The sequence below is a fragment of the Rhodococcus sp. W8901 genome, assembly GCF_013348805.1.
Lineage (GTDB): Bacteria > Actinomycetota > Actinomycetes > Mycobacteriales > Mycobacteriaceae > Prescottella.
Map to the genome: position 1 here is coordinate 2,738,439 of NZ_CP054690.1, position 57,671 is coordinate 2,796,109.

A 57,671-nucleotide genomic window follows, 5' to 3' on the forward strand; every position below is an offset into this window, starting at 1 on the left:
CTGGCACATCGAGTGCGCCGCAATTGCGCTGAACCGCATCGGGTCCGGTTTCGACGTCCAGGGCGGCGGCAGCGACCTGATCTTCCCGCACCACGAGTTCTCGGCGGCCCACGCGGAATCCGCCACGGGCACGGAGCGTTTCGCGCGCCACTACGTGCACACGGGCATGATCGGGCTCGACGGCGAGAAGATGTCGAAGAGCCGCGGCAACCTGGTGTTCGTCTCGAAGCTGCGCGGTGAGGGTGTCGATCCGGCCGCGATCCGGCTCGGTCTGCTGTCGGGCCACTACCGGACCGACCGGGCGTGGACCGACCAGGTGCTCGCCGAGGCGCAGGCCCGGCTGGATTTGTGGCGCAAGGCCGCTGTGGTCGAGTCCGCACCCTCGGCGGAGGACACGATCGCCCGGGTGCGGCAGCATCTCGCGGACGACCTGGATACGCCCAAGGCGCTCGATGCGATCGACGGCTGGGCCCGCCGGGCACTCGATCACGGTGGACCGGACGAGTCCGCGCCGGCCGCACTCGCGGCGGCGGTCGACGCGCTGCTGGGCGTCGACCTGCGCTGAGCGCGGTCACAGCCGCGTGAATCGTTCCCGGTCCTCCTCGAACTCGGTGAGGATCTCGGTGGTCAGTGTCGGCCGGGTGTCGGCGATCGCCGCGAGGTAGTCCTCGGTGGTGGCCGGCCGGCCCGAGCGTTCGGACACCTCGCGTTCGAACGCGGCCTGCGAGCCCTTCCGGGAGGCGAACTCGATGTCGGCGGGGGTGAACAGTTCGCTGGCCTCGACCAGTCGGTCGAGGTCCACGTGGACAGCTGACGCGCCCAGGTAGCGCTGCCACACGGCGCGGCGTGCGGGCGCGTCGGGCGGTCCGACGGGGATGACGTAGTCGAATCGGCCGGGACGCAGGAACGCGGAGTCCAGTGAATGGACCGAGTTGGTCGCGCACACCATCAACCGACGCTCCGCTTCCCGGAATGCCGGGATCAGCTTGAGGAGTTCGTTGGTGACGCCGTGTGCCGGGCTGGTGGCGAGTCCGGTTCGGGCACTGGCGATCTCCTCGACCTCGTCGATGAACACCACGACCTCGTCGAGTTCGGCGAGGTCGGCGAACACCTCGCGTAGCGACGCCGCCAGGCCGCCCTCGGACGTCGCGGCCAGGCGGGAGGGGAACAGTTCCACGAACGGCCAGTCCAGCCGGGACGCGATGGCCTTGGCGAAGCTGGTCTTTCCGGTACCGGGCGGGCCGAAGAGGATGACCGCCTTCGGCGGCTGGACGCCGTACTGGTCTGCAAGGTCCGGGTTTTCGAGCGGCGAGACGATCCGCCGCTCGATGACCGCCTTGACGTCCTCCATTCCGGACATCGTCTGCCACAACCCGTTCGGCATCACCCGGCCACCCAGTTCGCTCAGCAGAGTCTTGTCCGGGCCGAGGGGCTCGAGCAGTTCGTAGTAGACCAGTCCGTCGCGGCGGAGGTACCCGGAGTGTTCGAACGCGGCGGACCCGGTCGCGGCCTCCGGAAGGACCGCCGAGATCCGATGGGCGCCGGCGCTGCGCAGCCGACGTTCCAGGTTGGCGAGCAGCGCGCTGCCGATGCCGCGGTTGCGCCAGCGGGATCCGAGCGCGACCAGCAGGATCCACGCGCGTTCGCCGTGGACCTGCGCGACAGCCATGCCGACGAGTTCGTCGCCGACGGCGGCCACCACGGCCGGTTGACCGGCACGTGCGGCCGCCATCACCTCGGCGAGGGTGAAGACGGGCTCGGGGGACCCGGGGGACCGGCTCTGGTCCCATACCTGAATCGCCTGATCCAGGTCGTCGTTCTGGAAGTCTCGCAATCGCCAGACCGGCATCTGCGCTCACCTCGGCTCGATCGGCAGCGGGTGTACCCAGTACACACCCGGAGCGCTGCGGTGTCAGGTCGTCGGCGGTCGCGAGGCGGTGCCGGGAACGGCGCATTTGGGCAGTTCGCGTCCCTGATCGGCGCCGAAGTCGTGTGGTGAGGCTCACCGGCTCGGTAAATTGTGGGAAGGGGTACTGCGACGCTCCGGAGGCGAAACGGCCATGACACCAGACGAACTCATGAACGAGGCATGCCGGCTCGCGATCGAGTCGGTGACGAACAACTGGGGTGGCCCCTTCGGCGCGGTGATCTCCCAGGACGGTGAGATCGTGGCGCGCGGTCAGAACCGGGTGCTGTTGACCGGTGACGTCACCGCGCACGGGGAGATCGAGGCGATCCGCAAGGCGGTCCTGGTGCTCAATGCCGAGGCTCCGAGCATCGCGGCCGAGCATCTCGACCAGTCGACGCTGAAACTGGTTCCGCGCCCCGAGGGCTCACCGGATCGTGTTCCCGAGCGCGCCCGGATGCTGATGGGGATGGAGATCTACACCAGCGGTGCTCCGTGCCCGATGTGCATGAGCGCGATCTACTGGTCCCGCCTGGACGCGATGTACTTCGCGAGCGACCTGGCCGCGACCACCGCCATCGGGTTCGACGATGCGTTCCAGTACGACGATTTCACCCGTCCGTACGGGGAGCGATCCATCAAGATGGAACAGGTGCGTCAGGATCTGGGGGCGGCCGCGTACGCGGTGTGGTCCGAGAAGTCCGACAAGCACCCCTACTGAGCCGTCACCGCGATGGTCGCCTCGGATGCCGGATCGCCACGTCGCGCCCCGGCGACCGTGGTGGTCACCCACGTGCTCCGGTCCGGCCGCGAGCCGGACTTTCGGCGCTGGCAGCACGAAGTCGACACGGCGGCAGCAGGATTCGACGGATTCCTCGGGACGGAGATCGCCCGGCCCGCGGACGGTGGGCACGAGTGGTCGGTCGTCTACCGGTTCGACTCGGTGGCCAATCTGCAACGTTGGCTGGGCAGCGAACACCGCCGCGACCTCGTCTCCCGCGCCGGCCCGCTGTTCGAGCGGGAGCCCACCCAACACGTGCTCGTCGACGACGAGGCTCGGGAGACGGTGACCGTCGTCGTGGCACATCCGCCGGTGCCCGGTCGAGAGCAGGAGTTCCTGTCGTGGCAGCGGCGAATCACCGAGGCCGAGAAGCGCTTCCCGGGGTTCCGGGGCTCCGAACTGCATGCGCCGATCCCGGGTGTCCAGGACGAATGGACGATCCTGTTCACGTTCGACTCGCAGACCGACCTGGACCGTTGGCTCGGGTCGCCGGAGCGGGCCACGCTGCTCGCGGAGGGGCGAGAGTTCCGGGACTTCAGCCTGCGACCCATTCCGAACCCGTACGGGTCGTGGTTCCCGTCTCCCGGTGGCGCAGTCGCGCCCGTGCCGTCCTGGAAGACCGCGATGTCGGTGCTCGTCGGTCTCTATCCGCTGGTCGTGGTGCTGACGATCACGATCGACGAGGTGTGGCCCGCGGCGCCGCTGTGGTTGAGCCTGCTGATCGGCAACATCGCGTCGGTGGGCCTGCTCACGTGGGTCGTGATGCCGATCGTCACGCGCGCGCTGCACTTCTGGCTCGAACCCGGCGACCACACCGACCGGCGGATCGACACTCTCGGCCTCGTGGTGTCGGTGGCTTTCCTCACCCTCGCGGCCGCGGTGTTCTGGCTCCTGACGACGGTGGTGTGGACGCTGCCGTGAGCGGCCCGCGGCCTAGCCGGATCCGGTGACGGTGAGCCACAGCAGGGCCACGTTGAGGGCGATGATCAGACCCGCGGACACCCAGGCGAGCGCGGTCGTCGCCGACGCGTTGCGCTCGGGCCCCATGAGTTCGGGATCCGACGTCATCCGCACCAGGGGCACCAGCGCGAACGGGATGCACAGGCTCAGCACGACTTGACTGATGACGAGTGCATACGTGGGATCGACCCCGATCCCGAGCACGATCAGTGCGGGGATGAGCGTCACGACCCGGCGGGTGAGGACGGGGATCCGCACGTGCAGCAGTCCGTGCATGATCTCGGATCCGGCAGCGCACCCCACCGAGGTCGAGGCCAGACCGGAGGCGAGCAGTCCGATCGCGAACACCACCGCGACACCGGGGCCCAGCGCCGCCTGGATCGCGGCGTGAGCACCCTCGATGCTGTCGGTGCCGGGGACGCCGCGCAGGGCGGACGCGGCGAGCAGCAGCATGCCGATGTTGACGCCGCCCGCGATGATGAGGGCGCCGGAGACATCCCAGCGGGTCACACGCAGCAGTCGACGCAGACGGGGCCCGTGTCCGGCGGCGCCGTGGCGATCTCGGGCCAGCGCGGAGTGCAGGTAAATGGCGTGCGGCATGACCGTCGCACCGAGCATGCTCGCCGCGAGGAGGACGGTCTCGGCGCCCTCGAATCGGGGGACGAGTCCGGCGACGGCCTCCTTGCCCGACACATCGGTGAACGCGAGGCCCGTGAGGAACCCTATCGTGATGATCGCGAGCAGGCCCATGACCACGAATTCGAACGTGCGTTGTCCACGGCGGGACTGGATCGACAGGATGACCATCGAGACCACGCCGGTGACGAGACCGCCGACGAACAGGGGCAGGCCGAACAGGAGATGAAGGGCGATGGCGCCGCCGATGACCTCGGCGAGGTCGGTGGCCGCCGCCATCACCTCGGCCTGCAGCCAGAAGGCCCGGCGGTTGCCCTTGCGGAGGCGCTGGCCCAGCATCTCGGGCAGCGACCGTCCGGTCACCAGGCCCAGCTTCGCCGACAGGTACTGGATCAGCACGGCCATGGCGTTCGCGAGGACCAGCACCCAGATCAGCAGGTAGCCGTACTTCGCGCCCGCGGTGAGGTTCGCCGCGACGTTGCCGGGGTCGACGTAGGCGATGGCGGCGACGAACGCCGGCCCGAGCAGGGCGGCGGAGCGGAGACCGCCGCCCTTGCGTCGCCGTGCGGCGGATGCGTCGGTCTCGGTGCTCACTGGACTCCGCTCGCTGAATTCTCCGGGGCATTCCGCGAGCACCGACCACGGCGGTTCGCGTATACGCACTATAGAGTTCGGTTGACCGAACTTTCAAGCGAGGGTGTTACCCACCCGGGGGCGGAGCGCCTACTCACGGAACGAACGAAGCCCCCGTTCGTAGTCGGAAGAGGGCTTCGTTCATGGGTGGGTCAGTGGAGGACGGCGAGTCCCCGCATGAAGCTGTCGATGCGCTGCGGCAGGCCGTGGGTTCCGCCGTTGACGACCCGCGAGACCTGCTCGATGCCGGCGGTGTCCGCCGTGGCGTTGAGGTTGCGGGACTGCCAGTACCACGCGGCGGTCTCGAACGCGTTCTCCGGCGTTGCCATCAACTCGGGGTGTGCGACGAAGTCGATGCCGAGGTAGTCGCTGACGCTCTGGTAGTTGTGCCGGCCGGTCACCTGGATCGCGCCGCGACCCTTGTACCGCTCGCCGTCGCCGGGCGCGAAGTTGCCCAGGTCTGCACGGCCCTCGTAGGCGCGGCCCGAGGCGTACTCCTCGAACGTACGGAAGGAGTCGGACTCGACGACGAGCTGGGCAATGAAGGCGGACTTGCGGACGGGGGTGTCGATCCCCGCCTTGGCGAGCGCCTCGTTGAGCGGCGCGACGTACTGTGCGAGCTGGTCGGGCGCCACCTGCGGAACGATGCTCACGAGCTCGTCGAGGGTGACCGATGCGGGGCTGGGTGGCGCCGGTGCGACCGGGGGGGCGACCGGCGCGGCCGCCGGTGCAGGCGGCGCGGCCGGATCGGCCGACCCGAGGGCCGGCATGACACGGGCCTGGGCGACGGGGGCCGCCGCGGAGGTCGATTCGGGAAGGTCGAGCGCCTTCCGCAGGTTGGTCGTGTCGAGGAACTGCACCGCTGCGGCCGGTGTCGGCAGGGTCTCTGCTGAGCTGGATGCGATTGGTCCGATCGCGAGGTTGCCGACACACAGTCCGGCGACGGTCGCGGTGGCGAGACCGGCGATGCGGACTCGTGACATAAGGCTACGTGGGGTGGACGTCGTCTGGTCGGGCGTGCTTTCGGAAGTGCATTCAGGGGAGGTGTGCAAGGCTCTGCTCCGGCTTGGGGCTGCAACGGGGCAGCCACGTCGGGCGTGAGCACCGGTAGAATCGGCAGTGGTCTACGAGATCGAGACCGAAGATCACTCGGTGGTCACGGCAATGTCACAACCAGATAACAGGCCGTTACACGGAATGTTCAAGTCATAGAGGCGAGGGTCACTCTGGGCTCGGGTTGTGGCGCAGATCACAAAACGATCGGCGTGTCGGTACGGGACATGCCGATAATTCGCTGGTAAAGGGTTCATTCGACGATGACGGCCACCGGTCGGATTCGTCTTCTCCCCGCCCGGTGAGCCGCATTCGCCCGACTAGACCTCGGCGAATTCGAGGCCGCCCTCCGCGGTGGCCGGGACGCGTCGCCGCATCGGTGACCCCAGTGCCCGGGCCAGATCACTGCCGTCGTGCTCGGCCAGCAGTTCGCCGCCGGACCACACCAGCAGCGCGGCGCTGACGCTCTGCTCGGCGGTCGAGTGCGCCAGGTCGTAGTGTGCGCACCCCGGCACACCGCCGTAGGTGATCCACAGGTCGTATCCGGTCATGAACAGGTCCAGGTCGAACTGGACGCTCAGCCCCAGCAGTTCGCTGCGGCCGTTGTCGTCGACACCGGCGAACGCCTCGTCCAGGCCGAGCAGGCGCGGTGAGTGCGGATCGGCCGACGAGAGCATCACGTGTGCCGCGGCGAACAGCGGCAGGTGCAGCGACACCGACTGTTCACCGCCGGACAGTGCGCTGTGCCGGGCGACGGTGAGGCGGTCCTCGCTGCCGTCGCCGCCGATCAGTGTGAAGGAGAACACCCGCCACCGTCGGTAGTCGAGCGCGGCGGCGAGGATCTCCGGGTACGACCGCTCGGGATGGGCGGCGCGGGCGATCCGCACCTGAGCCGCGAAGTGCGCCCGGACGGTCGCCAGTTCGTCGGCGCTCAGGGCCGACGGGGCCCGGTCGAGGAGCTTGGACACGGCTCGCGAGCTGTCGTCGAGGTTGTCGGCGAGGACCCAGTGCACGCCGATCGTGCTGCCCGACGACATGCGCCGCTCGCGCATCTCCGCGCCCATCTGGGCGATCAGGTCGCGGGCGTCGGCGGTGCGCTCGTGGATCTGCTGTGCCAGTCCGGTGAGCAGAGCGTCCTCGAGGATGCGGCGCTCGGAGTCCGTGAGCAGTACCTCCTGGTCCTGGCGGGCCGCGGCGATCCGGGTCGCGAACTCGCCGATCGACGAGTAGCCCTGGTCGTCCTGCACGCGGACCACTGTCAGACCGTCCGGTGCGTCCCACTGCAGGCGATAGTCCTGTCCGGCCGCCGCGAGCTGGGCGTCGAAGTCCTGCAGCGCCGCGGTGAGCGCCGAGCGGGTGGCCTTCTTGGCGTTCTCGCTGGTCTTCACCGAGGCGGTCGCCGCATCCATCGCGCGGTACAGCGCGTCCACCTCGGGCGGCAGGATCGGCGATTCCACGTCGCCCTCCGTCGCGATCCGGTACACCAGCTGGTCGGCTGTGAGCCACGCGGCACTGCTCTGGGGCCACGAGTGCGAGCCCTCGACGCCGAGAAGATCGAGTAGATCGCGTCGCGCATAGGGTGCGAGGCGGTCGACATCGGTGCGCGTCTCGGTCAGCGCGCTGCGCAGCGCCTCGATTGCGGCGCTGTGGGCGCCCTCGGCCTTGCCGATCTGCTCGACGGCCGCGTCGTAGGCCTTGCGTGCGGATCGCTGCTCGGTCTTGCAGACCTCGATCCGGGCGCGAACCTGCTCGAGGTCGGCATCGATCTGCTCGGCGCTCGAGCCCAGGGCCTCCCGGAGCGTCTCGAGACGCGAGATCTGCTGCGCGTAGTTTTCCTCCGCGACTGCAGCCTCCTCGACGAACTCCTCGGTGTTACCGCGGGCCTCCTCGAGCCGGTCGACGGCCTCCCGGTGGAGTTCGAGTTCCTTCTCCTGCTCGCGACGGCAGCGCAGCAGCTGCTCGCCCCGACTCTCGAAGTGCCGGATCGAGGCCGCCACGGCGTCGATGTCGCGCGCCTGGTGCGACATGCGATGTGCGACGGCGACCGCGCGGAGCTCCTTGTCCTTGGCGGTATGGTCCGCGATCGCATGATCGAGTTCCTCGCCGGCGCTCGCGGTGGACTCGGACCGGCTGCGGAGCGCGCCGGCGGCTTCGGTGAGCTTCTTGATCGCGGCGAGGACCCCGGACGTGCGGGGAAGCGACTTCCCGGCGGTCGAGATCCGGTCGAGCAGCGCGGTCGTCTCGGACTCCTCGGCGTGGGCGGTGTCGCGCCGCGCCTCGGTTTCGGTGATTTCCTGTGCGATCTCCTCGATCCGCTGTGCTCGGCGCCGCTTCCGTGCGGTCGTGCCGATGTACTCGGCGTCCGCCTTGACGTGGCGGCCGCGTTGCACGCCCTGCCAGAACCGGCCGTCCACCCCTACTCCGACGGCGCCGGCGCTCGCGGCGCCGGCGCCGTCGAGCGCGATGGACTCGATGATCGCCTGCACCACCTCCTCCGGGACTCCGGCATCGGGTTCCACCTCGAGGACGTCGGCCAGGGTCGGGCCCTGCGGCCGCAGGGCCTCGGACAGTGGCACCAGGAACTGCTCGGATTCGGCGTCCGGCTGCGCACTGTCTCCGGCCGACACCCAGCCGTCGAGCAGGTTCGCGGCGGCCAGCGCGGATTCGACGCCCGCGGCCACCGCGGGCTCGACGCCGTCCGCGAAGCGCACCAGCCGCCACAGCGGGGCCCCGGACAGCTCGCTCCGATCGCCGGTACGGAACGCGAATCGCGCAGGGGCATCGTCCTTCTCGGCCGCGACGCGATCGCGGTCGGCGCGCAGCGCGGCGATCCGTTCGGTGGCCGCGGCCTGCTCGGTCACGGCGTGCCGCCGCCGCGCGCGCTGGTCGTCGAGGGCGGACTGCGTCCGCTCGTGCAGCACCGTGGTGAGGCTGGGGGAGTCGTCCTCGCCGGCCAGCGACAGCGCGGTGTCCAGCGCGGAGAACACGTCGGCGGTCACCCCGATCGAGGCGTACTCCGCCGAATGCTCGGTCCACCAGGCCCGCAGCGCGGCGGCGCAATCGGCCCGCGCCAACGCGACCGTGGCCTCGGCCTCGGCGACCGCCGCCTGCGCCGCCTCGAGCAGTTCGCGGCCCTTGTCGGCGGCGCGATCGGCCCGCGCTCGTTCGGTGCCGGCCTTGTCGACCGTGGCGAGCGCCGCCCGGACCGCGCGGACGTCGCCATCGCGTTCCTCGGCGTGTCCACGGACCGCGGTGGTGATCTGGTCCGACCGCGCCCCGTCGGGCAGCGGGCTCCAGACGATGCCGGCCTGCTCGGCGGCCTCGGCCAGCTGCTCCTCGGCGCGCACCAGCTCGGCAGTCGCCCGCTTCACCGAATCCGATGCCCGCGTGGCCTCGTCCGTGCGCTGCTCGAGCGTCGCCTGCGCCCGGCGTGCCTTGTCGGCCTGCTGCTCGGTGGACAACTTGAGCTGTGCGACGGCGGCAGCCAGGTCGTCGAGCTGCTGCTTGCCCTCGTAGGCCCCGGACCGCTGCAGCGTCTCGAGGTCGGCGCGGCCCTGTTCGAGGGCGCGCTCGGCGGCGGTGAACCGACCCTCGGCGAGCAGCCGCTCCTCCTGCCGGGACGTCTGCAGTGCGACGGCCTCGTCCAGCACGGTCTTCGCTCGTTCCACCGACTCGATGCGCCGGGAGACCTGTTCGACGTCGGTACGGGCCTGCTGGCTCAGGTACTTCGAGTACACCGTCACGAAGCTGTGCGCGGCCTGGTCGGCGGCGGCGAGACCCTCGAGCGCGCGACTCACCTCCTCCATGTCGCTGAAGGAACGCGCCGCCTCGAGCACCAGCTGCTCGTCGAGGGGGCGCAGGCCGTCGGTGAGGGCCTGCGACAGCCCCTTCGGGTCGAGGTTCTTGGCCAGCTGCGGGCGGCGCAGGGTCAGGATGAGGTTGATGAGCTGGTCGTAGCGTTCGGTGCCCAGCCCGAACAGCCGGGCGTCGATGGCGGCTCGGTAGTCGACAGGACGGTCGGTGATGGCGTCGCTGCCGAGCTGCTCCGCGAGCTGCTTCTTGGTCAGCGGCCGGTCGTCGCTACCGAGGAGGGAGAAGTCGACGCCGACGCGGCCTTCCGCGACGAAGTACCAGCGGGTGACCTTGTCGTTCTGGCGGCTCGCGCGCATTCCGATTCCGACCGTGACGGCCTCCGGGTCGTCCTGCGAGCCGCGCGCGAACTCCATCCACACGTACGAATGCGCCGAATCCTGGCCTCGATACAGCAGGTTCGACTTCATCGTGCGTTCCTCACCCGCGAACGGGTTCAGGCGGCGCGGCTCGATGCGGCCGTCGAAGACGAACGGGAACAGCACCTCGAGCGCCTTGGTCTTGCCCGAACCGTTGGGTCCACGCAGGACGAGACGCCCGTCCGCGAACGAGAACTCCTGGTCGCGGTAGTCCCACAGGTTGACGATCCCGGCGCGGGTCGGCTTGAAGCGCGCGTGTGCCATGCGAAAGATGCCTCTACTTCTCTACGGGTGCGTTCTCGTGGGATTCGCTGGGAACGGGTTCGTCGAACAGCTCGGACTGGGCGGTGCGGTCCCGGATGTTGACCACGACGCCGCGGAACCGCGCGATCGTCGGCAGCACCAGGACACCACCGTCGACCACCCGGATCAACTGCAGGCGATGGAGCAGTGCGATCGCATTGCGCTTCAATCCTTGCCGGTCGGCCTGCCACTGCGCCGCGAAGGTGCGCCCGAAGCGCAGCACCAACTCGTCGACGGCCGCCGCGATCCAGGCGTCGTCCAGCATCGAGTACAACGCCGGCTCGGGTCGATCGCCTTCGTCGGTGTCGTCGTCGTGGTCGGCAGGATCGATGTGCTCGGCGAGCTCCTCGAAGATTCCCGCGCTCGGAATGGCCGCGTCGAGTCGGGCGATCACCTCGCGCTGGTTCGACTCGGGCAGCGGGCGGCGCGGGAGACCGGGCGCGTCGAGGTCGAGGACCCGATCGGCCATCTCGCCGGCGAGCAGCAGCGCGACCTGGGAGACGGTGCCGGTGCTCGGGAACCGGATGTCGGACATGCGGCCCGACGGGTCGATCATCGCGATCCCCTCGGCCCGGCGTTCGGCGACCAGTCCGGTCAGCTCCTCGACATCGGCGGCGGTGCGGGGCAGCGCGAGCTGCAGTCGCTCGTCGTCGGTCAGTTCGTCCGCGTACACCACCGGCCGCTCGACGAGGGCCCGTCGCATCCGCCGTGCGGTCTCGCGGGGATCTCCGGTGCGCAGGCCGATCAGGTCGTCGTCCTGCGGTGCCTTCTCACCCGAGAGCAACGTCCGGACCGAGGTCAGGTGCTGGAGTGCGCGGGGCGGACGGAACAAGGCGACGACGACCGACCGGTCGATGTCGTAGAGAGCCTCGCCCGCATCGGGATTGGACGCCCAGCCGCCGGCGTCGCCGTCGGCGAGGACGATCGCGCCGCGGGCCGCGAGCCAGCCGACGGCATCGACGAACGCGTCGCGGTCGGCGGCCCGGTCGGTGGACAGCGTCACGCCGGGCACCTGCGCGGCCTCGGCGGCGACGTGGTCGGCCAACTCCGACAGGGTGATCTGGTTGCCGGCCCGGCCGAGCGCCGCGAGCGCCAAGGCGAGGTAGGCGTAGCGGTGCCGGTCGAACGTCCGGTCGTTGGCGGTGCGTGCCGGGATTCCCGATTCGAGTCGGTCCGCGACGGTGAACAGGCGGGCGGTGGTCTCGGTGACCTCGAGCCGATATCCGAACAGGTCGAGCAGGTCGTCGCGCAGTTCGGTGGCCCACCGCCGCAGCAGCGGCAGCGCGAGTCGGTCGGGATACGTCTGCGTCACCAGGTGATTCGACAGGATCACCCGGGCGGCCCGCTGGTACGAGTCGAGGTCCAGCGGCGAGACGGAACGAGACCTCACTGCACGCTCACCTGCAGTCCGTCGAGATGCAGCCGGCCACGGACGGTCTGCACCACCGTCGTCTCGCCGTGTGGGCGCAGCGTGAGCCGGACACCGTTCTCCGACCCCGTCGAGCTGGGCACGGTGCCACTGACCGGCACTCGCGCGGTGAGCGCGGCATTGAGCAGGCTCAGAAGCACGTCGGTCTCGTCGGCGTCGAGGACCCGGTCGTAGGCTCCGGACGCGGCCAGCGACGACGCCGCGACGGCGCGGGCACGCTGAGCTGCCAACTGTTCCTCGCGAAGTCGTCGGATGCTGCCCTCGTTGCGCTGGACCCGCGACGGCATGCCCGGCTGCGCGGCGCGACCGGTCTCGGCGAGCGTGCGCGAGATCTCGACGGGCGTCGCGTCCCACCACGACCGCGAGTCGGGAATGATGTCGGCATCCGGGTGCACCATCGACAGGTGCCGCGGGCGTCCGAGGTCGAAGACGAGCTGGAACAGGGCGTGCGCCGAATCCTCGTCGGGAGTGGCAGCGAACCACCCGGCGAGGTGCCGCAGCTGACTCTCGCGGCTCACGCCGCCCCGCCGGGTCTCCGTGACCCGGCGCAACAGCGACAACACTGCGGCGATCGCGCTCATCGTCCCCTCCCGCAGACGATCCGACTCGCTGGGACCCGACACCCCGACGAACCACTGGGCCAGGCCCGACCAGCGTGCGTTCCAATCGGATTCGCGTTCCTCGCGGGAGAGGAAGACGCGATCGTCGCTGGCCGCCGCTCGCGCGATGAGGGACGCGATGCCGGTGGCCTCGACCGCCTCGATGGCCGCGCGCAGCTTCGGTGCGTACCGTGCCAGGTCGGAGCTGAACTCGCGCATGTGGCTCAACAGGGCGTCCTTGTGTGCCAGGAACGCCTCGGGCGTGATCTCGGTGGTGCGCACCAGGTCGCCGAGCATGAGATAGAACTGCGCCGCCCGCGCCGCCATGTCGGTGAGCGTGGAGTCCAGCCGGGCGAGCTTGCGGTAGATGAGATCCCCGTCGCCGCGACGGTTGGCTTCGGCGAGCTCCTCGAGATCGGCGAGCAGATCCGGCAGTGCCAGTCGAGACAGCGTCGCATCCTCGAGCCGGGCACCGAGCAGATCCTCGACGGCGCGGAAGGCCAAGTAGCCGGCCTGACTGAACTGGTACACGAAATGACGGTTCCGGTACTCCGCGAGAGTTGAGGCGCGACTGCCGTCGTAGCTGCGTTCGAGCACGCCCCACGTGTGCAATTGCTCCAGCAGCGGGGTGATCTCGGTGGATGTCAGCGCTGCGGCCGGGTCGTCGCCGGAGATCCGACCCAGGATCTCCGCGACCTCACCGGCGTGCAACAGGACGACGTAGTTGGCACGCGCGTGGTCGAAGGCGCGGAGCACCCACAGGTACTCGGCGCGTTTCTCCGCGGTCGTGAAGGAGAACAGCCGCAGCCGGTCCTCGCGCACGGCGAAATCACCGCCGGAGGACGTGCGAGGGTCACCTGAATCGCTCACCGTGACAGCCTAGGGCGTCGTTCGGGTCGCGAGCGAACACACCGCCCGGTCACCGGCCGCGCCCCACGGGCCGGCGCCAGGATTCGTCCGCGGTGAGCGCGGTCAGCTGGTACTCCGCGGCGTCGGGATGACGGAACGGGCCCGCCACCAGGTCGGCGTACGCGTGGCTCGGCGCGACGCAGCGCAGCCCGTCGCGATACTGCATCCGCTCGAAAACCGCTGCCGACCACGGCGTCGCGACCACGACGTCGGCCCCGCCGGTGATCGGGCGCAGGTCCAGCGCGGCCGCGAAGGCGTCGACGTCGTCGGCGTAGAGCTCGAGCACCGATGCCGACGCATAGTCGGTGGCGCCGATCCCGGTCACCGCATAGGCCGGGTCGCCGTTGCCCGACGCGAGCCGCGCGCGTAGTTCGTCGAGCCCGTTCGGGGCGGCGAAACTTCGGGTGGCACAGGGTTTGCGGTCGGCGGCCCACGCGCGGAGCATGTGCGGCCAGCGAACGTCGGTGATGGGGCCTCGGGGCAGACGGGTGAGCAGTTCCCGTTCGAAGAGGACCTCGACCACCCGGTAGGCCGCCCCCGTCGACGCTCCGGAGAGCTTGATCAGTTCGGGCACCGAGATCTCGCCGACGTGATCGGCGAGCGCCCGAACCACCCGCTCGGACGGCTCACCGGTGAGGACCCCGGACGGCCGGCCGGGCCCGCGCCACGGATCGGCGTCGGCGCCGCGGTTCCGGACCCAGATCGCCGGCCGGTCCGCGACCAGGTTCAGGTTCCCGGTGGCGTCCGCGTACGACAGACCGTGGCCGTCCAGCTGGCGGCGCACCGGTTCGGAGAGGTAGTGCGCGCAGACGAATCCGCGGTCGCTGTCGGAGAGTTCGGCCGCGATCCGGGCGACATCACCACTCAGGACGCCCTTGGATGCGGTGATCGCGTAGGACACGGATTCACCGTCCGGTGCCGTGATCAGCAGTCGATTCGGTGCGGCGGGGGAGCGGGGGCGGTCCGCCGACACCGTCCACCCGTGGGGGAGTTGCGCCTCCAACCAGGACAGGGCGCGCCGATAGATGTCGATGCTGCGTTCGGGCCGCGGGTTCGGTGCAACGTCCGTCAGGGTCACATCCGCAACAGTAGTCACTCTGTGCACAACGGAACCGGAAGAAAAGCGGAATCGGGGGCGCGTGTCGCGACAGAGATCGGTGCGGGACGGAATCGAGGGAAAATCCGAAAGTGCACGGGCTCGGTCGTGCCGGTCCGCTGGAGGATCACGCCCGAGCGGCCACTGCGGCCTGCCACGCCGTAGGCGGTCGCGCTGCCGGATCGTCTGCCAGGGACCGAGATCCCTGGGAACGTCCCGCCGCGCGATCCCGGCTGTCAGGCGGTCTGGACGTCGACGACCTCGCCGCCGAGTGTCGCTGTCACGTTCCCTTTGGCGACGTCGGTGTCCACGACGTACACCGTGACGCGAGGCTCGGTGACGCCCGGCCGGGAGTGGTCGGCGCGGATCGCGACGCGATCGATGTGGCCGCTGGGCAGGCGGACGAGACTGGTGGCGTTTTCGATGAGATCGCCGATGCGGTCGACGTCGAGCTGAGCGAGATCGACCGTCTCCTGGTCCTGGTCCGTCTCCTGGTCCTGATCCCGGATCGAGGGCGGGGTCCACGGCTCGAACCCGGCGGTGCCGGTGAACATCCACCTCTGCAAGCTGGTCGGCTGTCGGGGGGTCATCCTCGCGACCACAGCGTCTTTGCTGTACAGATCGACATCGTCGGCGGTCAGGTCACCGAACTTCAGCTCGAACCGGCGCAGGAACTCGCGCATGCCGTCGGCGGTGAGCGTGTCGATCGGCTCGGCCACGTTCGGGTCGGATCTGCTCGACACGGGAGATGCGGTGTCGGCGCCCATGGCGTCAGTGCCCCCCACCGAACAACACGCGGGCGAGGGCAGCCACGATCATCGCGACAACGGCTGTCACAGCGACAACAAGGCCGCGGCGACGGCGGTGAGGGTGGCCGGCCGGGTCCTCGGATGCGGTCGCGGCATCGAGGAGATGATCGGGGATTTGCAGGTCCTTGGTCAGCGCGCTCAGGGCGCCGAGAGTCGTCGCGTGCATCGCCGTCGCGGTGCGGGACTCGTGCTCCTCGGCACTGAGCTGACCGTCGGCGTATGCGGCGTCGAGCAAGCTGCAGGTCTGCGCGCGGTCGATGTCCCGCGCTCGGGTCTTGGCAGATCTCGCGTCGGGCACGCCCAGGCTCTACTGGGTGCTGGGACGGTGCGGCGCCCCTGCAACGTCGTCGAACGATCCTTCGCCGCACTCGAACATTGGTGCGGGCGTGGTCCTCTCAGCGGTTCGCATTCGGCTGAGATCCGTCACGAAACAGGAGGCGCGGTCCAGCAGCCCAGGGGAGTGGTCCCGAATGTCACGACGGCCGGGACGCGCCGAGCGAAGGGGGCGGCCCGGCCGTGGGACGGCGCTAGCACTCGAACCGCCGCGTTTCGTTTACGAAAGACGCAGCTGCGGAGATGGTTTCGGTGAGGAAAGGCTGTTTGGTTGGCGGACGGCGGCCACCGGTGTGTGGGGCCGCGCCCAGTGCGGGCCCCGGGCGTAGAAGTCGGTGAAGGACGGAATCGTGGGGATTTCGGAACCCGTACCCGTGTGCGCGTCCTTCGCGATCGACGCCGACTTGGGAGCACGCCATCAACGACGGGGAGCGCGGGTGGACGGGGTCAGTCGCTCCTCGGCGTCCGCGGCATCAACAGGGGCGGCAGGACGGCCAGCAGGAGTGCCGGGAGCAGGAAACTCGCGCTCGGGTGGACCGCGTACAGGGGAGTGAGCGCGAGCGGCGCGAGGGCGGCACCCGAGAACCGCAGCGACTGCACCACCGAAACCGCACCGCCGCGGTTCCCGCCCTGGGAACCGAGGACGGCGGCGTTGACGCCGACCAGCAGGAACTGCGATGCGATGCCTGCGAAGAACCACGCGACGGCGGCGACGGCCGCCAGGCCGACGGTGCCGGCAGTCGCGACCAATGCGGCGCCGGCGAGGGCGCCGACGACGACGGTCCGGCGGGCCCCGATGCGGTCGATCAGCAATCCGACGGGACGGGCCGTCAGGATCCCGGCGACACCGAACCCGGTCAGCAGCAGGCCCCGGACGGCCGGGCTCATGCCGAATACGTCCTCGGCCCGGAATGCCAGGAGGAACCCCAGACCGCCGAGCGCTCCCCACCCGAGGAGCGCGACGACGCCGACGCGCAGTACCTCCGGGCGCAGTGCATCGCGCAGGCGGGCGCCGGTGTCGGCCGGGATGTTCCGGGCGGCGTCGGGCAGGCCGAGCGCGCCGAGCAGTCCGGCGACGACCGCGATCGCGAGGAAGGCCAGGCGCCAGTTCGCTTCCGCGGCGAGACCACCGATCAGCGGTGCGCTCGTCTGCCCGGCGGCCTGGAGTGCCCCGAATGCGCCGAGGGCGCGGCCGAGTCTGTTCTGCGGTGTCATCGCGGCCAGGGTCGCCAGCAGCAGGGGCGTGGTGAAGGCGTTGGCGCAGCCCTGCAGGACGCGGGCGCCGAGGAACAACTCCAACGTGGGTGCGGCGAAGCACGCGACCGATGCCGCGAGATAGACCCCGTACGCGATGCGGACGGTGCGCATCCGGCCCCAACGCGAGCCGAGGGTGCCCGAAACCAGCATGACCAGAGCGAACGGCAGCAGATACGCCGTCAACGACGTCGCGGCGGCCGACGCATCCACGCCGAGGTCGTCGCCGATCTCCGGGAGCATCGACGTGACGACGCCACCGCCGAACGGGCCCAGGAATCCGCCGGCGTACAGCGCGGATAGCTGAAGCCGCGTGCGAAATCCCTGGGCGGTCTCCCCGGTCACGCCCCGAAGCGGCCGGGGCCGCGACGGCGCAGGTACTTCTCGAACTCCGCGGCCAGCGCGTCGCCGTCGATCTTCGAGATCGCGTCGGAGATGTTGGTCTCCGCGTCGCCGCGCTCCTCGAGGGTGCGCACGTACTCGGCGATCTCCTCGTCGTCGCGGGTCATCTCGGAGATGGACTCCTCCCAGTCCTCCGCCTGGTTCGGCAGATCGCCGAGCGGGACCTCGATGTCGAGGACGTCCTCGACACGTTGCAACAGCGCGATGGTGGCCTTCGGGTTGGGCGGCTGGGACACGTAGTGGGGGACCGCGGCCCAGAAGGACACGGCCGGGACTCCGGCCTTGACGCACGCGTCCTGTAGGACCCCAGCGATGCCGGTCGGTCCCTCGTACCGGGTCTGCTCCAGGTTGAAGTGCTCGGCGGCCTCCACGCTGTGTGCGGTGCCCGTCACCGGAACCGGCCTGCTGTGCGGGGTGTCGGCGAGCAGCGCACCCAGGATCACGACGGTGTGCACGCCGAGTTCGTCGACGAACTCGAGCAACTCGTCGCAGAAGCTGCGCCAGCGCATGTTCGGCTCGATGCCGCGCAGCAGCAGCACGTCCCGATCGCTGCCCGGAGGGGAGCACAGTGACAACTGTGTGGTGGGCCACACGATCTCGCGGGTGACCCCGTCGACCTGCCGGATGATAGGCCGGTTCACCTGGTAGTCGTAGTAGTCCTCGGAGTCGAGTTCGGCGAGCGGCTTGGCGTCCCAGGTGAGCTCGAGATGCTCGACGGCGCCGCTCGCGGCGTCGCCTGCGTCGTTCCAGCCTTCGAACGCGGCGATCAACACGGGATCGCGCAGGGTCGGCACGTCCGCGTCGGTATCGTCCGATTCGGTGGTGTCGGGGAACTCGGGTGAACTCACCTACCCAGCCTACGACCAGCCACCGTCGAGCCGCCCACTACTCTGGACGGCATGTCTGCACCATTCCACTCTGCCCTGCTTGATGCGCTGAAACAGCGCGTTGTCATCGGCGACGGCGCCATGGGCACGATGTTGCAGGCCGCGGATCTGACTCTCGACGACTTCCTCGGCCTCGAGGGCTGCAACGAGATTCTGAACGAGACTCGCCCCGACGTGCTGCGCGACATCCATCGCGCGTACTTCGAAGCCGGCGCCGACGCGGTCGAAACCAACACCTTCGGCTGCAATCTGCCGAACCTCGCCGATTACGACATCTCCCACCGCATCCGCGATCTCTCCGAGCGGGGCACCCGCATCGCCCGTGAAGTGGCCGACGAGATGGGGCCCGGCCGCGACGGCATGGGCCGATTCGTGCTCGGCTCGATGGGGCCGGGCACCAAGCTGCCCACCCTCGGTCACGCGCCGTTCGCGGTGCTGCGCGACGCGTACGCCGAATCGGCGCTCGGCATGATCGAGGGTGGCGCGGACGCAATCCTGATCGAGACCTGCCAGGACCTGCTCCAGGTGAAGGCCGCGATCATCGGCAGCCAACATGCGATGGAGAAGCTCGGCCGCCGCCTCCCGATCATCACCCACGTCACCGTCGAGACCACCGGCACCATGCTGCTGGGCAGCGAGATCGGCGCGGCCCTGACCGCGCTCGAGCCGCTCGGGATCGACATGATCGGTCTGAACTGCGCGACGGGCCCCGCCGAGATGAGCGAGCATCTGCGCCACCTGTCGCGGCACTCGACGCTGCCGGTGTCGGTGATGCCGAACGCGGGTCTGCCGCAGCTCGGCCCCAACGGCGCCGAGTACCCGCTCACGGCAGAGGAACTGGCCGTCGCGCTGTCCGGGTTCGTCAGCGAGTTCGGGCTGTCGTTCGTCGGCGGCTGCTGCGGCACGACGCCCGAGCACATCCGTCAGGTCGCCGACGCGGTCCGTCTGGTGGAGAAGGCACAGCGCAGTCCGCAGCCGGAGGACGGTACGTCGTCGCTGTACGCGGCCGTCCCGTTCGACCAGGATGCGTCGATCCTGATGATCGGCGAGCGCACCAACTCCAACGGCTCCAAGGCATTCCGTGAGGCGATGATCGCCGAGGATTACCAGAAGTGCCTCGACATCGCGAAGGACCAGACGCGCGACGGCGCGCACATGCTCGACCTCAACGTCGACTACGTGGGCCGTGACGGCGCCGCCGACATGTCCGCTCTCGCGAGCCGGTTGGCGACGGCGTCGACGCTGCCGATCATGCTGGACTCCACCGAGCCGAACGTCCTGCAGGCCGGACTCGAACACCTCGGCGGCCGGTGTGCCGTGAACTCGGTCAACTACGAGGACGGCGACGGTCCGAACTCGCGCTACCAGCGGATCATGAGGCTCGTCAAGGAGCACGGCGCGGCCGTCGTCGCGCTGACGATCGACGAGGAGGGTCAGGCTCGCACCGCCGAGCACAAGGTCCGCATCGCCGAGCGTCTCATCGAGGACATCACCACGACGTGGGGTCTGGCGGAGTCGGACATCATCATCGACGCGCTGACGTTCCCGATCTCCACCGGTCAGGAGGAGGTGCGCCGCGACGGCATCGAGACCATCGAGGCGATCCGCGAGATCAAGCGGCGGCACCCCGACGTCCACTTCACGCTCGGCATCTCCAACATCTCGTTCGGCCTCAATCCGGCCGCGCGCCAGGTGCTCAACTCGGTGTTCCTGCACGAGTGCACCGAGGCCGGCCTCGACACCGCGATCGTGCACGCCTCCAAGATCCTGCCGATGGCGCGGATCCCGGAGGAGCAGCGCGAGACCGCACTGGACCTGGTCTACGACCGTCGCCGCGAGGGATACGACCCGCTGCAGAAGCTGATGGAGCTGTTCGAGGGGGTCTCGGCCGCGTCGGCGCGTGCGTCGCGGGCCGAGGAACTCGCGGCCCTGCCGCTGTTCGAGCGCCTGGAGCGTCGGATCGTCGACGGTGAGCGCAACGGCCTCGAGGCCGACCTCGACACCGCGATGATCGAGCGTCCGCCGCTCGAGATCATCAACGAGACCCTGCTCTCGGGTATGAAGACCGTCGGCGAGCTGTTCGGCTCCGGTCAGATGCAGCTGCCGTTCGTGCTGCAGTCCGCCGAGGTCATGAAGGCGGCCGTCGCGTACCTCGAGCCGCACATGGAGTCCACCGGCGACGACGGCAAGGGGCGGATCGTGCTCGCCACCGTCAAGGGCGACGTCCACGACATCGGCAAGAACCTCGTCGACATCATCCTGTCCAACAACGGATACGAGGTCGTCAACATCGGCATCAAGCAGCCGATCGCGACCATCCTCGACGTCGCCCTCGACAAGCGCGCCGACGTCATCGGCATGTCCGGTCTGCTGGTGAAGTCGACGGTCGTGATGAAGGAGAACCTCGAGGAACTCAACACCAGGGGCGTCGCCGAGCAGTTCCCGGTGCTCCTGGGCGGTGCGGCGCTGACGCGCTCGTACGTCGAGAACGACCTGTCGGAGGTGTACGAGGGTGAGGTGTCGTACGCGCGTGACGCGTTCGAGGGCCTGCACCTGATGGACACGATCATGGCCGTCAAGCGCGGCGAGGGCCCGGCCCCGGACAGCCCGGAGGCGTTGGCGGCCAAGGCGAAAGCGGCCGAGCGCAAGGAGCGCCACGAGCGTTCCAAGCGGATCGCGGAGAAGCGCAAGGCGTCCGAGACTCCGGTGGAGGTGCCGGAGCGTTCCGACGTCGCCGACGACATCGTGATCCCCGTACCGCCGTTCTGGGGCACCCGGATCGTCAAGGGCATCTCGCTGTCCGAGTACTCGGGACTGCTCGACGAGCGCGCACTGTTCCTCGGCCAGTGGGGTCTGCGCGGGCAGCGCGCCGGCGACGGACCGACCTACGAGGAGTTGGTCGAGACCGAGGGGCGTCCGCGCCTTCGCTACTGGCTGGACCGGCTCACCGCCGAGGGCGTTCTCGCGCATGCCGCGGTCGTGTACGGGTACTTCCCGGCGGTCTCCGAGGGCGACGACGTGGTCGTGCTCGAGTCGCCCGACCCCGATGCACCCGAACGCTTCCGGTTCACGTTCCCGCGTCAGCAGCGTGACCGGTTCCTGTGCATCGCCGACTTCGTGCGCTCGCGTGAGGACGCGCGTAAGGACGGGCAGGTCGACGTGCTGCCGATGAACCTGGTGACGATGGGCCAGCCCATCGCGGACTTCGCGAACGAGTTGTTCGCGGCCAACGCCTACCGCGACTACCTCGAGGTGCACGGCATCGGCGTCCAGCTCACCGAGGCGCTCGCCGAGTACTGGCACCGCCGGGTCCGCGAGGAGCTGATCCTGCCGGGCGGACACAACATCGCCGAGCAGGACCCGTCGAACGTCGAGGACTTCTTCAAGCTCGAATACCGCGGCGCGCGTTACTCGTTCGGCTACGGCGCCTGCCCCGACCTCGAGGACCGCCGCAAGCTCGTGGCGATGCTCGAGCCGGAGCGCATCGGCGTCGAGCTGTCCGAGGAGGTCCAGCTGCATCCCGAGCAGTCCACCGACGCGTTCGTGCTGCACCACCCGGAGGCCAAGTACTTCAATGTTTGATCGGTCAGGATCGGCATCGGTCGGGACCCTGCGGGCGGTCCTGTGGGACATGGACGGCACACTGCTCGAATCCGAGAACCTGTGGGACATCGGGGTCAAGGAGTTGTCGCTGCACCTCGGTGGCCCGATGTCGGAGGAGACCCGGCTCGCGACCATCGGGGCGTCCAGCCTGAACGCGCTCACCACGGTGTTCGCGTCGCTCGACCTCGACCCGCACCCGGAGGCGCTCGCCGACGCCAAGGCATGGCTGTACAGCCGGATGGGCGAGTTGTTCGCTGCCGGTCTGCCGTGGCGTCCCGGTGCGCAGCAGGCGCTGCGCACCGTCCGGTCGGCTGGGCTGCGGTCGGCGCTGGTCACCAACACCGACCGGGAACTGTGCGAGTTCGCGCTCGACACCCTCGGCCGCGGGCACTTCGACCACTCGGTGTGCGGCGACGAGGTGCCGGCCGGCAAGCCGGACCCCGCGCCGTACCTGCGAGCGGCCGAGCTGCTGGGTGTCGAGCCCGCCGACTGCCTCGCGGTGGAGGATTCGCCCACCGGTGCCGCCGCCGCCGACGCGGCCGGCTGCACCGTCCTGGTGATCCCGTCGCTCACGACGGTCCCGGAATCGCCCCGGCGCATCTTCCGGACCACCCTCGAGGGGCTCACCGAGTCGGACCTGCACGCGCTGCACCGGCAGGAGATCGGGTAGCCGTGGCGACGCCGAAGATCGTTCTGTTCTACCGGTTCACGCCGCTCGCCGACCCGGAGGCGATTCGGTTGTGGCAGCACACGCTCGCCGCGTCGAACAACCTCACGGGCCGGATCCTCATCTCGGAGCACGGGATCAACGCCACCGTCGGCGGCGACATCGCCGACGTCAAGCGGTACGTGCGCGGCACCCGGTCGTATGCGCCTTTCTCCGGCGCCGACATCAAGTGGTCCGACGGCACCGGTGACGACTTCCCGCGGCTGTCGGTGAAGGTCCGACCCGAGATCGTCACCTTCGGGGCGCCCGACGAACTGAAGGTCGACGCCGACGGTGTCGTGGGCGGCGGTACCCATCTGTCGCCGAACGAGCTGCACGAGTTGGTCGGCAGTCGCGGCGACGACGTCGTCTTCTTCGACGGCCGCAACGCGTTCGAGGCGGAGATCGGGCGGTTCCGCAACGCGGTGGTTCCCGACGTCGCTACCACCCGCGACTTCGTCGCCGAACTCGACAGCGGGCGTTACGACCACCTCAAGTCCAAGCCGGTCGTCACATACTGCACGGGCGGCGTGCGCTGCGAGGTCCTGTCGGCGCTGATGCGCAACCGGGGCTTCGAGGAGGTCTACCAACTCGACGGCGGGATCGTCCGCTACGGCGAGGCCTACGGCGACGAGGGCCTGTGGGACGGATCGCTGTACGTCTTCGACAAGCGGATGAACCTCGACTTCACCGATCGCGCTGTGACACTCGGGAAGTGCACGGTCTGCGACGCACCGACGTCGCGGTTCCGCAACCACCCGGACGTCAACGGTCGTCAGCTGACGCTCGTGTGCGAGACGTGCGTTCCCGACGCGTGAGACGTCGCTGACGATGGCACGCGCGCCGCTCCCGATCCGTGACGGTCTCGGACCCGACCGGATCCGCATGCCGGCCGGGCAGCCGTCGGTGACGGTCGTCGACTACCTGCTCGGGCAGCATCCCGACGAGGACTGGCTCACCCGCCTCGGCGCGGGCGAGGTGGTGGACGAGCACGGACTGGTCGTCGACCACACGACCCCATACCAGCCGACGCGGTTCGTGTACTTCTATCGTGAGCCGGCGCCCGAGGTCCCGGTGCCATTCGCGGTGGACGTGCTGCACCGCGACGCCGGGCTGGTCGTCGTCGACAAGCCGCACTTCCTCGCGACCATCCCGCGCGGCGCGCACATCCGGGAGACCGTCGTGGTGCGGCTGCGCCGGGACCTGGGGCTGCCCGACCTGGTGCCGGTGCACCGGCTGGACCGGATGACGGCGGGTGTCCTGCTGTGCACCGCCGATCCGGCGCTGCGCCGGCCCTACCAGGAGATGTTCGAGAAGCAGCGGGTGCGCAAGACGTACGAGGCCATCGCCCCCGCCCTCGCCGACGGGGAGTTCCCACGCACCGTGCGCAGCCGAATCCGCAAGGTGCACGGCGAACTCACCGCGTCCGAGGAGCCGGGGGAGCCCAACTCTGAGACACTGATCGAGTTGGTCGAGCGTCGCGGCGCCCTCGCGCGCTACCGGCTGCGGCCGCGCACCGGCCGCACCCACCAACTGCGCCTGCACCTGAATTCGCTGGGCGCTCCGATCGTCGGCGACAACTTCTATCCCGAGTTCCGGCGCCGCGACCCGAACGACTTCACCGACCCGCTGCGGTTGCTGGCGCGCAGCCTCGAGTTCGACGATCCGCTGACCGGGGAGCCCAGACGTTTCGAGAGCCGGCGCACGCTGGAGTACTGAGTGCGGGGCGTTCGATGTCACGTGAGACAATCGATACCCGTGAAGACCTTCGAATCCCTGTTCGCCGAGCTGACCGAGCGCGCCGCCTCCCGCCCTGAGGGATCCGGCACCGTTGCTGCGCTGGACGCTGGTGTCCATGCGCAGGGCAAGAAGGTGCTCGAGGAGGCCGGCGAGGTCTGGATCGCCGCCGAACACGAGAGCGACGAAGCCCTCGCCGAAGAAATCTCCCAGCTTCTCTACTGGGTCCAGGTCCTGATGGTGGGCAAGGGTCTGAAGCTCGAAGACGTGTACCGACATCTGTGACGGCTCGCCGTCGTCATCTCTGAATTCGGCCTCGTCTCCTTGCACCCATCCTCTCGGAAGGACCACCACACATGCTGCGCGTAGCAGTGCCCAACAAGGGATCGCTCTCGGAATCCGCCAGCCAGATTCTGGCCGAGGCCGGATACCGTCGCCGTACCGATTCGCGTGACCTGACGGTCCTCGATCCCACCAACAACGTCGAGTTCTTCTTCCTGCGTCCCAAGGACATCGCGATCTATGTCGGATCCGGTGAACTCGATCTCGGCATCACCGGCCGCGACCTCGCACTCGATTCGGGCGCACCCGTCCACGAGCGGCTCGCGCTCGGCTTCGGCCGCTCCAGCTTCCGCTATGCCGCCCCGGCCGGAAAGGACTGGGCCGTCGAGGATCTCGCCGGACTGCGGATCGCGACGTCGTATCCGAACCTGGTGCGCTCCGACCTCGCCGCCCGCGGCCTCGACGCCACCGTCATCCGCCTCGACGGCGCCGTGGAGATCTCGATCCAGCTCGGTGTCGCCGATGCGATCGCCGACGTCGTCGGCTCCGGCCGCACCCTGCGCCAGCACAACCTGGTCGCGTTCGGTGAGTCGCTGTGCGACTCCGAGGGTGTCCTGATCGAACGTGAGGGCTCCGACGGCAACGACAAGGCCCGTAACCAGCTGATCGCGCGCGTGCAGGGCGTCGTGTTCGCCCAGCAGTACCTGATGCTCGACTACGACTGCCCCAAGGCCGTGCTCGAGCAGGCGGTCAAGGTCACTCCCGGTCTCGAGTCGCCCACCCTCTCGCCGCTCGCCGACGAGAACTGGGTGGCGGTGCGTGCGATGGTCTCCCGCAAGGTTCACAATGCGGTCATGGACGAGCTGGCCGACCTCGGCGCGAAGGCGATCCTGGCGTCCGACATCCGGTCCTGCCGCGCCTTCTGACGCTGCTCCGAACGCCGACGGCGGTGGCCCCCGTTTCCGGGAGCCACCGCCGTCGGCGTGTCCGGGTCTAGCGGGCGCGGATCTGCAGGGTCTGGTTGATGCGGCCGACCGCACCGGTCTCGTCGTGGATGACGCCGGCGCACATGCCGACACCGTCGGGCCCGTACGACGTCTCCGACGACAGCCCGATCCACTCACCCTCGGGGACGCGGAACAGGTGCACCGTCAGGTCGGTGTTGAGGAATGTCCACTCCGCGGGGTCGATCTTGGCGCCGGCACCGTTGGAGACGTCGGCGACCGTGAACAGCCGCTGGATCGGGGTGAGCGACTCGCCCTCGACCAGAACGGGAATCGGGCGCGCCCACATCTGACCGGGTCCCTCGCAGCCGATCTCGGCGAGCCAGCGCCACTCCAGGCTCTTGACGAATCCCGTGCCCCAGAACGGGCCACCCAGCTCGACCTCGTGCGCCTCCGACACCGGGCGCAGGGGAGCGTCCGCGGTGTGCACGACGGCGGTGGTGGCCACCGTCTCCATGCGCCAGCCGGTGCCGCGTGCGACGGCGCGGGACGTACCGTCCGGTCCCGCCGCCCACAGTTCCGCGACGACGAGTTCGACGCGCTTGCCGGGACGCTCGATCCACGAGCGGACCTCGATGTCGGTGATCGGGATCGGTCCCAGGATCTCGACGACGACGCGGGTCAGACGGGTGTCGGGCCGGTCGCCGCAGCGCTCGAGTGCCCGCACGAGCAGTGCCGAAGGCGGCGCGCCGTGCTGCATCGTGTCGGCCCACGTGCTCGCCGTCAGCGGCGTCGACCCGAAGAGCTCGGCGCCGTCTCCGGTGCGTCCCAACGGGATGTAGTAGGCCTGATCACTCACTCGACTGTCTCCTCGAACTCCGAACTTTCCTCCGCGGAACCGGCCAGCCCGGATACGAGGGCGGTGTTCCTCCGAAGGCGGGGCAACGCGTCTTATGGTTGCACCAATCACACAATCGCCCCGGATTGGGGCGGAAGTCACCCGTGGCCCCGGAATCGAGGATGGCCCTCCAGATCGCCGACAGGGTCCGCTCGAAGCGGCGCAGCTCGTCCTCCTCCGGCTGGTACGTCAGCGCCTGACCGTCGCCCAGATACAGCAGCTGCAGTTGCGTGGGCACGATGCCGCGCGTCCTCATGAGCACCAGGGCGTAGAACTTCATCTGGAACAGCGCCTTGGACTCGCCCATCTCCCACGGCGCCCGGCCCGTCTTGTAGTCGACCACCCGCAGCAGACCGGTCGGTGACACGTCGATGCGATCGACGAACCCGCGCAACAGGACACCGTCGTCGAGCTCGGTCTCCACCCGGAGCTCACACGACTCGGGATCGAACCGGGTGGGATCCTCGAGCTTGTAGTACCCGGACACGAGCCGCCGTGCCTCCGTGAGGAACTGCCCGCGCTCGGCGGGGCCGACCAGATCGGCGAGATCGGGCGACGACTCGAGGATGCGCTCCCACGCGGGTTCCACCAGCTCGCGCGCCCGCTCCGGCACCCGATCGGCGCGTGGCAGCGCAAACAGCGATTCGAGAGCCGCGTGCACCACGGTGCCCCTCACCTGTGCCTTCGACGGGGCCTCGGGGATGCGGTCGACCGCACGGAAGCGGTACAGCAGCGGGCACTGCTTGAAATCGCTCGCCCGCGACGGTGACAGCGCCGGTCTGCGAACCGCCCCTCGATCCGGCGACTGCGCGACCGCGCGGCCGTCGGGGGCAGGGGGCGTCGGAACGGTGATGCTCACACCTGGCAGGCTATGCGCTGGGTCTGACACGGTGTCGGCCGGACGAACGAATGGAGTGGGCGCGAGATGGCATCAGGCGGACTGGGACGTAGCGGACCTTTTCAGGTCGGTGACCGCGTCCAACTCACCGATGCCAAGGGCCGGAAGTACACGGTGGTCCTGGAACCGGGCAAGGAGTTCCACACGCACCGCGGCGGCATCCTGCACGACAACCTCGTCGGCTCCGACGAGGGCACCGTCGTCACGTCCACCAACGGCACGCCGTACCTGGCGTTGCGGCCCCTGCTCACGGACTACGTGCTGTCGATGCCGCGCGGCGCGCAGGTGATCTACCCCAAGGACGCCGCGCAGATCGTGCACGAGGGCGATGTGTTCCCGGGCGCCCGGGTCCTCGAGGCCGGGGCGGGCTCGGGCGCGCTGACGTGTTCGCTGCTGCGGGCCGTCGGGCCGACCGGCAAGGTCATCTCGTACGAGGTCCGCGAGGATCACGCCGAGCACGCCGTGCGGAACGTGGAGACCTTCTTCGGCGGACGGCCCGAGAACTGGGACCTGACCATCGCCGACCTCGCGCAGTACGACGCCGACGTCGACGGCAAGGTCGACCGCGTCGTGCTGGACATGCTGGCCCCGTGGGATGTGCTGCCCGCCGTGTCGAAGGCGCTGGTTCCCGGCGGCGTGCTCGTCGTCTACGTCGCGACCACGACCCAGCTGTCGAAGGTCGTCGAGGCGATGCGTGAGCAGGAGTGCTGGACCGAGCCGCGTTCGTGGGAATCGATGGTGCGTGGGTGGCACGTCGTCGGCCTCGCGGTGCGTCCGGAACACCGGATGCAGGGCCACACCGCGTTCCTCGTCACCGCCCGCCGCCTCGCGGAGGGCACCGTGACACCCAAGCCGCAGCGCCGCCCCAGCAAGGGCTGAACCGACTGAAGGGACCCTTCGTGCGCTGTCAGCGCACGAAGGGTCCCTTCAGCGAATGCGGGGAGCCCGCCGGAAGGTCAGCTGCAGCTGACCTTGCCCATGCCGAGGATCTCGCAGGTGCTGGCGTCCGAGATCACCCACGCGCCGTCCTTCTGCGTGAAGGTCACGGGCACCGGCGCCCCGCCGTGGGGTCCGGCGATCTGGGTGACCGCGGTCGCGGTGCCGCCCTCGACGGTGACCTCCTTGACCTCGGCGGTCAGCGGGTAACCGGCGAGAACACCATTGAGCTGCTCGAGCAGTGCGGCGCGCTGCTCACCGTTCTCGACCACCGCGGCCTTCGCGGTCGCGGCGGCGTTGGGATCGAAGAACGTGGTGAGCTGCGCCTGCAGGACCTCCGTGGACGGGGCCGCGGCGGATGCAGCCGACGTCGTCGACGCGGCGGCCGACGTGGTGGCCGAACTGGTGGCAGCGGCGCTGTCCGAGGAATCCGAGGAGTCTTCGGAGCTGCACGCCGTCATCCCGAGGGCGGCGACCAGGACGCCGGCGGCGACGAGCGATTTGCGGATGATCACGGTGGTTGGGCCTTTCGTTTTCTGGACTCGGTCGGTCGTTACCGGCCGGAACGAAGGTAAGGCTAACATGGTCGGTTCGGGTGGATCTCGGGATTCCGGGCAGTCCGGGAGGAAGCTCGGGCACGTGTCGCGTCACGCTTTGCCCCCGGTGCCGGTAGCGTTGATAGATCGGACTGGGAGGAGCGGCACATGAACCCGACAGAGAATCCGGACCCGGTTGCGGCGGTGCGCGAACTCGACGCCTTGCGGGCGGAGGCGGCGACGCTCCGTAGGCAACTCGCGGAGTCGCCCGAGCAGTTGCGGGAGTTGGAGTCACGCGTCGACTCGCTCACTATCCGCAACGGCAAACTGATGGACACCCTGAAGGAAGCCCGGCAGCAGCTCATCGCCCTGCGTGAAGAGGTGGATCGGCTGGGACAGCCTCCTAGTGGATACGGCGTGCTCCTCGGTATCCACGACGATCAGACCGTCGACGTGTTCACGTCGGGGCGCAAGATGCGTCTGACGTGTTCACCCAATGTCGACACCGAGACGCTGAACATGGGGCAGACCGTTCGCCTCAACGAGGCGCTCACGATCGTCGAGGCCACCAGGTTCGAGCGGGTCGGTGAGATCTGCGCTCTGCGTGAGGTTCTCGACGACGGAGAGCGCGCACTGGTGGTGGGTCACGCGGACGAGGAGCGGGTCGTCTGGCTCGCTGCGCCGCTCGCCGAGATCGCCGCCGAGGACGGCGTGAAGGATCCGGATTCCCCGTTGCGCCGGTTGCGGCCGGGCGATTCCCTGCTGGTCGACACCAAGGCCGGGTACGCCTTCGAGCGCATTCCCAAGGCCGAGGTCGAGGATCTCGTTCTCGAGGAGGTCCCGGACGTCGGCTACAACGACATCGGTGGCCTGGGCCGGCAGATCGAGCAGATCCGGGACGCCGTCGAACTGCCGTTCCTGCACAAGGATCTGTTCCACGAGTATGCGCTGCGACCGCCCAAGGGTGTCCTGCTGTACGGCCCGCCGGGCTGCGGCAAGACGCTCATCGCCAAGGCCGTCGCGAACTCCCTCGCGAAGAAGATCGCCGAATCCCGAGGGCAGGACAGCAAGGAAGCCAAGTCCTACTTCCTCAACATCAAGGGACCGGAGCTGCTGAACAAGTTCGTCGGTGAGACCGAACGTCACATCCGGATGATCTTCCAGCGGGCGCGGGAGAAGGCGTCCGAGGGCACCCCGGTGATCGTGTTCTTCGACGAGATGGACTCGATCTTCCGGACCCGCGGATCGGGTGTGTCGTCCGACGTCGAGACCACCGTCGTCCCGCAGCTCCTCAGCGAGATCGACGGCGTCGAGGGCCTCGAGAACGTCATCGTGATCGGTGCATCCAACCGCGAGGACATGATCGACCCCGCGATCCTGCGACCCGGCCGGCTCGACGTGAAGATCAAGATCGAACGCCCGGACGCCGAGTCCGCGCAGGACATCTTCTCGAAGTACCTGACCGAGACCCTGCCGCTGCACGCCGACGACCTCGCCGAGTTCAACGGCGACCGGCCGGCGTGCGTCAAGGCGATGATCGAGCGGGTCGTGGACCGGATGTACGCCGAGAGCGACGACAACCGTTTCCTGGAGGTCACGTACGCCAACGGGGACAAGGAGGTCCTGTACTTCAAGGACTTCAACTCCGGCGCCATGATCCAGAACATTGTGGACCGGTCCAAGAAGTACGCGATCAAGTCGGTGCTCGAGACGGGGTCGCCGGGTCTGCGGGTGCAGCACGTGTTCGATTCGATCGTCGACGAGTTCTCCGAGAACGAGGACCTGCCGAACACCACCAATCCCGACGACTGGGCCCGGATCTCCGGCAAGAAGGGCGAGCGGATCGTCTACATCCGCACACTGGTCACGGGCAAGAACGCCAGTGCCAGCCGCGCCATCGACACCGAGTCCAACACCGGTCAGTACCTCTAGGACCGCTCGGACCGTCTAGGCGGACGCGGTTCGATCGAAGTAGTCGCCCAGCAGGGCCCGGGTGTCCGGCACGAACGGCCACTCCGGGTCCTGCAGGTGTTCGCGCAGTGTCTGCTCGCTCCACCACCAGCCGTCGGTGATCTCGCTGGGCTGGTGGTGGATCGGGCCGTCGTAGCGGGCCTCGAACGCGAACAGGTGGCAGCGCAGGGGCGCGCCGTCCCACGTTCCGTCCCACGCGATCCGGGAAACGGGTGACAGATCCACACCGGTGACGCCGAGTTCCTCGGCGAGTTCGCGCCGCGCGGTGACCTCCGGGGTCTCGCCGGGGTCGACGACGCCGCCGGCCAGGCAGTCGTGCATGCCCGCGAACACCGCCTTGTCCGGCGAGCGTCGGTGCACGTAGATGCGTTCCCCGTCGAGCGAGCGCAGCAGCACGCCCGCGCTCGCGTGCCAGAGCCCCTCGGCGTACACCCGGGTGCGTGGCGCGGCACCGATCACCGTGCCGTGCACGTCGTAGACCGAGACCACTTCGTCCATGGAGTCATCGTCGCACCCAAGTTCGTCCGGCACGCTCGCCGGATCAGGCTGCAGGCGTCACCGTCATCGGGTGTACCCGACCGACGAATCGAAGGCGGAGCGATGCGGCCACGTCGACACGGCCTACTCGGAACTCGGTGACCTCAGGCGTCCACGTTCCGAAACCCTGTCCGTGAAGAGATGGTTCAGAAGCGGTGGTGCCTCCGTCTGCGGTCCAGCGTGTGCACGATCGCTGCCGCGGTGGCCGCGATGGTCCGGTCGGCGTCGCGGGCCAATCGGTCGAGGGCCCGGCGTGCCGCCGAGCCGGGAATCTCCGCCAGCGCCTGCGTGATCCGCAGCCGAGTGGCCGCGTCGTACGCGCTGTCGAGCTTGTCCTGCATGACCTCGACGACATCGTCGGCCATGGGAGAGACCGCCGCCAGCAAGCCCAGAACCTCCGCAGCCTCGACATCGCTGCGTCCCCCGAAGACCATGCCGAGGAGGATCGGCATCGAATCGGTGCTGCCCCGGGAGCCGAGAGCGAGGGCCGCACGCTCGCGGACCGTGGCGTCCGAATCGTCGAGTGCGCGCCGCAGAAGCACGGTCGCCTCCGCGGCGCGCACTGCCGAGATCGCCGAAATTGCACGGCGCCGGACGTCGACGACCTCCGAATCCAGGCCGGCGGCCAGATCCGCCAAGCCCTGGCCGCCGGTCCTCGCCAACGACCACTGCAGGGCTCCGGCGACATTGGGGTCGTCCTCCGACAGGGCCGCCTCGACCAGCGCCTCGACGGGCAGTGTCGCCTTCCCGTCCTGCGACAGGATCGCCTGCTGCCGTCGGGCCCCGGACTCCGATTCGAGCGCGCGCAACAGGGCGACGGTGCGCAGGACGTCGTCCCACTCCGCCGGGGCCGCGGAGTCGACGTGCTCGAGTTTCGCGAGCAGTTCCTCCTCCGCGGCTATCCGTTGGCGCGTGTGCCGGATCAGGTCGCCCACCAGATCGGCCGGCGCGAAACCGGGTTCGTCGAGTGCGCGTCTGACCTCGTCCAAGGTCAGTCCGAGGGTCCGGAGGCTCTCGACGTGGAAGAGGCGCCGGATGTCGTCGGCGGAGTACTCGCGGTAGCCGCCGGACGTGCGGTCCGACGGCGTCACCAGTCCCAGTGCGTCGTAGTGGCGCAACATGCGTGTGCTGACCCCGGAACGCCGCGAGACCTCACCGATCAACAACCCAACTCCTCCTCACCTGTCCGAACCGGCAACGGCGACGCGCTTCGCCATCTCGACCGAGAGCGTGAACCCGCTGTCGGGATCGCGACGGAGCCGCTCGGTGGCCGCGGCATGGGCGCGAACGTGCGGATCGGGACTCGCCATGGCGGCATCCAGGACCGGTGCGGCGGCGTCCCCGAGTCCCGCAAGCGCACGGCTCAGGCTGAGCTGCATGTCCCGGTCGCCCCGTCCGAGTCCGGTCGCCAGATCGGCCGCGAGTTCGCCCTCGGCGTCGGACGGCACGAGCGCCACGGCCGCCCGCCACGCACTGCGCGCGACCTCGTCGTGCTCGTCGTGCAGGAGTGCCGACACCGCGGGCCAGGCGCGTCGATCCCCGATCTTCGACAGGGTGTGCAGCGCCTGGCTGCGGGCCTGCGGGGTATCGGACCCGAGCTCCGTGAGCAGCCTCGGCGCCGTGCTCTCGACCGGTAGACGGCACAGCGCCCAGGTCAGCATGTCGCGAACGAAGAAGTCTGGTTCCATGGCACACCGGGCGACGAGGGTTTCCGTCAGGCGCGGATCGCGGCGTGTGCCTGCTGACAACGCGGCCCGCAGACGACTCGACGGGTCGGCTGTGGCCAGAGCCTCGACGAGGTGAGCATCCGGCCCACCATGGTTGGTTGTGTTCACGACAACCACCTCCTTCGTCGACCATTCGAGCCCTTGTCACAGTGTCAGGGTCAAGTGTCTACATCCGGCGGGCTTCGAGCGCATCCAGAATCAGGTCCGGTCCGTAGCTGAACTCGCTCGCATGGTTGTAGCCCGGCTGGAGGGCGTGGCGGATCAGCCTTACATACGTAAGTCCTGCAATCTGGAAATCGTATGGAGCTCGACGAACGTCCGGCTCGTGACGCGCCCCCACGGACCCCACGCCGCTCGATGCGTTTCCCGTCGAAGGCGGATATCTGGTCGTTCTCGCATCAGGGGAGTTCCTGCGCATGGACCTGGTTGCCGGCTGACCGGACCGGACATCGAGCCCGTGTCGGACTGCAGCGCATCGCGTTTCGCGCGATGCGCAGGGAGTCGGCTCCGGTCGGCACTCGTCGGAGGGCTCCATCCGGATAGGTGTGTGCCCCGACACGATTGGCCCTGATTGAGAGTCAGAGCACAGTCGCCACGAATCGTGGCGCTGGTGGATAAAGTCGGCGCAGTGGTGCCCGAGCCCAACCCCGACTGGGCTCGGGCACCGCTTCGCTGAAGGTCATCCCACCCCCGACGCGTGGGAACACCTGGAGAGACGGTCCCATGGTCACCGTTGCATCTCCGTTGCATCGCAGGTCGATGACGTTGAATCGAGCGAGCCCGCTCCGGAGCCCGGAGCGGCCACTCAGATCATTTCCGCCAGAACAGGTGGTGGGTCACGCCGCTCGGGCTGGGCACGATCTCCAGATGGAATCGGTCGCGGAGCTCATCGGGTGACTCCCAGAGTCGCAGTCCGGATCCGAATTTCACCGGTGAGACCGCCACGTGCATGGTGTCGACGAGATCGGCGTCGAGAAACTGCCTAATGGTGGTGACTCCGCCGCCGAGTCGGACGTCCTTGCCCTCGGCCGCCTGGCGCGCCTGCTCGAGGATCGTGGCGGGGTCGCCGTCGACGAAGTGGAACGTGGTGTCGGCGAGCGTGAAGGAAGGCCGCTCGTGGTGGGTCATGACGAATACCGGGGTGTGGAACGGTGGTTCGTCGCCCCACCAGCCGCGCCACTCATGGTCGTTCCAGGGTCCGCGGTGGGGGCTGAATTTGTTGCGCCCCATGATTTCGGCACCGATGTTGCGTGCAAAGTCTCGGGTGAAATAGTCGTCGAGACCGAGGCTGCCCCCGGGGTCGGTGCGCATGGGCCAGCTCGCTGTGGCGCCTGCCCAGGCGAGCATTTCGCCAGGATCGAGCCCGAACGGACACTCGAGGCTCTGGTCCTCACCGGCGGCGATTCCGTCGCTCGAAACGTTGAAGTTCTGGACTCTCAATAGTTGTTCCACTCGGATCTCCCGCACTCTGGATGATGGTTGCGGAGGTTCAGACTTCGCAGGCCGGAAAAACTCATCGCCGACGCGCTGGCGAACACTCTCCGGCCACTGAATCAGATGAGGCCGGTTGTCGGGCGGTCCATCCGAGAACGCGTCACGCGTCGGACCGGTCCGGCGATACGCTGCTATGGACGAGAGGTGGTGGCATCGTGCCCCTTCCACGTTCACTCGCCCGGGCCAACCGGGTCGGACTCAATCGTGTGGTGGTCCGCGTCGCCGGGTATCTGCCCGGGTTCGCGGTGGTGCACCATCGTGGTAGACGATCGGGGCGCACGTATCGGACACCGGTCAACGCGTTTCGGATCGGAAACGGGTACCGCTTCGCGTTGACGTACGGCACCGACAGCGACTGGGCGCGCAACGTCCTGGCGGCGGGGGAGTGCGACATCACGGTGCGCGGCCGCGTCGTTCATCTCGACGAGCCGCGTCTCGAGGTGGACCGCGGGGCACGGTGGGCACCGGCTCCGGTCGCTCTGGTGCTGCGGAGGATCGGTGCCGATTCGTACCTCCAAGGCCGGGTCACGGAACGGTGAGCGACGTGGTCCTCGGGGTGCGGGGGCGCGGAACGCTCTAGGCTCGTGCCATGCAGCGGATCATCGGTATCGAGGTCGAGTACGGCATCTCTTCGCCCACCGAGCCTTCGGCGAACCCGATTCTGACCTCCACCCAGGCGGTGCTCGCCTATGCGGCGGCCGCGGGGGTGCCCCGTGCGAAGCGCACCCGGTGGGACTACGAAGTGGAGTCGCCGCTGCGCGATGCCCGCGGATTCGACCTGGGCCGGCTCAGCGGTCCCGCGCCCGTGATCGACGCGGACGAGGTCGGCGCCGCGAACATGATCCTCACCAACGGGGCGCGGCTGTACGTCGACCACGCGCACCCGGAGTACTCGGCGCCCGAGGTGACCGACCCAATCGACGCGGTGATCTGGGACAAGGCCGGGGAGCGGGTGATGGAGGCGGCCGCACGGCACGCGTCCAGTGTTCCGGGGACCCCGCGCCTGCAGCTGTACAAGAACAACGTCGACGGCAAGGGCGCGTCGTACGGCACCCACGAGAACTACCTGATGTCCCGCGAGACGCCCTTCTCCGCCGTGATCACCGGGCTGTCCCCGTTCTTCGCTTCCCGCCAGGTGATCTGCGGTTCCGGACGCGTCGGCATCGGGCAGTCCGGCGACGAGGCCGGGTTCCAGCTGTCTCAGCGTGCCGACTACATCGAGGTCGAAGTGGGACTCGAGACGACTCTCAAGCGGGGAATCATCAACACGCGCGACGAGCCGCACGCCGACGCCGACAAATACCGCCGACTGCACGTGATCATCGGCGACGCCAACCTTGCGGAGATGTCGACGTACCTGAAGGTCGGTACCACCGCGCTTGTGCTCGATCTCATCGAGGCCGGCGTCGACCTGTCCGATCTGCAGCTCGCGCGCCCGGTCACCGCCGTCCACCACATCAGCCACGACCCGACCCTGCGTGCGACCGTCGCCCTCGCGGACGGTCGTGAACTCACCGGGCTTGCACTGCAGCGGATCTACCTCGATCGCGTCGCGAAGTTCGTGGACAGCGAGGGCAACGACGATCCCCGGGTCGCGGACATCATCGACAAGTGGGCCATGGTGCTCGATCTGCTCGAACGTGACCCGATGGAATGTGCACACCTGCTCGACTGGCCCGCGAAACTCCGCCTCCTCGAGGGATTCCGGAACCGCGAGGGGCTGTCGTGGTCGGCGCCGCGACTGCACATGATCGATCTGCAGTACTCCGACGTCCGGCTGGAAAAGGGGCTCTACAACCGGCTGGTGGCGCGCGGCTCGATGGAACGGCTCGTCAGCGAGCAGCAGGTGCTGGACGCGGTCCACAACCCGCCGACCGACACACGCGCCTTCTTCCGCGGCGAATGCCTGCGCAGGTTCGGTGCGGATATAGCGGCAGCGAGCTGGGATTCGGTGATCTTCGACCTCGGCGGTGAGTCGTTGGTCCGGATTCCGACCCTGGAGCCGCTGCGGGGCAGCCGCGCGCATGTCGGCGAACTCCTCGACTCGGTGGATTCGGCCGCTGAGCTGGTCGATCAGCTTACGAACTGATCACACCGGCGAGCCGCGCCGCGCGCTTGCAGCCCCGAAGCCACTGGTGATCGGTAGGGTTAGGGTCCGAGTAGGACGTCCGTCGGAGGTGTGCTCCGACGAGTCCGCGGTAACGAGGAGGTCGGTGGCCATGGCCCAGGAGCAGACCAAGCGCACTGGTGGCGGAGACGACGACGATGCCCCGATCGGTGAGGGCGCGGCCGGGCAGGAACGTCGCGAGAAGCTCGCGGAGGACACCGACGATCTGCTCGACGAGATCGACGACGTGCTCGAGGAGAACGCGGAGGACTTCGTGCGTGCCTATGTCCAGAAGGGCGGCCAGTGAGGGCGGATCGTGCAGGGGTGCCGTCGACTGTCGGCGGCCTCGGGATGAACACCGGGTTCGCCTACGGTTCGAACCTGTCCTCGTTCACCGAGCACCTGCGCATCCACGCACCGGAGCTGCTCCCCGGAAATCGAACGAACATGAGCCGCATCGGTTCTGATGGCGAGAGTGCGGACATCGCACCGCACGGGACCACGATCGTCGCGCTGACGTTCGCCGGCGGCGTCGTGATCGCCGGCGACCGGCGAGCCACGATGGGCAACCTCATCGCGAGCCGCGACGTCGAGAAGGTGTTCGTCACCGACGACTACTCCGCGGCCGGGATCGCCGGCACTGCGGGCGTCGCGATCGAACTGGTCCGGCTGTTCGCCGTCGAGCTCGAGCACTACGAGAAGATCGAGGGGGTCCAGCTGACCTTCGACGGCAAGGCCAACCGCCTGTCGTCGATGGTCCGTGGCAACCTGGGCGCCGCGATGCAGGGCCTGGCGGTCGTCCCGCTGCTGGTGGGCTTCGATCTGGACGCCTCCGACACCGAACGCGCCGGGCGCATCGTCTCGTACGACGTCGTGGGCGGCCGGTACGAGGAACGCGCCGGGTACCACGCGGTCGGATCCGGATCCCTGTTCGCGAAGTCGTCGCTCAAGAAGCTCTACCGGGAAGGCACCGACGGGGACTCGGCGCTCCGGATGGCTATCGAGGCTCTGTACGACGCGGCCGACGACGACTCGGCCACCGGCGGACCGGACCTGGTCCGGGCGATCTACCCGACGGCGGTCTCGATCACTGCCGACGGCGCAGTGAACGTGCCGGTCGAGCGCACCGCCGAACTGGCTCGCGCCGTCGTGGCAGACCGCACCGAGGAAGGACGCACCCCGCGATGACGTTGCCGTACTACGCCTCCGCCGAGCAGATCATGCGCGATCGCTCGGAGCTGGCGCGCAAGGGAATTGCGCGCGGCCGCAGCGTCATCGTGCTCACGTTCGCGGACGGTGTCCTGTTCGTGGCGGAGAATCCGTCCACCGCGCTGCACAAGGTGAGTGAGCTGTACGACCGGCTCGGTTTCGCGGCGGTCGGCAAGTACAACGAGTTCGAGAATCTGCGGCGTGCCGGCATCGTGCATGCCGACATGCGCGGGTACTCCTACGACCGGCGTGACGTGACCGGGCGTTCGCTCGCCAATGGATACGCGCAGACGCTCGGCACGATTTTCACCGAGCAGCCCAAGCCGTACGAGGTGGAGATCTGCGTGGCCGAGGTCGGCCCGCAGGAGGCCCCGCCGCAGGCGCAGCTGTACCGGATCACCTACGACGGATCGATCGTCGACGAGCAGCAGTTCGTCGTCATGGGCGGCACCACCGAGCCGATCGTCACCGCGCTGCGCGAGTCGTACCGCACGGGAATGGACCTCGCCGAGGCCGTTGCGGTCGCGGTCAAGGCACTGCAGGACGGAACGTCGTCGGGCAACGGGGATTCCGATCGCCGCACGCTCGGGGTGTCGAGCCTCGAGGTCGCGGTGCTCGACCAGTCCCGTCCGCGGCGCACCTTCCGGCGAATCTCCGGCAGCGTGCTCGAATCGCTGCTGCCGGTGCCGCCCGCCCCGCAGGGCGACAACGGCGGCCCGGCCGCCGAGACGAGCGAGAAGAAGCCGGACGCGGAAGGCGATGCCCCCGGGACCGGGGACACCGCCTAGACCGCTACAGCTTGCGGTAGAGCACCACGCGGTGCGGTTCGCTCCGGAACTGGAACAGGCGCCCGTCGGCGACCACCTCGCCGTCGGTCGCCAGGGCGACCGGATCACCGTCTATCTCGATGGTCACCGCGTCGGTGTTCTTCTGCACGTAGGTGGTGGACGCACCCAGGGTGCCCGTCAGCGCTGCCGCGACGAGTCTCAGCCGCGAGAATCGGCGGTCGGCCAGCAGGTACCGCACGTCGAGCGTGCCGCGGTGAATGTCCGGGCGTGACATCGGTACCTGATCGGCGGGGGCGTACCGGCCGTTGCCGACGAACAACATCCACACCGCATGCTCGGCGCCGTCGATGGTCACGGTCAGCGGTTCCGCCGATGCCAGGACCCGCACCATCGCGAACGCGGCGGCCGGCCACTTGCCGAGCCGAGGCTGCCAACGCTCCCGGAGTCGCACCGAGTCCGGGTACCCGCCGAGGCTTGCGGTGTTGACGAAGGTCGATTCCTGGCGGCCGTCCACCCGTACACGGCCCAGGTCCACCACCTCGGCGCTGCCCTTCGCGATCGCGTCCGCGGTGGACGCGACGTCGCCGACGCCGGCGTCTCGGGCGAAGTGATTGAGGGTTCCCCCGGGGAACACCGCCAGCGGCAGGTCGTGTCGGACGGCGGCGGAGGCCACGGTCACGACCGTCCCGTCGCCGCCGTACACCCCGAGAGCTTTGGGGGAGCGGGTCGAGATCACCTCGTCGAGTTGCTGATCGAAGTCGCGATCGGCATCGAATTCGACCACGACCGCCCTCGGCAGCAGGGACTCGAGTTCGGCGCGGACGCCGTCGTCCTCGGTTCCGGAACCCGGATTGGCGAACACCACCATGCCCTCGCCGTCGGGCAGTGCCTGGGTGCTGCGGTCGGGGCCGAGGGTCGCCGGCTCCTCGTCGCGCACCGCCCACCAGCGGCGGGTCGCGAGCGCGACCGCCCCGCCCACACCGAGGCCCACCGCGACATCGGACGGCCAGTGCACACCCGTGTGGACCCGGGAGTACGCGACGGCCGCCGCTACCGGCGCGAGCGCCACGCCGGCGAGGGGGAACTCGAGGGCCACGCCCGTGGCGAACGCGGCCGCCGAGGCCGAGTGCCCCGACGGGAACGACGACGATCGCGGTGCCGGGAGCCCGCGGCGGGTCGCGAACCCGAGCGTTCCCTCGGGCGGGCGGCGCCGGGGGAAGATCGGTTTGAGCACGGCATTGGACAACGCACTCGCGCCGGCCACGGACAGCAGCCCGCGCACGGCTGCCCGGCGCGCGCGTCCGCCGGCCAGCCCCATCCCGGCGGCGACGCCGATCCACAGGACGCTGTGGTTGGCTGCGGTGCTCAGAGCGCGCAGGCCACCATCGAGTCTCGACGGTGGCAGTTCGGTGCTCAGGCGCATGAGGACACGGTCGGTACGTTCGGGGAAACATCTCACTTCGGCCACGTTCCCACCCTAGGGTCGCGAGCCTCGTCGCGAACGCCGTGGCAAATCCGCTCCGCGTTGTACTGTCGAAGTGTGCAGCGACGAATCATGGGAATTGAGACCGAGTTCGGTGTCACCTGCACCTTTCACGGTCATAGAAGGCTGAGTCCGGACGAGGTTGCTCGTTACCTCTTCCGGCGAGTGGTTTCGTGGGGCCGTAGTTCCAACGTGTTCCTGCGGAACGGCGCACGGCTGTACCTCGACGTCGGGTCGCATCCGGAGTACGCGACCGCCGAGTGCGACAGCCTGCTGCAACTCGTCAACCACGACCGCGCCGGTGAGCGCGTGCTCGAGGATCTGCTCGTCGACGCCGAGCAGCGGCTCGCCGAAGAGGGCATCGGCGGGGACATCTACCTGTTCAAGAACAACACCGATTCGGCGGGGAACTCGTACGGTTGCCACGAGAATTTCCTCGTGGTCCGCGCGGGGGAGTTCTCCCGCATCTCCGACGTCCTGCTCCCGTTCCTGGTGACCCGTCAGTTGATCTGCGGTGCGGGCAAGATCCTGCAGACGCCCAAGGCGGCGACGTTCTGCCTGTCGCAGCGGGCGGAGCACATCTGGGAGGGCGTCTCGTCCGCGACGACCCGGTCGCGGCCGATCATCAACACGCGCGACGAGCCCCACGCCGATGCCGAGAAGTACCGGCGTCTGCACGTGATCGTCGGCGATTCCAACATGTCCGAGACCACGACCATGCTCAAGGTCGGGACCGCGGCGTTGGTGCTCGAGATGATCGAGGCGGGCGTTCCGTTCCGTGACTTCGCTCTCGACAACCCGATCCGCGCGATCCGTGAGGTCAGCCACGACCTGACGGGTCGCCGTCCGGTCCGGCTGGCGGGTGGGCGCCAGGCCAGTGCGCTCGACATCCAGCGCGAGTACTACTCGCGGGCCGTCGAGCATCTGCAGACCCGCGAGCGGGATCCGCAGGTGGACCAGGTGGTCGACCTGTGGGGTCGGGCGCTCGACGCCGTCGAGAACCAGGATTTCGCGAAGGTCGACACCGAGATCGACTGGGTGATCAAGCGCAAGCTGTTCCAGCGCTACCAGGACAAGTACGGCATGGAGCTGGCCGATCCCAAGATCGCCCAACTCGACCTGGCGTATCACGACATCAAGCGCGGTCGGGGTGTGTTCGACCTGTTGCAGCGCAAGGGGCTGGCGAAGCGGGTCACCGAGGACGAGACCATCGAGGCCGCGGTGGAGACGCCGCCGCAGACCACCCGCGCGAAGCTGCGGGGTGAGTTCATCGCCGCCGCGCAGGATGCGGGCCGCGACTTCACGGTGGACTGGGTGCACCTCAAGCTCAACGATCAGGCGCAGCGGACGGTGCTGTGCAAGGACCCGTTCCGTTCGGTCGACGAGCGCGTGGAGCGGCTGATCGCGTCCATGTGACGCCTGTGTGATCGGTCACCCACGGCGACTGCCCGATCCGACCGTTTTGCTACCGGTCGGTCTGGTCGGGAGCCGTTAGGCTCGGCGACGTGGCGAAAGCGAAAGTCGAGCGGTTGATGAATCTCGTCATCTGCCTGCTCTCCACCCGACAGTTCCTCACCGCGGAGAAGATCCGGGAGAGCGTGGCGGGCTATGACGAGTCTGCGAGCAACGAGGCCTTCAGCCGGATGTTCGAGCGGGACAAGAACGAACTCCGCGATCTGGGCATCCCGCTCGAGACGGGACAGGCCGGCCGGTTCTCGACGGTCGAGGGCTACCGGATCGACCGGACGGCCTACGAGCTGCCGGACGTCGACCTGGACACCGCCGAGGCCGCGGCCGTCGCGGTCGCGGTGCGGTTGTGGGGTTCTCCGGAGCTGATGTCCGCGTCCCAGAGCGCGCTCATGAAGCTGCGCGCGGCGGGCGTTCAGGTCGAGGCCGATCTCGACGCCGTCCCGGTGTCGGCGATCCCGGCCCGGACCCGCGGATCCGAGACCGCGATGCGGCTACTACTCGAGGCCGTCGATGCCGGCCGCGTGGTCGAGTTCCAGCATCGTGGCGCCCCGACGGAGCCGTTCGTCACGCGGACGGTGGAACCGTGGGGCGTGGTGACGCTGCGCGGGCGGTGGTATCTCGTCGGTCACGACGTCGATCGCGATGCGACCCGGACGTTCCGGTTGTCGCGTATCGGTGATCCGGTCCGGGCGGTGGGGCCGTCGAACGTCGTCCGCAAGCCGGCCGACGTGGACCTGCGGGCGATTGTCGACGCGGTCACCGGTGCGGGATCGGTGACGGGAACCGCGACGGTGTGGGTGGCCGCGGGGCGCGCGCACGAACTCCGGCGACTCGGAACGGCGCAGGGTCCGCGGGAACTCGGATCACGGCCCGGTACGGTCCTCGAGATTCCGGTCCGGTCGTGGGACTGGACGGCTCGACTGATCGCCGGCCACGGCGTCGACGCCCTGGTGCTGGGGCCGGAGTCGTTGCGCTCGAACGTGAAGGAGAAGTTGCGGTTCGCGGCCGGGGTCGCAGCCGAGAGCATGGAGGCGGACCGATGAGCACGAGATTGTCGCGCCTGACGCGCCTGCTCAACCTTGTGCCGTACTTCATGGCACATCCGGGCATCAGCAAGGAGCAGGCGGCCCGCGAGCTGGGCGTCACGGTGCCGAACCTGATGAAAGACCTGGATCAGCTGTGGGTCTGCGGACTGCCCGGTTACGGGCCCGGCGATCTGATCGACCTGTCGTTCGACGAGGACACGGTCTCGGTCATCTTCTCGGCCGGTATCGATCGGCCACTGCGGCTGACGTCCACCGAGGCGACGGTCCTGCTGGTGGCTCTGCGGTCCCTCGCAGAACTGCCCGGAATGGTCGATCCGTCGGCCGCGCAGGGCGCGATCGCGAAGATCGAGTCCGCCGCCGGGAGCGCCGCGCGGGGACGGTCGCTGACCGACGACGGTCCGGAGGGCGACGGTGCGACGGAGAACCCGGTGGCGGCGGTCGTCCGCACCGCGCTGCAGAACGATCACGCCCTGCACCTGACGTACTACTCGGCGTCGCGCGACGCGGTGTCCGAGCGTGTCGTCGACCCGATCCGATCGCTGCTCGTCGACGACCACACCTACCTGCAGGCGTGGTGCCGGCAGGCCGAGGGGGTGCGGCTGTTCCGATTCGACCGGATCGATGCGGCCGAGGAACTGGACGAGCCGTCGGCGGCACCCGAGCAGGCACTCGGTACCGACGAGCACCTCGAGTTGTTCAGCGACGACGCCGATCTGCCGCTGGCCGTGCTGCAGGTCTCTGCCGATCAGGGATGGATTCTGGACAACTATCCGATGGTTCCGGTGCGGACGCTCCCGGACGGTTCGGTCGAGGCGACGATGCGGTACGGGTCCCAGGAATGGATGGCGCGACTCGTTCTCGGCTTCGGTTCCGGAGCGAAGGTCCTGGAGCCGCCGCAGCTGGTCGAGGCGGTCCGCGAGCGGGCGTGGTCGGCACTGGGGATGTACGACGCGATGGAGGCGTGAAGCGCGACACGTGAGGCCGGCCGGATCGGGTGGATCCGGCACGCGCAGGGGGCCGAAGGAGTAACTTTTGATGGCGGTTGCGTGAACTGGTACGCCGGGATGTGCGCAGACCGCTCCGGTTGGTTGTTACGTCACGGTGAACAGGACATTTGCACCAAGACCGACGCAGACACGTCCGGTAGCATCGTTGGCATCTGAAACCTGGAGGTAAAAATGGGAGCCATGAGCCCCTGGCACTGGGCCATTGTGGCGCTTGTCGTCATCATCCTGTTCGGTTCGAAGAAGCTTCCCGACGCGGCCCGCGGCCTCGGTCGGTCGTTGCGCATCTTCAAGAGCGAGGTCAAGGAGATGCAGAACGACGGCAACACCGCTTCGAGTGCCGCGCCGACCGCGACTCCCGCAGCACAGCTTCCGTCGCCGACGATGGATGCCACGGTGGTCGAGACCCCACAGGCGCACACCGAGCCGAAGTCGGCCTAGTTCACGATCCACACGCGTCCGGGGTGAGTGCGTTCGCCCCGGTTCGTCGCTGACCAAGGCTAGGGCCCACTGTGCGAATTCCGTTCGACCCGCGTCGCAGCCGACGCAGGACAAATCCAGATGGCACGATGTCGCTGGTCGATCACCTGTACGAGCTGCGGACGCGACTGCTGATCTCCGTCGCGGCCATCGTGCTGACCACGATCATCGGCTTCTTCTGGTATTCCCATCAGATCCTGGGGCTGGAGAGCCTCGGCGATCTGCTGCGCGGGCCGTACTGTGAGCTTCCTACCTCCGCTCGAGCGGACCTGAGCAACGACGGTTCGTGTCGTCTGCTCGCGACGGGTCCGTTCGAGCAGTTCATGCTCCGGTTCAAGGTTGCCTTCACCGCCGGCATCGTGCTGGCCTGCCCGATCTGGCTCTACCAGATCTGGGGTTTCGTGACTCCGGGTATGTACTCGAAGGAGCGGAAGTACGCGATCAGTTTCGTCGTCGCGGCGACCGCCCTGTTCGTCGCCGGTGCGGTCCTTGCATACGTCGTCGTCGCGAAGGCCCTGCACTTCCTGTTGACGATCGGCGACAACGTCCAGATCACCGCTCTGAGCGGCGCCCAGTATTTCGGCTTCGTGATCAACCTGCTGATCATCTTCGGTGTCAGCTTCGAGATTCCGCTCCTCATCGTCGCGCTCAACGTCGTCGGCGTGCTTCCGTACTCGAAGCTGAAGGCGTGGCGTCGCGGGCTGATCATGGGGTTGTTCGTGTTCGCGGCGGTCGCCACTCCCGGCCAGGATCCGTTCTCGATGTTGGTTTTGGCCGGCGCGTTGACGGTTCTGTTCGAGGTGGCCGTGCAGGTCGCGCGACTCAACGACAAGCGCAAGGCGCGGGCTGAGTCCGAGGCCTGGGGTGCTCTGGACGACGAGGAGGCGTCGACGATCAGTGCGCCGACGGCCGTGGACGGTGTCACACCGGTGGAGCCCGCGTCGGCTGCCCCGAGGCCCGCTTCGCAGGACTACACGGACACGCTGTGAGGGCTCGGACCCAACTCGACTCGTTCACGGAACAACTGAGCTTTCCCCTCGATCCGTTCCAGGTGCAGGCCTGCGCGGCGCTCGAGGCCGGGCACGGCGTGCTGGTGTGCGCGCCTACTGGCGCGGGCAAGACCGTAGTCGGTGAGTTCGCGGTGCACCTCGCGCTCGAGGCCGGGCGCAAGTGCTTCTACACGACGCCGATCAAGGCGCTCAGCAATCAGAAGTTCGCTGAACTCTCCGAACGCCACGGCAAGGACGCCGTCGGGCTGCTGACCGGGGACACCAGCATCAACTCGGACGCTCCCGTCGTCGTCATGACGACCGAGGTACTGCGCAACATGCTCTACGCCGACTCGCCGGCGCTGCGTGGTCTCTCGCATGTCGTGATGGACGAGGTGCACTTCCTGGCCGATCGCTTCCGCGGGGCAGTCTGGGAAGAGGTGATCCTGCACCTGCCCGAGGACGTGCGCCTCGTCAGCCTGTCGGCGACGGTCAGCAACGCCGAGGAATTCGGCGCCTGGATGGAGACCGTTCGGGGCGACACGACGATCGTGGTCGACGAGACCCGCCCGATCCCGCTGTGGCAGCACATCATGGTCGGACGTCGGTTGTTCGATCTGTTCGATGCGAAGGCGACGCCGAACGGCGGGCACGACGTGGTGGTCGACCAGGACCTGGCGCGCCACGTCAAGCAACGCCTTGCGCTCGACCGGATGAACGACTGGGAGCCGCGCGGGCGTGGTCGTGGGCGGTCGAGCGACTACCGGCCGCTGCCGCGTCCGGAGGTGATCGCGCGGCTTGACGAAGAGGGTTTGCTGCCGGCGATCACCTTCATCTTCAGCCGCGCCGGTTGCGAGGCGGCGCTCGCGCAGTGCGTGCGGTCCCGCCTGCGTCTGACGACGCCGGAGCAGACCGCGCAGATCCGCGAGATCATCGACAAGCACACCCGGGACCTGCCGCGCGCCGACCTCGAGGTGCTCGGCTACTGGGGGTGGCGCGAGGCGCTCGAACGTGGCTTCGCCGCCCACCACGCCGGAATGCTGCCCGCCTTCCGGGAGACCGTGGAGGAATTGTTCGTCAACGGGCTGGTGCGCGCGGTGTTCGCGACCGAGACCCTCGCACTGGGAATCAACATGCCGGCGCGTTCGGTCGTGCTCGAGCGCCTCGTCAAATACAACGGCGACACGCACGCGGAGCTGACACCGGGGGAGTACACGCAGCTCACCGGGCGTGCGGGACGTCGCGGCATCGACGTCGAGGGCCATGCCGTGGTGCTGTGGCAGCCCGGCGTCGAGCCCACCGACGTCGCCGGACTGGCGTCTACGCGGACCTTTCCGCTGCGCAGCTCGTTCCGCCCCGCCTACAACATGTCGATCAACCTGATCGATCGGATGGGTGCGGCGGAGTCGCGTGCGCTGCTCGAGCGGTCGTTCGCGCAGTTCCAGGCCGACCGTTCTGTCGTCGGGCTCACCCGCGGGATCGAACGCAACGAGGCCGCGCTGACAGAACTGCGGGACAAGCTCGGCGGCGCGGACGGCGAGTATTTCGAGTACGTGCAGATCCGGGAGCAGCTGCGCCGCCGTGAGCGCGCGATCGAACGTCAGGGTCGGGCGGACCGGCGGGGCACGTCGGTCGAGTCGCTCGTCGGGCTCCGGCGGGGCGATGTCGTCGCGATCCCGGTGGGCAAACGCTCCGGGCTCGCGGTCGTGCTCGAGCCGGATCAGAATCACACCGATCCCCGGCCCTTGGTGCTGACGGAGGAGAAGTGGGCGGGCCGGGTCAGTGCCGCGGACTTCCCGGTGCCGGCACGTGCGCTCGGCCGGATGCGATTGCCGCGGCACGTCGATCACCGCACGGCCCGCGTGCGTCGCGATCTGGCGTCGGCGTTGCGGAGTACGGGCATCGTCGCGCCGCGGAAACCGAAACGGGCGAAGAGTGGTCGCGAGGACAGCGAGATCGTGGCGCTCCGGAAGGCGCTTCGTGAGCACCCGTGCCATTCTCGCCCGGACCGCGAACAGCTGAGCCGGATCGGCGAGCGCTACAACCGTCTGGCCCGCGAGACCGACTCCATGCGGCAGAAGGTGGCCGCGACCACGAACTCGCTGGCGCGGACCTTCGACCGGATCGTGGCCCTGCTCACCGAGCGTGGCTACATCTCCGAGGGCAAGCACCCGAAGGCCACCGAGGCCGGGCAGCGCCTGGGTCGGATCTACTGCGAAAGCGATCTCCTCGTCGCGGAGTGTCTGCGGCGCGGGGTCTGGAGCGGGCTCACCCCCGCCGAGCTGGCCGCGGTGGTGTCGGCTGTCGTGTACGAGTCCCGGCAGGATGCCGACGCGCCCGACCGGGGCCCGACGGTGCCGCTACGACAGGCGCTCGCGGAGACGGTGCGGGTGTGGGGCGAGTTGCGGGCCGACGAGGTCCGGCACAAGCTCCCGCTCACCCGGGAGCCAGACCTCGGCTTCGTGACCGCCATCTACCAGTGGGCCAGCGACGAGTCGCTGGTGGACGCGCTGATCTCGGCGGGTTCGGGCGGTAAGGAACTGTCGGCGGGCGACTTCGTGCGTTGGTGCCGGCAGGTGATCGACCTGCTCGACCAGGTGCACTCGACGGCGTCCGATCCGGCGGTGGCGAAGGCCGCCGCGCGGGCGGTCGGGGCGATCCGTCGTGGGGTCGTCGCGGTGGCCGCCACGTAGTCCGCCGCCGCGGCAGGTCGCAGTTCCGAAGACGGGTGGATCCGAACGCCCCTACCGGATCGTGGCCGATGGACGTTGACTGGATCGTGTACCCCCGGCCACCCGTCGGGGCGGTACCGAGAGGAGCGCGACCATGGACGCGAAGCAGTGGTCGATGGAGATCGTGATAGACGAACACGACCGTCAGACTCGTTCTACCGCGAGACTGCACACCGGTGACACGACGCTGGTCGGCGTCGGGGCGGCGCGAAGGAATCCGACGGATCGCAACGTGCCCGAGATCGGTGACGAACTCGCGACGGCGCGCGCGCTCACCGATCTCGCACATCAGTTGATCGACGCGACCGTCAGCGACATCGAGGGCGTTACGCACGCACCCGCGCATCTGACCGAGTAGCGGCCGCGGACCCGGCCGCACAGGACGACGACCGACATCCGGCCAGCTGACACGGAAAAGCGTGGGGCAATGTTCCGTGTCCGGATGAATGCTGCGTAGGGTGTCGATGAATCGGCACCGGGGGAGGAGTACCGCTTTGTTGAAGATCCGGGTCTCGGGTAACCCGCTGCCGATCCAGAGACATTCTTCGAAACGCGTGAACATCCACGAAGTTCGGGCTCTGCTCACGCATTTCGTTGCATCGTAGGCTGCAGTACCGGAGACGAGGAGAGACGACATGAGCAGCCCGCAGGGACCGAACGAGCCCAACGAGCAGTGGGCCTCGCAGCCGGGGCACGGCGAAGGACACGCGGCACCGACCGCTCCCGAACACATCCAGCAACCGCTCCCGAACCCGTACCCCGCCGATGTGTACGGCGGCGGCGCCTACCCCCCTCCCGGGCAGGGCTATCCGGGACAGCATGGCCAGCCCCAGAATCAGGCCTGGGGTCAGCCGTATCCCGGTGCTCCCGACGCGAACCAGCAGTGGGGTGGCGGCGGTCAGGCGTGGGGTCAGCCGTCGTCCGCACAGCCGCAGTGGAACCCCCAGATGGGCGGTTCCGGCCAGTACGCCGGACAGTCCAATGCGGGGCAGCCGAGCCAGGCGCAGCAGTACCCCGGCCAGCAGTGGGGCGCGCAGCCGGGATACCCGCAGGCGCAGTTCGGCACCCAGCCCCCGAACCAGTGGGCGGCGCAGCCCATGCAACCCGTACAGCCGGCAACCACCGGTGGTAAGGGGAAGCCGGTGATGTGGGCGGGAATCGGACTGGCCGTGATCGCGGTGATCGCGGTCGTCGGCCTGGCGCTCTCGGGAGTCTTCGGCGGCAAGACACTCGATCAGGCCGCCGCGCAGAAGGGCGTCGAGCAGATCGTCACCGAGTCGTACGGTGCGCGTTCGGTCTCCGACGTGAGCTGCCCGTCCGGTCAGGAAGTCTCCGAGGGTAATTCGTTCCAGTGTTCGTTGACGGTGGACGGCGCCCCGAAGAAGGTCACCGTGACCTTCACCGACAACGACGGCAAGTACTCGGTCAGCCGCCCGAGCTAGTCCGGAGCCTGCGGGACGTCACGAGCGCTCGGTCGCCATCGCCGCCACGAGGCGGGCGACCGAGCGCTCGATGCCTAGTTGCGTGGCCACCTGTTCGAGTCGTTCGGGGTGGACCGGCGCGCTGGGCAACACGTCGGGGCGCGACAACTGCACGTCGGCATCGGTGACCACCCGCACCACCGGCAACGCGGCGTCGATGTAGTCGGCGGACGCGGCGAGCTTGGCGCGAACACCCTTCGCGACGTCGGTGGTCGGGTCCAGCGCCGCGGCACGTAGCTGTTCGAGCGAACCGTGTCGTAGCAGGAGCGTGGACGCGGTCTTCTCGCCGACGCCCTTGACCCCGGGCAGGCCGTCCGACGAGTCGCCCCGCAGCAGGGCCAGCTCCGCGTAGGCGTCTCCGGCGCGTTCCGCGGGCACCCCGTACTTCGCGGCCACCTCGGCAGGTCCGAACAGTTCGGCCTTCGCCAGCCCACGGCCGACGTACAGCACGCGCACGGCGACCGGATCGTCGGTGACCACCTGGAGTAGATCCCGGTCGCCGCTCACGACCACGACGGAGTCTTCCTTCTCTTGCGCTGCAAGGGTTCCCAGCACGTCGTCGGCTTCGAGCCCCGCAGCGCCGGCCGTCGCGATACCGGCGGCGTCCAGCACGTCCATGATCATGTCGACCTGAGGCGTCAGCGTGTCGGGCACCTCCTCGGCAGACCCCGCGGAGGTGTCGGCGCCGGCGGATTCCTGAGCCACCCGGTGCGCCTTGTACGACGGCACGGCGTCGACCCGGAACTGGGGGCGCCAGTCGAGATCCAGGCACACCGCCAGTCGTGACGGCTGGGTGCGGGTGACGAGGGCGGCGACCATGTCGGTGAACCCGCGCACGGCATTGACCGGACGGCCGTCGGGCGCAGTCATCGATTCGGGGAGGGCGTAGAACGCCCGGAACCACAGACTTGCACCGTCCAGCAGCAGCAAAGGTCCACTCATGCGCCCCATCCTGCCAAACGGCACTAGCCTGAATCTCATGAGTACAGATAGTTCTCGGAGTTCTCTGAGTTCCCACAGCACCGGGCCCGACAACTCCGGGGTGACGCGGTTCCCGACCGCGGTCTATGCCGACCGACTGACGCGAGCCGCCCGGTTCGCGGAGCGTGCCGGACTCGACGGGCTCCTGGTCACGCCGGGTCCCGACCTACGCTACCTCGTCGGTTCCCGGGCCGACTCGTTCGAGCGATTGACCTGCCTGGTCGTCCCCGCGGACGGGAATCCGCCGTCCGTCGTCCTGCCACGGCTCGAGCTTGCGTCGCTGGGGGATTCGGCGGTGGGGGATCTCGGCCTTCCCGTGCACGACTGGGTCGACGGCGTCGATCCGTACGAGCTGGTGTCGTCGCTGCTGCCGGAGTCCCCGCGCACGGCGGTCACCGATGCGATGCCCGCGCTGCACCTGGTTCCGCTGGCCCGACGGTTCGGCACCGTGCCGGTGCTGGCGACCGGAGTGCTGCGGGAGCTGCGAATGATCAAGGACGACGCCGAGATCGAGGCTCTGCGTCGCGCCGGCGCGGCGATCGACAGGGTCCACGCGCGGATGGGCGAGTGGTTGCGGCCGGGCCGGACCGAAGCCGAGGTGGCCCGCGACATCACCGATGCGATCCTCGCCGAGGGGCACACCGAGGCCGCGTTCGTGATCGTCGGATCGGGTCCGCACGGTGCCGATCCCCACCACGAGGTGTCGGATCGTGTCGTCGAGGCCGGCGATGTCGTGGTGATCGACATCGGCGGACCGGTCGAACCCGGATACAACTCCGATTCGACCCGCACGTACGTCCTCGGCGAGCCGGAGGCCGAGGTCGCGCGGCAGTGTGCCGTCCTCGAGGCGGCACAGCGCGCCGCCGTCGATGCGGTCCGTCCCGGTGTGACCGCCGAATCGGTCGATGCCGCCGCCCGCGACGTCCTGGCGGAAGCCGGACTGGCGGAGGTGTTCGTCCACCGCACCGGTCACGGCATCGGGCTGTCGGTGCACGAGGAGCCGTACATCGTCGCCGGCAACGAGATCACGCTCGAGCCGGGAATGGCATTCAGTATCGAGCCGGGCATCTACTTCCGCGGCCGGTGGGGTGCCCGGATCGAGGACATCGTCGTGGTCACCGCCGACGGGTGCGAGCCGATGAACCGGCGCCCGCACGGATTGACCGTTCTGCCCGGCTGAGGGACGTGCCGGGCAGCCGACGTCAGACGATGAAGTTGCCGAATGTCGGGTTGGACTGACACAGCGGCAGACTGCCCAGGTCGATCGTGCCGAACACGGTGGCCCGGATATTGCCGGTACCGGTGTAGACCGTCTTCGAGTGGTACGGGTAGGTGCCCTCGAGCGCCGCGATGCCCGTCGCGCCGGTGTCCAGGTTGATCCAGGCGACGGTGACCTGTCCGGCGGCCGGGATCGGGGGTGCCGCCGGGAACGATTCGAACCGGATCTCACCCGGCCCGATCGGCGGCGTCTGCTCGGGCCCGGATTGCCCGGTGGCACCGGTCAACGACATCAGACTGCCCTGGTTGGCGCAGCCGATCGTCAGCGCCGGCGGGCCGAACGGGTGTGGCGGCAGTGCATGAGCCGCGGCAGGCGCGCACAGTCCGGCGACGGCGACACCCGCGAGGATCGACCCGCGGAAGGCCCATCGGTGATCGGAACGTCCATTCGTCGATACCGTCCGTCGAGTTGTCATGGGCATCCCCACTCGGGTTCGTTGGTGACAATGACGACCATCAGGGGCTCGCCATCGACGTCCTCACACGTTACCCCCGTGCCTCGCCTCGGAACACCCCGTGGACGCCGAATACTGTTGCAAATCAGACGATTTCACCTGTCGATGAGGATTGCCGAGCCCATCACTCGTTCGACGTGGATCTCGATGACCACTCGGGTGGGGTTCTCCCGCGGCTGCCGGTACCGGGCCGTGTAGCGCTCGACGCCCTCGGCGACGGACGCGGGATCCGACATCACCCGCGCGGAGCCCTCGAGCGTGAGCCACCGCCCGCCGTCGACCTGACTGACCGCGGCATAGCCCCCGCGGTCGGCGTTACGGGCCTTCTGTGACGAGTCGTTGGTGATGATCCGGGCAATCCGCTTGTCCGGGTCCCAGGTGAATCCCACGGCCACGACGTGCGGAGATCCGTCCTTGCGCAGGGTGGTCAGCGTCGCCAGATGCCGTTCGGTGAGGAACTCGCCGGCCTCGGCGGTGAGGTGCGTGGGATTCGACGGGGAGCGGGCCATGCCCCGACGGTACTCGAGCGCCGCGAATCCAGGACACTGGAGTCATGAGTGACACGGATTTCGCCCCCGGATCGGTGGTGCTGCTGGGCGGTCGCAGCGAGATCGGGCTGGAGGTCGCGCAGCGACTGGCGCCCGGGCGGGCCGTCGTCCTGGCCGCGCGCCACAGTGACGATCTGGAACAGCAACGCCGGACCCTGCTCGGTGCCGGTGCCACCGATGTCCACACCATCGAGTTCGACGCCGATCGCGTCGCGGATCACTCCGGTGTCCTGTCGGCGATCGCCGAACAGCACGGCCCCATCGGGGTCGCCGTGCTGGCGTTCGGTGTCCTGGGTGATCAGGCCCGCGCCGAGCAGGACGCCGGGCACGCGCTCGCCGTCGTCCACACCGACTACGTCGCCCAGATCAGTGTGCTCACGCATCTCGCGAACCTGATGCGGGCCCACGGCTCGGGACAGATCGTGGTGTTCTCGTCGGTCGCCGGCATGCGGGTCCGCCGCGCCAACTACGTCTACGGTTCGGCGAAGGCCGGCCTCGACGGATTCGCCTCGGGCCTGGGGGACGCGCTGCACGGCAGCGGCGTCCATCTGCTGCTTGTGCGGCCCGGATTCGTGATCGGGCGGATGACGGAGGGCATGAAGCCTGCTCCGTTCTCGAGCACCCCGCAGCAGGTGGCCGACGCGGTCGTCCACGGCCTGCGCAAGCGCACCGAACGGGTGTGGGTGCCGGCGCTGCTGCGTCCCGTGTTCTTCGGGATGCGACTGCTGCCGCAGTTCGTCTGGCGCCGGATGCCCCGATGACCGTTGCCGTATCGACCTCGCCGGTCCTGGTGGTCGGGATCGGGGCCGACGGGTGGGAAGGACTCTCACCGCGGGCACAGGCGGCGATCGGCGGTGCCGACGTGCTGATCGGCTCGCCCCGGCAACTCGACCTCGTTCCGTACTCCGCCGCGCTGCGTGTGTCGTGGCCGTCGCCGATGCTGCCGGCGTTACCCGGCCTGTTCGACGAGCACCGCGACCGCCGGGTGTGTGTGCTCGGCAGCGGGGATCCGATGTTCCACGGCATCGGTGTCACGCTGTGCCGGGTGCTGGGTCCCGAGCGGATCCGCGTGATCGCGCACCCGTCGTCGGTGTCGTTGGCGTGTGCGCGACTGGGGTGGGCGGTGCACGAGACACCCACCGTCAGCCTGGTGAATCGTCCGGTGGGCACGCTGTCGCCGGAACTGCAGACCGGCGCGCGCCTGCTGGTGCTCAGCAACGACCAACACACCCCGGCGGCTGTCGCGAAACTGCTGTGCGAGAGCGGTTTCGGTGACTCCCGACTGACCGTGCTGGAACAGCTGGGCGGGCCCGCCGAAGCAGTGGCGGACGGTACCGCCTCCGAGTGGAACCGGCCGGCGGGCGATCCGCTCAACGTGATCGCGCTCGAGGTCCGCGGCGCGGGTGCGATGCGCCTGACGCGGAACGCGGGTCTACCGGACGCCGCCTACCGCGGGGACGGTCAGATGACGAAGCACGAGGTGCGGGCGCTCACGCTCGCTGCGCTGGCTCCCGCGCCCGGTGAACTGCTGTGGGACGTCGGCGGCGGTTCGGGGACGATCGGCATCGAGTGGATGCGCAGCGACCCCCGGTGCCGCGCGGTCGCGTTCGAGCGTGAGGACTCGCGCGTCGGACAGATCGGCGACAACGCCGTGGCCCTGGGCGTTCCTGCGCTCCGGATCCGCGGTGCGGCCCCGGCGTCGTTCGGCGAGGAGACGGCCGCGCCCGACGCCGTCTTCGTCGGCGGCGGCGTCACGCAGGACGGAATGCTCGACGCGTGCTGGGCGCGATTGCGCCCGGGTGGCCGGATGGTGGTCAACGCCGTCACCGCCGAGTCGGAGTCGCTGATTCTGCAGTGGCATTCGCGCAACGGCGGAGAGCTCCGCAAATTCCAGGTCTATCGAGGTGAGCCGCTGGGCGGCTTCACGGCGTGGCGACCGCAGTTGCCGGTGGCCCAATGGTCGGCAACGAAGCCGGACAGCACCGAAAGGGAAACGACATGACAGTCCACTTCATCGGAGCAGGCCCGGGCGCTGCCGACCTCATCACGCTCCGCGCGTCGCGCATGATCTCGCAGAGCCCGGTGTGCCTGTACGCGGGCAGCCTGGTGCCCGCCGAACTCCTCACTCTGTGCCCCGACGACGCCGAGGTTATCGACACCGCGCGCATGAGTCTGGACGAGATCGTCGAGCAGCTCATCGCCGCCGACGCGGCCGGGCTCGATGTGGCCCGCCTGCATTCGGGGGATCCGTCGATCTACTCGGCCGTCGCCGAGCAGGTTCGACGCCTCGAGGCATCGGGCGTCGCGTACGACATCGTGCCCGGGGTGCCGGCCTTCACGGCCGCGGCCGCCGCGCTGGGACGGGAGCTCACGGTGCCCGGGGTATCGCAGTCGATCGTGCTGACCCGGGTGTCGACGCTGTCGACGGCGATGCCGCCGGGCGAGGATCTGCGCTCGCTCGGGCGCAGCGGCGCCACGATGGTGGTGCACCTGGGCGCGCACCGGATCGAGCAGATCGTCGAGGAACTGTCCGAGAACTACGGGTCCGACTGCCCGGCGGCGGTCGTCGCGTTCGCGAGCCGGCCGGACGAGATCGTGCTGCGCGGCACCCTCGCGACCCTCGCCGATCAGGTGCACGCCGCGGGAATCACGAAGACGGCAGTGGTGATCGTGGGCCGAGTGTTGGCGGCGGAGGGCTTCCCCGACAGCTACCTGTACTCGGCGTCCCGGTCACGCACCACTCACTGATGCGCAGGGTCCTCGTCCTCGGCGGCACCCGGGACGCACGCGACCTCGCGGCCCGTCTGGATGCCGATCCGGCGGTGTCGGTGACGTCGTCGCTCGCCGGGCGGGTCCGCGACCCCGTGCTGCCGGTGGGGGACGTTCGGATCGGCGGATTCGGTGGCGTCGACGGGCTCGCGGAGTGGCTGCAGGTCAACGACATCGATGCCGTCGTCGACGCGACCCACCCGTTCGCGGCGCGGATCACCGCCAACGCTGCCGACTCGACGGCGCGGGTGGACGTGCCACTGCTGGTGCTGCGCCGACGCGAATGGGAGCCGGGTCCGGCGGATCGCTGGCACACCGTTCCCGACCTCGCCGCGGCCGCGGGGGCGGTGCCCGCACTGGGGGAGCGGGTCTTCCTGACGATCGGCCGGCAGGGCGTCGACGCGTTCGCCGACGGTTCCGGCTGGTTCCTCGTCCGCGCGATCGATCCCCCCGACGTCTCGATGCCCGCGCGGTCGGAGCTTCTGCTGGATCGGGGGCCCTTCTCCGTCGACGACGAGGTCTCGCTGATGCGCCGGCATCGGATCGACGTGGTGGTGACGAAGAACAGCGGGGGAGCGCTCACGTCGGCGAAGCTCGAGGCCGCCCGCCGACTCGACATCCCGGTCGTGATGGTGTCCCGGACACCGATCCCGGTGGGGGTGGCGTCGACGTCCGACCTCGAGGTCGCCGTCCGATGGCTCACGCAACCGCACGGACAGCGTCCGCGCATCGTCTAGCCGGCCGTCAGGCACGCCGACCGTGGTTGCGCGGCCGGGGTGTCCCTGCTCGATTCGCGAGTTGGCTACGTTCCCTGAGGTCAGACGGGTTCCATGGCCATGGGCACGATCGGGGTACCGGCAGGGTCGAACAGGTTCCGACCGCACGAGTTGCACTCGCCTTCATCAGGCTTCGGTTCCGTCCTGGACAGCTGCCACACGTTCATGCCACCGCACGGGCAGTCGATGATGTAGAGCAACTCGGTAGAAGGCCGGTCCAGGCCCCATGCCTGACTCGACGCCGTCGTGCGACGCATGACGCCGACACGGTACGTGTCGTCGCCGGACCGTAGTTCGCCCAGCGCCAACCCCGCGGGGGCCAGGGCATCGTCCACAGCGCGCAGGATCGCCGGCACGTGCGCGCCACGTTCGAGGTCGGCGCCGGCCGCTTCCATGGCAGCGGACTCGACGGCAGCGACAACGGCGCGGCCCTCCCCGAAGGCCTCCACTCGACGTGCTACGAACTGCGATATCTGTCCGGTCCGCTCCTCACCAGACCAGTCGACCGGCAGGAGCACCTCCGCCTGGATCAAGTAAGCCACCGCATCGTCCACATCGAGCGGGAACCCCCGCTCAGCCGCCGCAAGAAAGAACGCCAGATCGATCATGCCGCCAGCTTATGCACCCGCCCGACACCTACTCGAGCCGATGCACCGGAACACATCTCGTCGATCTGGATCGGGACAACTGACGTCGGGGCTCGATGCTCGTCACGAAGGGGGAGTGCCCGCTGTTCCCTCGGTCGATCCGGCGGGGGAGTGAGCGCTTCCGGTTCGTGCTCGTCGGGAGCGAGGACGTACGTTCCTGCCGAAGGCGAGTAGCCCCGCATCCGTCGCGTGGCCGCACCCGACCGCGGAGGAGTGCCTTTCGTCAACCACGAAGCGGGCGTTCGGCACTCGTCGCTACGGTGCGAAAATACGTATCGGACGGAACAACCGGGATTCCGGAATTCACCCGCGTCGGCCCCAGCCGCGAGACTCCACACCGGACTCGCCTCGGCTACCACTCGATTCAGCTCCACGAGGGCAGGGGGCGGGGTTGAATGTGCGGCGAGGGAAGGGGCATTCGAATGGATCGGGTGTGCATCGTCGGCGCGGGGCCGGCCGGACTGTCGGCGGCCAGGGCGTTTCGTCGGCTCGGTATCGAGTACGACCAGTTCGAACGGCACAGCGACGTGGGCGGGATCTGGGATCTCGACAACCCCGGGACACCGATGTACGAGTCGGCGCATTTCATCTCGTCCCGCACGATGTCGGGGTTTCACGACTTCCCGATGCCCGACTCGTTCCCGGACTACCCGGGGAACCGGGCGATCCTCGACTACACGCGCAGTTTCGCGCGGGCGTTCGGCCTGTACGAGTCGATCGGCTTCGGCACCGCCGTCGAGGACGTCACCCCGGACGGCGACGGCTGGGCGGTCCGACTGTCGACCGGTGAACGGCGCCGCTACCGCGCCGTGGTGTGCGCGACCGGTGTGACCTGGCAGCCTCGAATCCCGGCTCACCCCGGCACTTTCGACGGCGAGATCCGGCACGCGGTGACCTACCGGGGGATCGACGAGTTCCGCGGCAAGCGGGTACTTATCGT

Annotated in this window: 53 protein-coding genes (2 of these 53 cut by a window edge); 30 read left to right on the forward strand and 23 right to left on the reverse strand. The window is 68.9% G+C overall.

The features are described from left to right. A protein-coding gene (gene mshC / locus HUN07_RS12955) for a cysteine--1-D-myo-inosityl 2-amino-2-deoxy-alpha-D-glucopyranoside ligase (protein WP_174910093.1) crosses the window boundary here: on the forward strand, positions 1–565 show its final stretch. 677 nt of this gene lie to the left of the window's left edge; the window shows 565 of its 1,242 coding nt (coding positions 678–1,242); the start codon falls outside the window, past its left edge; the stop codon is at positions 563–565. A 6-nt stretch (positions 566–571) separates the two neighbouring features. On the opposite strand, the gene HUN07_RS12960 is transcribed toward mshC, so the two are convergent. After that, positions 572–1,849, reverse strand: coding sequence for an ATP-binding protein (locus HUN07_RS12960; protein WP_174910095.1), 1,278 nt, complete (start codon positions 1,847–1,849; stop codon positions 572–574). A gap of 211 nt (positions 1,850–2,060) precedes the next feature. On the opposite strand from HUN07_RS12960, the gene HUN07_RS12965 reads away from it, so the two are divergent. Together HUN07_RS12965 and HUN07_RS12970 are read left to right on the forward strand one after the other, a co-directional pair. After that, positions 2,061–2,627, forward strand: coding sequence for a nucleoside deaminase (locus HUN07_RS12965; RefSeq protein WP_174910097.1), 567 nt, complete (start codon positions 2,061–2,063; stop codon positions 2,625–2,627). A gap of 12 nt (positions 2,628–2,639) precedes the next feature. Then, positions 2,640–3,608 (forward strand): antibiotic biosynthesis monooxygenase, encoded by a 969-nt coding sequence (locus HUN07_RS12970; protein WP_174910099.1) that lies wholly within the window; start codon positions 2,640–2,642, stop codon positions 3,606–3,608. Between the two features lie 12 nt (positions 3,609–3,620). Here HUN07_RS12970 and HUN07_RS12975 read toward each other — a convergent pair whose 3' ends face one another. From HUN07_RS12975 to HUN07_RS13020, 10 genes are all read right to left on the reverse strand, one after another. Continuing rightward, positions 3,621–4,877, reverse strand: a complete 1,257-nt coding sequence (locus tag HUN07_RS12975) for an Nramp family divalent metal transporter (protein ID WP_174910101.1) — start codon at positions 4,875–4,877, stop codon at positions 3,621–3,623. 191 nt (positions 4,878–5,068) lie between these two features. Continuing rightward, positions 5,069–5,899, reverse strand: a complete 831-nt coding sequence (locus tag HUN07_RS12980; protein WP_254622921.1) for a glycoside hydrolase family 19 protein — start codon at positions 5,897–5,899, stop codon at positions 5,069–5,071. 390 nt (positions 5,900–6,289) lie between these two features. Continuing rightward, complete coding sequence (locus HUN07_RS12985) at positions 6,290–10,462, reverse strand: TIGR02680 family protein (protein WP_174910105.1); 4,173 nt, start codon at positions 10,460–10,462, stop codon at positions 6,290–6,292. A 13-nt stretch (positions 10,463–10,475) separates the two neighbouring features. After that, positions 10,476–11,891 carry a TIGR02678 family protein gene (locus HUN07_RS12990; protein ID WP_174910107.1) on the reverse strand — a complete coding sequence of 472 codons (1,416 nt, stop codon included), beginning with the start codon at positions 11,889–11,891 and terminating at the stop codon, positions 10,476–10,478. Then, positions 11,888–13,336: a TIGR02677 family protein gene (locus HUN07_RS12995; RefSeq protein ID WP_174914683.1), complete on the reverse strand. Its 1,449-nt coding sequence runs from the start codon at positions 13,334–13,336 to the stop codon at positions 11,888–11,890. The genes HUN07_RS12990 and HUN07_RS12995 overlap by 4 nt, the downstream gene beginning before the upstream one ends. A gap of 112 nt (positions 13,337–13,448) precedes the next feature. Beyond that, positions 13,449–14,516, reverse strand: coding sequence for a hypothetical protein (locus HUN07_RS13000; protein ID WP_174910109.1), 1,068 nt, complete (start codon positions 14,514–14,516; stop codon positions 13,449–13,451). A gap of 254 nt (positions 14,517–14,770) precedes the next feature. Then, complete coding sequence (locus tag HUN07_RS13005; protein WP_174910111.1) at positions 14,771–15,277, reverse strand: hypothetical protein; 507 nt, start codon at positions 15,275–15,277, stop codon at positions 14,771–14,773. A 28-nt stretch (positions 15,278–15,305) separates the two neighbouring features. Next, positions 15,306–15,641: a DUF1707 SHOCT-like domain-containing protein gene (locus tag HUN07_RS13010; protein WP_174910113.1), complete on the reverse strand. Its 336-nt coding sequence runs from the start codon at positions 15,639–15,641 to the stop codon at positions 15,306–15,308. Between the two features lie 482 nt (positions 15,642–16,123). Next, positions 16,124–17,275 (reverse strand): MFS transporter, encoded by a 1,152-nt coding sequence (locus HUN07_RS13015; RefSeq protein ID WP_114723076.1) that lies wholly within the window; start codon positions 17,273–17,275, stop codon positions 16,124–16,126. Beyond that, positions 17,272–18,180, reverse strand: coding sequence for a PAC2 family protein (locus HUN07_RS13020; protein WP_174910115.1), 909 nt, complete (start codon positions 18,178–18,180; stop codon positions 17,272–17,274). The genes HUN07_RS13015 and HUN07_RS13020 overlap by 4 nt, the downstream gene beginning before the upstream one ends. Before the next feature lie 51 nt (positions 18,181–18,231). Here HUN07_RS13020 and metH point away from each other — a divergent pair, with 51 nt between their 5' ends. From metH to hisG, 6 genes are all read left to right on the forward strand, one after another. Further along, on the forward strand, positions 18,232–21,801 hold the full coding sequence (gene metH, locus HUN07_RS13025) for a methionine synthase (protein WP_174910117.1): 3,570 nt from the start codon (positions 18,232–18,234) through the stop codon (positions 21,799–21,801). Then, entirely contained in the window at positions 21,794–22,492 is a 699-nt protein-coding gene (locus tag HUN07_RS13030) for an HAD family hydrolase (protein WP_174910119.1), read from the forward strand. Before metH ends, HUN07_RS13030 begins: the two co-directional genes overlap by 8 nt. 2 nt (positions 22,493–22,494) lie before the next feature. Next, complete coding sequence (gene trhO, locus HUN07_RS13035; RefSeq protein ID WP_174910121.1) at positions 22,495–23,346, forward strand: oxygen-dependent tRNA uridine(34) hydroxylase TrhO; 852 nt, start codon at positions 22,495–22,497, stop codon at positions 23,344–23,346. A 13-nt stretch (positions 23,347–23,359) separates the two neighbouring features. After that, positions 23,360–24,247: a pseudouridine synthase gene (locus HUN07_RS13040; RefSeq protein ID WP_174910122.1), complete on the forward strand. Its 888-nt coding sequence runs from the start codon at positions 23,360–23,362 to the stop codon at positions 24,245–24,247. Between the two features lie 21 nt (positions 24,248–24,268). Next, positions 24,269–24,550, forward strand: coding sequence for a phosphoribosyl-ATP diphosphatase (locus tag HUN07_RS13045; RefSeq protein ID WP_174910124.1), 282 nt, complete (start codon positions 24,269–24,271; stop codon positions 24,548–24,550). A 71-nt stretch (positions 24,551–24,621) separates the two neighbouring features. Beyond that, entirely contained in the window at positions 24,622–25,473 is an 852-nt protein-coding gene (gene hisG, locus HUN07_RS13050) for an ATP phosphoribosyltransferase (RefSeq protein WP_114723083.1), read from the forward strand. A gap of 67 nt (positions 25,474–25,540) precedes the next feature. On the opposite strand, the gene HUN07_RS13055 is transcribed toward hisG, so the two are convergent. After that, positions 25,541–26,350: a thioesterase family protein gene (locus HUN07_RS13055; protein WP_114723084.1), complete on the reverse strand. Its 810-nt coding sequence runs from the start codon at positions 26,348–26,350 to the stop codon at positions 25,541–25,543. Beyond that, positions 26,343–27,248 (reverse strand): RecB family exonuclease, encoded by a 906-nt coding sequence (locus HUN07_RS13060; RefSeq protein WP_181818860.1) that lies wholly within the window; start codon positions 27,246–27,248, stop codon positions 26,343–26,345. Before HUN07_RS13060 ends, HUN07_RS13055 begins: the two co-directional genes overlap by 8 nt. Before the next feature lie 66 nt (positions 27,249–27,314). Here HUN07_RS13060 and HUN07_RS13065 point away from each other — a divergent pair, with 66 nt between their 5' ends. Continuing rightward, a complete protein-coding gene (locus HUN07_RS13065) occupies positions 27,315–28,166 on the forward strand; it encodes a tRNA (adenine-N1)-methyltransferase (protein WP_174910126.1) in 852 nt (283 codons plus the stop codon). Between the two features lie 77 nt (positions 28,167–28,243). On the opposite strand, the gene HUN07_RS13070 is transcribed toward HUN07_RS13065, so the two are convergent. Further along, complete coding sequence (locus HUN07_RS13070) at positions 28,244–28,738, reverse strand: nuclear transport factor 2 family protein (RefSeq protein WP_114723087.1); 495 nt, start codon at positions 28,736–28,738, stop codon at positions 28,244–28,246. A gap of 189 nt (positions 28,739–28,927) precedes the next feature. On the opposite strand from HUN07_RS13070, the gene arc reads away from it, so the two are divergent. Continuing rightward, positions 28,928–30,691, forward strand: coding sequence for a proteasome ATPase (gene arc, locus HUN07_RS13075; RefSeq protein WP_114723088.1), 1,764 nt, complete (start codon positions 28,928–28,930; stop codon positions 30,689–30,691). Between the two features lie 15 nt (positions 30,692–30,706). On the opposite strand, the gene HUN07_RS13080 is transcribed toward arc, so the two are convergent. From HUN07_RS13080 to HUN07_RS13095, 4 genes are all read right to left on the reverse strand, one after another. Next, a complete protein-coding gene (locus tag HUN07_RS13080; protein WP_174910128.1) occupies positions 30,707–31,228 on the reverse strand; it encodes an NUDIX hydrolase in 522 nt (173 codons plus the stop codon). 185 nt (positions 31,229–31,413) lie between these two features. After that, positions 31,414–32,433, reverse strand: coding sequence for a MerR family transcriptional regulator (locus HUN07_RS13085; protein WP_174910130.1), 1,020 nt, complete (start codon positions 32,431–32,433; stop codon positions 31,414–31,416). 12 nt (positions 32,434–32,445) lie between these two features. After that, positions 32,446–33,111, reverse strand: a complete 666-nt coding sequence (locus HUN07_RS13090) for a HEAT repeat domain-containing protein (RefSeq protein ID WP_174910132.1) — start codon at positions 33,109–33,111, stop codon at positions 32,446–32,448. Positions 33,112–33,804: 693 nt separating this feature from the next. Beyond that, on the reverse strand, positions 33,805–34,446 hold the full coding sequence (locus HUN07_RS13095; RefSeq protein ID WP_174910134.1) for a dihydrofolate reductase family protein: 642 nt from the start codon (positions 34,444–34,446) through the stop codon (positions 33,805–33,807). A 197-nt stretch (positions 34,447–34,643) separates the two neighbouring features. Between HUN07_RS13095 and HUN07_RS13100 the strand changes: the two genes are divergently transcribed. The 5 genes from HUN07_RS13100 to prcA all read left to right on the forward strand — a co-directional run bounded on the left by HUN07_RS13100 (position 34,644) and on the right by prcA (position 38,592). Continuing rightward, positions 34,644–35,027, forward strand: a complete 384-nt coding sequence (locus tag HUN07_RS13100; RefSeq protein ID WP_174910136.1) for a nitroreductase family deazaflavin-dependent oxidoreductase — start codon at positions 34,644–34,646, stop codon at positions 35,025–35,027. A gap of 50 nt (positions 35,028–35,077) precedes the next feature. Further along, a complete protein-coding gene (dop, locus tag HUN07_RS13105) occupies positions 35,078–36,577 on the forward strand; it encodes a depupylase/deamidase Dop (RefSeq protein ID WP_114723092.1) in 1,500 nt (499 codons plus the stop codon). A gap of 130 nt (positions 36,578–36,707) precedes the next feature. Next, positions 36,708–36,902: a ubiquitin-like protein Pup gene (locus HUN07_RS13110; protein ID WP_114723093.1), complete on the forward strand. Its 195-nt coding sequence runs from the start codon at positions 36,708–36,710 to the stop codon at positions 36,900–36,902. Between the two features lie 44 nt (positions 36,903–36,946). Next, entirely contained in the window at positions 36,947–37,783 is an 837-nt protein-coding gene (prcB, locus tag HUN07_RS13115; protein WP_174914686.1) for a proteasome subunit beta, read from the forward strand. After that, positions 37,780–38,592, forward strand: a complete 813-nt coding sequence (prcA, locus tag HUN07_RS13120; protein ID WP_254622923.1) for a proteasome subunit alpha — start codon at positions 37,780–37,782, stop codon at positions 38,590–38,592. The genes prcB and prcA overlap by 4 nt, the downstream gene beginning before the upstream one ends. A gap of 4 nt (positions 38,593–38,596) precedes the next feature. On the opposite strand, the gene HUN07_RS13125 is transcribed toward prcA, so the two are convergent. Further along, entirely contained in the window at positions 38,597–40,015 is a 1,419-nt protein-coding gene (locus HUN07_RS13125) for a bifunctional phosphatase PAP2/diacylglycerol kinase family protein (RefSeq protein ID WP_174914688.1), read from the reverse strand. 117 nt (positions 40,016–40,132) lie between these two features. On the opposite strand from HUN07_RS13125, the gene pafA reads away from it, so the two are divergent. The 8 genes from pafA (at position 40,133) to HUN07_RS13165 (ending at position 49,238) form a co-directional block, all read left to right on the forward strand. Then, positions 40,133–41,491: a Pup--protein ligase gene (gene pafA, locus HUN07_RS13130; protein WP_181818863.1), complete on the forward strand. Its 1,359-nt coding sequence runs from the start codon at positions 40,133–40,135 to the stop codon at positions 41,489–41,491. An 89-nt stretch (positions 41,492–41,580) separates the two neighbouring features. After that, positions 41,581–42,588 (forward strand): helix-turn-helix transcriptional regulator, encoded by a 1,008-nt coding sequence (locus HUN07_RS13135; RefSeq protein ID WP_114723098.1) that lies wholly within the window; start codon positions 41,581–41,583, stop codon positions 42,586–42,588. After that, the gene (locus HUN07_RS13140; protein WP_114723099.1) at positions 42,585–43,556 is read left to right on the forward strand and encodes a helix-turn-helix transcriptional regulator; all 972 of its coding nucleotides are present in this window, start codon (positions 42,585–42,587) and stop codon (positions 43,554–43,556) included. Before HUN07_RS13135 ends, HUN07_RS13140 begins: the two co-directional genes overlap by 4 nt. A gap of 213 nt (positions 43,557–43,769) precedes the next feature. Next, positions 43,770–44,036: a Sec-independent protein translocase subunit TatA gene (gene tatA / locus HUN07_RS13145; protein WP_114723100.1), complete on the forward strand. Its 267-nt coding sequence runs from the start codon at positions 43,770–43,772 to the stop codon at positions 44,034–44,036. 71 nt (positions 44,037–44,107) lie between these two features. Then, the gene (gene tatC, locus HUN07_RS13150) at positions 44,108–45,064 is read left to right on the forward strand and encodes a twin-arginine translocase subunit TatC (protein WP_114723101.1); all 957 of its coding nucleotides are present in this window, start codon (positions 44,108–44,110) and stop codon (positions 45,062–45,064) included. Further along, positions 45,061–47,757 carry a DEAD/DEAH box helicase gene (locus tag HUN07_RS13155; protein WP_174910138.1) on the forward strand — a complete coding sequence of 899 codons (2,697 nt, stop codon included), beginning with the start codon at positions 45,061–45,063 and terminating at the stop codon, positions 47,755–47,757. The genes tatC and HUN07_RS13155 overlap by 4 nt, the downstream gene beginning before the upstream one ends. Before the next feature lie 133 nt (positions 47,758–47,890). Continuing rightward, positions 47,891–48,154: a DUF1876 domain-containing protein gene (locus HUN07_RS13160; RefSeq protein ID WP_174910140.1), complete on the forward strand. Its 264-nt coding sequence runs from the start codon at positions 47,891–47,893 to the stop codon at positions 48,152–48,154. Between the two features lie 277 nt (positions 48,155–48,431). Beyond that, complete coding sequence (locus tag HUN07_RS13165; RefSeq protein ID WP_174910142.1) at positions 48,432–49,238, forward strand: DUF4333 domain-containing protein; 807 nt, start codon at positions 48,432–48,434, stop codon at positions 49,236–49,238. An 18-nt stretch (positions 49,239–49,256) separates the two neighbouring features. Here the strand turns inward: HUN07_RS13165 and HUN07_RS13170 are convergent, their stop codons facing one another. Further along, positions 49,257–50,219, reverse strand: coding sequence for a 5'-3' exonuclease (locus tag HUN07_RS13170; RefSeq protein ID WP_174910144.1), 963 nt, complete (start codon positions 50,217–50,219; stop codon positions 49,257–49,259). A 37-nt stretch (positions 50,220–50,256) separates the two neighbouring features. On the opposite strand from HUN07_RS13170, the gene HUN07_RS13175 reads away from it, so the two are divergent. Next, complete coding sequence (locus HUN07_RS13175; RefSeq protein ID WP_258558028.1) at positions 50,257–51,438, forward strand: M24 family metallopeptidase; 1,182 nt, start codon at positions 50,257–50,259, stop codon at positions 51,436–51,438. Positions 51,439–51,460: 22 nt separating this feature from the next. Here the strand turns inward: HUN07_RS13175 and HUN07_RS13180 are convergent, their stop codons facing one another. Together HUN07_RS13180 and HUN07_RS13185 are read right to left on the reverse strand one after the other, a co-directional pair. Next, positions 51,461–51,952, reverse strand: a complete 492-nt coding sequence (locus HUN07_RS13180) for a hypothetical protein (protein WP_254622924.1) — start codon at positions 51,950–51,952, stop codon at positions 51,461–51,463. Positions 51,953–52,086: 134 nt separating this feature from the next. Beyond that, positions 52,087–52,500, reverse strand: a complete 414-nt coding sequence (locus HUN07_RS13185; RefSeq protein ID WP_174910146.1) for a PPOX class F420-dependent oxidoreductase — start codon at positions 52,498–52,500, stop codon at positions 52,087–52,089. Positions 52,501–52,544: 44 nt separating this feature from the next. Between HUN07_RS13185 and HUN07_RS13190 the strand changes: the two genes are divergently transcribed. The 4 genes from HUN07_RS13190 to HUN07_RS13205 are packed head-to-tail and all read left to right on the forward strand — an operon-like array spanning position 52,545 to position 56,045. Then, positions 52,545–53,300, forward strand: coding sequence for an SDR family NAD(P)-dependent oxidoreductase (locus tag HUN07_RS13190; RefSeq protein WP_174910148.1), 756 nt, complete (start codon positions 52,545–52,547; stop codon positions 53,298–53,300). Beyond that, on the forward strand, positions 53,297–54,541 hold the full coding sequence (cbiE, locus tag HUN07_RS13195; protein ID WP_174910150.1) for a precorrin-6y C5,15-methyltransferase (decarboxylating) subunit CbiE: 1,245 nt from the start codon (positions 53,297–53,299) through the stop codon (positions 54,539–54,541). The genes HUN07_RS13190 and cbiE overlap by 4 nt, the downstream gene beginning before the upstream one ends. Then, positions 54,538–55,287, forward strand: a complete 750-nt coding sequence (gene cobM / locus HUN07_RS13200; RefSeq protein ID WP_114723110.1) for a precorrin-4 C(11)-methyltransferase — start codon at positions 54,538–54,540, stop codon at positions 55,285–55,287. The genes cbiE and cobM overlap by 4 nt, the downstream gene beginning before the upstream one ends. Next, positions 55,287–56,045: a cobalt-precorrin-6A reductase gene (locus HUN07_RS13205; RefSeq protein WP_174910152.1), complete on the forward strand. Its 759-nt coding sequence runs from the start codon at positions 55,287–55,289 to the stop codon at positions 56,043–56,045. Before cobM ends, HUN07_RS13205 begins: the two co-directional genes overlap by 1 nt. Positions 56,046–56,125: 80 nt before the next feature. Here the strand turns inward: HUN07_RS13205 and HUN07_RS13210 are convergent, their stop codons facing one another. After that, positions 56,126–56,692, reverse strand: coding sequence for a DUF6630 family protein (locus HUN07_RS13210; protein WP_174910154.1), 567 nt, complete (start codon positions 56,690–56,692; stop codon positions 56,126–56,128). Positions 56,693–57,153: 461 nt separating this feature from the next. On the opposite strand from HUN07_RS13210, the gene HUN07_RS13215 reads away from it, so the two are divergent. Beyond that, on the forward strand, positions 57,154–57,671 hold the 5' portion of the coding sequence (locus tag HUN07_RS13215; protein WP_254622925.1) for a flavin-containing monooxygenase. 808 nt of this gene lie beyond the right edge of the window; 518 of the gene's 1,326 nt are visible here — the first part of the coding sequence; its start codon is at positions 57,154–57,156; its stop codon lies beyond the right edge, outside the window.

What these genes read in the sequence shown, in the direction of transcription:
- HUN07_RS12960 (WP_174910095.1), bottom strand. Translation starts at nt 1,849, where the DNA reads ATGCCGGTCTGGCGATTGCGAGACTTCCAGAACGACGACCTGGATCAG.
- HUN07_RS12965 (WP_174910097.1), top strand. Translation starts at nt 2,061, where the DNA reads ATGACACCAGACGAACTCATGAACGAGGCATGCCGGCTCGCGATCGAG.
- HUN07_RS12970 (WP_174910099.1), top strand. Translation starts at nt 2,640, where the DNA reads ATGGTCGCCTCGGATGCCGGATCGCCACGTCGCGCCCCGGCGACCGTG.
- HUN07_RS12980 (WP_254622921.1), bottom strand. Translation starts at nt 5,899, where the DNA reads ATGTCACGAGTCCGCATCGCCGGTCTCGCCACCGCGACCGTCGCCGGA.
- HUN07_RS12985 (WP_174910105.1), bottom strand. Translation starts at nt 10,462, where the DNA reads ATGGCACACGCGCGCTTCAAGCCGACCCGCGCCGGGATCGTCAACCTG.
- metH (WP_174910117.1), top strand. Translation starts at nt 18,232, where the DNA reads ATGTCTGCACCATTCCACTCTGCCCTGCTTGATGCGCTGAAACAGCGC.
- HUN07_RS13030 (WP_174910119.1), top strand. Translation starts at nt 21,794, where the DNA reads ATGTTTGATCGGTCAGGATCGGCATCGGTCGGGACCCTGCGGGCGGTC.
- HUN07_RS13040 (WP_174910122.1), top strand. Translation starts at nt 23,360, where the DNA reads ATGGCACGCGCGCCGCTCCCGATCCGTGACGGTCTCGGACCCGACCGG.
- hisG (WP_114723083.1), top strand. Translation starts at nt 24,622, where the DNA reads ATGCTGCGCGTAGCAGTGCCCAACAAGGGATCGCTCTCGGAATCCGCC.
- HUN07_RS13065 (WP_174910126.1), top strand. Translation starts at nt 27,315, where the DNA reads ATGGCATCAGGCGGACTGGGACGTAGCGGACCTTTTCAGGTCGGTGAC.
- arc (WP_114723088.1), top strand. Translation starts at nt 28,928, where the DNA reads ATGAACCCGACAGAGAATCCGGACCCGGTTGCGGCGGTGCGCGAACTC.
- HUN07_RS13080 (WP_174910128.1), bottom strand. Translation starts at nt 31,228, where the DNA reads ATGGACGAAGTGGTCTCGGTCTACGACGTGCACGGCACGGTGATCGGT.
- dop (WP_114723092.1), top strand. Translation starts at nt 35,078, where the DNA reads ATGCAGCGGATCATCGGTATCGAGGTCGAGTACGGCATCTCTTCGCCC.
- HUN07_RS13110 (WP_114723093.1), top strand. Translation starts at nt 36,708, where the DNA reads ATGGCCCAGGAGCAGACCAAGCGCACTGGTGGCGGAGACGACGACGAT.
- prcB (WP_174914686.1), top strand. Translation starts at nt 36,947, where the DNA reads ATGAACACCGGGTTCGCCTACGGTTCGAACCTGTCCTCGTTCACCGAG.
- prcA (WP_254622923.1), top strand. Translation starts at nt 37,780, where the DNA reads ATGACGTTGCCGTACTACGCCTCCGCCGAGCAGATCATGCGCGATCGC.
- HUN07_RS13125 (WP_174914688.1), bottom strand. Translation starts at nt 40,015, where the DNA reads ATGCGCCTGAGCACCGAACTGCCACCGTCGAGACTCGATGGTGGCCTG.
- HUN07_RS13140 (WP_114723099.1), top strand. Translation starts at nt 42,585, where the DNA reads ATGAGCACGAGATTGTCGCGCCTGACGCGCCTGCTCAACCTTGTGCCG.
- tatA (WP_114723100.1), top strand. Translation starts at nt 43,770, where the DNA reads ATGGGAGCCATGAGCCCCTGGCACTGGGCCATTGTGGCGCTTGTCGTC.
- HUN07_RS13160 (WP_174910140.1), top strand. Translation starts at nt 47,891, where the DNA reads ATGGACGCGAAGCAGTGGTCGATGGAGATCGTGATAGACGAACACGAC.
- HUN07_RS13165 (WP_174910142.1), top strand. Translation starts at nt 48,432, where the DNA reads ATGAGCAGCCCGCAGGGACCGAACGAGCCCAACGAGCAGTGGGCCTCG.
- HUN07_RS13170 (WP_174910144.1), bottom strand. Translation starts at nt 50,219, where the DNA reads ATGAGTGGACCTTTGCTGCTGCTGGACGGTGCAAGTCTGTGGTTCCGG.
- HUN07_RS13175 (WP_258558028.1), top strand. Translation starts at nt 50,257, where the DNA reads ATGAGTACAGATAGTTCTCGGAGTTCTCTGAGTTCCCACAGCACCGGG.
- HUN07_RS13180 (WP_254622924.1), bottom strand. Translation starts at nt 51,952, where the DNA reads ATGACAACTCGACGGACGGTATCGACGAATGGACGTTCCGATCACCGA.
- HUN07_RS13185 (WP_174910146.1), bottom strand. Translation starts at nt 52,500, where the DNA reads ATGGCCCGCTCCCCGTCGAATCCCACGCACCTCACCGCCGAGGCCGGC.
- HUN07_RS13190 (WP_174910148.1), top strand. Translation starts at nt 52,545, where the DNA reads ATGAGTGACACGGATTTCGCCCCCGGATCGGTGGTGCTGCTGGGCGGT.
- cbiE (WP_174910150.1), top strand. Translation starts at nt 53,297, where the DNA reads ATGACCGTTGCCGTATCGACCTCGCCGGTCCTGGTGGTCGGGATCGGG.
- cobM (WP_114723110.1), top strand. Translation starts at nt 54,538, where the DNA reads ATGACAGTCCACTTCATCGGAGCAGGCCCGGGCGCTGCCGACCTCATC.
- HUN07_RS13205 (WP_174910152.1), top strand. Translation starts at nt 55,287, where the DNA reads ATGCGCAGGGTCCTCGTCCTCGGCGGCACCCGGGACGCACGCGACCTC.
- HUN07_RS13210 (WP_174910154.1), bottom strand. Translation starts at nt 56,692, where the DNA reads ATGATCGATCTGGCGTTCTTTCTTGCGGCGGCTGAGCGGGGGTTCCCG.